A 57,671-nucleotide genomic window follows, 5' to 3' on the forward strand; every position below is an offset into this window, starting at 1 on the left:
TCTGGGAATTGATAATTACCAAATTTATCTCAACCACAATACTATTAAGGAAAAAGGATTGGATGCAGATGAGGTGAAAAAAAATATTCTTTCACAATTAAATAAAGACAAAAGAGTTCTATACGCTGTAGATTTAGAAGATGTAGCTGAAGCAGCAATTCCAGAACCTATTAAAACCAGAATTATCAATGGTTACAATTGGCAAAGAAGTGGAGATATTCAAATTGTTTCGCATGATGGTATGTTGCCAACTTACGCTAAAAAAGGAACTACCCACAGTGTTTGGAATTCATACGATGCTCACATTCCATTAATTTTTATGGGTTGGAAAGTTAAAAATGGACAAAGTGCAAAACCATATCACATGACAGATATTGCACCAACTCTAGCTCAAATGCTGAAAGTGGAAAATCCAAGTGGAAACATAGGAAATCCTATTACAGAAGTTTTAGAAAAATAATAGATTTTTATCTATTACAATATTATAAAATCGGGAATAATTCCCGATTTTTTTGTTTTAAAGTAAGAAAAAACCTACGGCGCGAGCTTTGCTCGCGCCGTAGGTTTTTAGACAATAATATTCAAGTGAAAAGGATTTTTATTTTTTCACAGGAGGATAATTGGCCATAATCTCTGCTACAATCGCTGGAATTTGTTTTTGCTTAGATTTAGGAGAATCTACATTGATTCCGCTTCCTACACCTTGCCAAACCAATTTTCCAGTTTTAGCATCTACGATGTCAATAATCAAACTTCCTCTGTTGTAATCGGTAGTCCAAGCTCTGCTCATTCCAACTCCCCAACCAAAAGGTCTTCCCCAACCATACATTCCGAAACTAGGCTCAATTCTGGTATCTTCTACTTTTTTATGAGAAGCTTTCAAGTTTACAACTAAATCGGGAGTTTGAGATGCTGATAAACCTTTCATTTGTAGGTTTTTAGCTACTTCGTTTAAAACACGGTCTTTGTCTAAATCATTCAGTTTTAAATCATCTACTCTAAACTGATATGTTTTATAAGAACTAAAATTGGCAGTTTCAGCATAGTCAGTTCTCACATTAAATGGTGAACAAGACGTAACAAAAAGTGCTGCTGAAGCCAACAAAAGGAAAAAATATTTCTTCATTTTTTATGATTTATGTGGTTTTTTCTCAATTTTTTTAAAAGAATCAGTCTTTTTATCATAACCATAAGGACAATGTTTACAACCACTTTTACAGCAATAACCCCGTTTTAAGTGGTATCTTTCGGTGAAAACTTTGTAGCCTAATTCATTATAATAAAAATCTTCGCCTTCTACTAATTCTTTATCAAATTTCATTCCATAAAATTACAAAAAATTCAATCATATTTTTAAATCATTGTGATAATTGCTCCTTTTAACTTTTCATATCTTTGTTCTATGATTATTTTGAGTTTACGCCTTCTCCGAAAGACTAGAATCAACGGAATTACTATTTTTCCGTTCATTTTTCTTCGTGAATCAGCGTTTAAGGAAAATAAAATACTCATTAATCACGAAAAAATACACATTCGTCAGCAATTAGAACTCCTTATTATTTTCTTTTATTTGTGGTATGTAGTAGAATATTACTATTGGTATTTGAAGTTAAAAGACAAACATTTGGCTTACCGAAATATCAGTTTCGAAAGAGAAGCTTACGCTATGGAAGAAGATTTAAACTACCTCGAAACCAGAAAAATCTGGAGTTTTTGGAAGTACAGAGTGTGATTTTTAATGAACAATAATTAAGTATGAATTTACCCAAACATAAAATTCCAATTGTAGAAATTCCTATCGGAAAAAAAGTAAGACTTTTCATCAAAAGGGAAGACCTTACCCATCCAGAAATTTCAGGAAATAAATATTGGAAAATGTTTTACAATGTCAAAAAATATTTAGAAAAAGAAGTTTCAGAAAGGAAAATCATCACTTTTGGAGGTGCTTTTTCTAATCATATTGCGGCAGCGGCAGCTTTGGGAAAAGAATTTGGCATCGAGACTCTAGGAATTATCAGAGGAGATGAATTAGAAAACTCTTGGCAAGAAAATCCTACACTTTCTTTAGCGCACCAAAACGGAATGACTTTCAGATTTGTAACTAGAGAAACTTATAGAGATAAGGAAACTTTGATGAAAAACCTTCAAGAAGAATTTCCCGAAAGTTTGGTAGTTCCAGAAGGCGGGACTAATGAAAATGCGGTGGAAGGAATTCAGTTTATGCTCAATGAAGAAACTCAAGATTTTGACTATCTTTGCAGCGCTATAGGAACGGGAGGAACCCTTTCTGGAATTTCTAAATTTGCTGAAGAACATCAAAAAGTGTTAGGTTTCAAAGCGGTAAAAGATGAATCTTTGGAAAAAAGGATTTTAAATTTTTCTAAAAGACAAAATTTTACCATTTTTGATGCTTCTGATGGCGGTTTTGGCAAAATAACAGACGAAAATATTCGTTTTATAAATAAATTTTATCAAGATTTTGGCATTATTTTAGAGCCTGTTTACACTGGGAAAATGTTCAGGAAGATTTTTGAACTCATAGAAGAAGATTATTTCCCAGAAAATAGCAAGATTTTAGCTTTTCATACAGGAGGTTTGCAAGGAATAAAAGGCGCAAACGAAATGTTGAAAAAGAAAAATAGACCCACAATCAAAATAGAAAGTTAATGAAGAAATTTTTTTCAGTATTCATATTAATTATTGCAAATAGTTACCAAGCCCAAACTTGGAAAACCGAAGACCAGTACATTCAGCGATTTGCACAATATGCAGTAGAAGAAATGGAATTATACAATATTCCCGCATCTATTACTTTGGCGCAAGGACTTTTAGAAACAGGTGGTGGTCAGTCTAGATTGGCACAAGAAGGGAAAAATCACTTTGGGATTAAGTGTAAAGAAAACTGGACGGGCAAAACTATGAGTCATACTGATGACGCACCAAATGAATGTTTTCGTGTGTATGAAGATCCTAGAGAATCTTACAGAGACCATTCTTTGTTTTTGGTGAATCGTCCTTTTTACAAAAATTTATTTCAACTTGACCCTAAAGATTATAACGGTTGGGCTCATGGTTTGAAAAAAGCTGGTTATGCTACCAATCCTAGATATGCTTATATTTTGATTGATAAAATTCAGAAATATAAACTTTTTGAATTTGATTATATCAAAAAAGAACAAGTCACGGAAAAACTTTTAGCTTTGTATCCTGATTTGGTGAATGATAAAGAATTTTTAGCTAAAAATTTACCAACACCTAAAAAAGAAGAGGCTCCAAAAGTGGTAATTGATGCTCCAGAACCTGTAAAATTGACCAAAGAAGAAGTTTTATTATCGGTTCTGATGAAAGCACATCCTAATGAAGCTTTGAGATATATTGTAATTCCAATGGAACCAGATTATGACGATGCTTCGGAAGTAAACTTACAAGATATTTCTAAAAAATATGGCGTTTCTACTTCTAAATTGATGAAATGGAACGAGCTTTCTTCACAAACTTTAAAAGAAGGACAAATTCTCTTCCTCGAAAAGAAAAATTCTAGCGGAAGTGTAGAAACCTATCGCGCCGAAAAAGGAGATAATATGTATTCTATCGCTCAGAAATTTGCAATAAGACTCGATAAACTTTATGACAAAAACCGCATGGAATATGGAGATAAAGTAAAAGAAGGTCAATTAATTTATCTTAAAAATAGAAAACCTAGATAAAATCATTTAACTCATAATTTATAACTCATAACTTTCAAAAAAATGTTATATCAAAGAAGTTCGGCTTTATTTGAAGAGGCGTACAAATATATTCCAGGAGGTGTTAATTCGCCAGTTCGTGCTTTCAAATCTGTAGGAGGAGTTCCTATTTTTATGAAATCTGCGAAAGGTGCTTATTTAACAGATGCAGATGACAGAACGTATGTAGATTACATCAATTCTTGGGGACCAGCAATTGTAGGTCACGCTCATGATGAGGTAGTAGAAGCGGTGAAATTACAGGCAGAAAAAGGTTTTTCTTTTGGTGCGCCTACGGAATTAGAAACAGAAATTGCAAAATTTATCATCGAAAATGTCCCGAATATTGACCAAATCAGAATGGTTTCTTCGGGTACGGAAGCTTGTATGAGCGCCATCAGATTAGCAAGAGGTTATACAGGAAGAGAAAAAATCATCAAATTTGAAGGTTGCTATCACGGTCATTCTGATTCATTTTTGATTAAAGCAGGAAGTGGAGCTGCCACTTTTGGGAACCCAAATTCTCCAGGAGTAACTTCTGGAACGGCAAAAGATACACTTTTAGCAAAATACAATGATATAGAACAAGTTCAGGATTTGTTCCGTCATAATCAAGGTGAAATTGCCGCGATAATTGTAGAACCAGTTGCTGGAAATATGGGTTGCGTTTTGCCGGAAAATAACTTTCTACAAAATTTAAGAAAAGTTTGTGATGAAAATGGCGCTTTATTGATTTTTGATGAAGTAATGACTGGTTTCAGATTGGCTTTTGGAGGAGCACAAGAACTTTTTAATGTAAAAGCAGATATCGTGACTTACGGAAAAGTAATTGGCGGTGGAATGCCAGTTGGTGCTTTTGCTGCAAGAAACGAAATCATGAATAAACTTTCGCCACGAGGTGATGTGTATCAAGCGGGAACTTTAAGCGGAAATCCTCTCGCAATGAGAGCTGGATTGACCACGCTTCAACTCATCAAAAACAATCCTAATTTCTACGAAAAACTAAATAAAACTACTGAAACGCTAGATTTTGAAATTGGCAAAATTCTCAATGCAAAAGGAATTGCCCATAAAATCAATAGAAAAGGAAGTATGATGAGTATTTTCTTCCACACGAATAGAGTCTCTAATTTTGAGGAAGCTGCAGATTCTAACCACTCATTGTTCAATAATTTCTTCCATCAATTGTTGGCTCAGGGAATTTATCTTCCCCCAAGTGGTTACGAAACTTGGTTTATTTCAGACGCAATAAACGATGTAGAAATTGATAAAACGCTTGAAGCCGTTAGAAATTTTGATTATTCTGATAAAGTAGAAGACTAAAATAAAATCCCTCAAATTTTTGAGGGATTTCTCTTAATATTCTTAATACCTTAATTGAAAACTTAATGGTAAAATATTTTTTTCTCGCAGATTAAGCAGATCAAGCAGATTTTTTTAATTATCAACTAAATCAGCGCAATCAGCGAGAGATTTATAATTCCAAGCCTAAAAGTTTTGCTTCTTTAATAACGAAATTTCTAGCTTCATCTTTATCATTGGCAATTTCGCCTTCTAGAATCGCTTCTTTTACTTTTTCTTTTAAAATCCCGATTTCTCTGCCAGGTTTTAAGTTGAAAAGTTCCATTATTTCTTCTCCAGAAATTGGCGGTTGAAAATTTCTAACGTGGTCTTTTTCTTCCACTTCTTTGATTTTCTTCGCCACATATTCAAAATTTTTCTTGAATTTTTCTTGTTTTGAAGCGTTTTTTGTAGTGATGTCTGCTTTACAAAGCGTGAACAAATCTTCTAAATCTTCACCAGCATCAAAAAGCAATCTTCTCAAGGCAGAATCCGAAGTTCCATCATCAATCAAAGCAATCGGTCTGGATGAAAGTTTTACCATTTTTTGCACATATTTCATATCAGTTCCTAAAGGTAATTTCAGTCTTGTAAATAGATTTTTCACCATTTTAGAACCTAGAAATTCGTGTCCGTGGAAAGTCCAACCAATTTTTTCTACAAATTTTTTAGTAGGAGCTTTTCCGATGTCGTGTAATAAAGCAGCCCATCTCAACCAAAGATTATCGGTATTTTTAGAAATATTATCCACTACTTCTAGTGTGTGCCAAAAATTATCTTTGTGCGTTTGTCCTTCTACTTCTTCAATGCCTTTCAGTGCCGTTAATTCTGGAATAATTTTTTCTAAAAGCGTAGTCTCTTCCATCAATTTTAAACCAACCGAAGGTTTTTCGCTCAACAAAATTTTGTTGAATTCCACCATAATCCTTTCCATCGAAACAATTTTGATGCGTTCTGCTTCTTGTTTGATGGCTTCTAGAGAATTTTTCTCAATTTCAAAATGTAAAACCGATGCAAATCTAATCGCTCTCATCATTCTGAGAGGATCATCAGAATACGTTTGCGCAGGTTCTAGAGGCGTTCGCAGAATTTTGTTCTGCATATCTTCTCTTCCGTTAAAAGGATCAATCAGTTCTCCGAAATTTTCCACATTCAGAGAAATTGCGAGAGCATTTACGGTGAAATCCCTGCGTTTTTGGTCGTCTTCTAAAGTTCCGGTTTCTACCGCTGGTTTTCTAGAATCTTCGGAATAACTTTCTTTTCTGGCGCCCACAAATTCCAAATCCAAATCTTGGTATTTAATCATCGCAGTTCCGTAAGTTTTGAACACAGAAACCTTCAAATCTCCGAGTTCTTTTCCTACCGCTTTTGCGAGTTCTATTCCACTTTGTTCGGTTACAAAATCGATGTCTGTTGGCGCTTTTCTTTGCATCAACAAGTCACGAACATAACCGCCAACAATATAAACCGTTTGGTTTTTCTCTTGGGCGACTTTAGAAATGATTTTAAAAAGTTTGAAATTTTTATTTTGGGTTAAAGTGATTTTCATTTTTGTATAAAAACTCTCGCAGATTGAGCCGATTTTGCAGGTTTAATCTGCGGTTTCTGCTAAATCTGCGAGAAATTAATTTTTTGCAAAGATAAGATTAAAACACAGAGACACCAAGAAAAACACAGAGAACACAAAGTAGTTCCTCTGTGTTCTCTGTTTAACCTCAGTTTCGCTGTGGTAAGACTACTCGCGAAGTACTTTCACTCTTCCGTCACTCCAGACTTTTATCACAGAAGAACCAGAATATTTGGAAACGCTTTCTCTGTTTTCTTCTACTGCATAATCTACCGCATCAATCAGTTCTTGCGAGATGTCAGAGAATTTCAATGGTGATTTGTCTCCGCTAAAATTGGCAGAAGTAGAAACCAAAGGTTTATTGAGTTTAGAAATCAATTTTTTGCAAAAATCATCTTTCACCAATCTAATGCCGATGCTTCCATCTTCAGCAAGAATTTCTTTGGGTAGATTTTTAGGATTTTCATAAACGATGGTAACTGGTTTTTCAGACAAATCAATAATTTGCCAAGCCATTTCTGGAACGTCTACCAAATCTTGTAATCGGCGTTCGTTTTCCACCAAAATAATCATGGATTTGGTTTTCTCACGCTTTTTGATTTCAAAAATTTTGTTGATGGCTTCTACATTGGTTGCGTCACAACCGATTCCCCAAATCGTATCAGTAGGATAGAGGATTACGCCGCCGTTTTTCAATATTTCTAGTGCTTTTTCCAATTTAAGTAAAATTATATAAATAAAAGTAAGAGCAAAAATACAAAACAATACACAGTAAAGTATCGAAATAATCAAAATTCTGATGGAAGTATTTTTTTACAATCTGAAAATACAATAAAAAATGAATTGAATAAAAAATTAAAACTTGAATGTTAATGGACAGAAAATGTTCATTAGGTTTGTTGGCGTAACCAAGCAAAAATAAATGAATAGGAAGTAATGATGTAACGATTACAATCAGAATCAACGAAGTTATTATTTTTTTTAGTCTAATCATTTTCATCAATAGGAGCGGGCTTTAGCCCGCTTTCAAAATTAGTAATTCTTATTGGCTTTAGCCAAAACTTATTCTTTAGCTTTTAATTTTTCAAAATTATATTTTCTATAAATTCTTGATATTCCTCTACAAAAGTTTTTTTCTGATGATGTTTTTCTTGATTTTTGATGTAATTTCTAACATTTTCAATCATAGATTCTGAAACAGAAACTGCAAAATATTCATCTTGCCAAGCAAATTTTTCTTTTGTCAATTGATTTTGGTTACGCCAATGTGAAGATTCTCCTTTTATTAGCTGAACTATTTTTTTCAATATTTTGATGAGAACCTAAAGAGATTAAACAATGACAATGGTCTGAAAAACCATTAACCATATCTATGAAAATTCCTTTTTCTGTGGCGTTTTGTTTGATATGTTTCCAAAGTTTAATTCTTAAATCCAAAGAATTGAGTAAAGGTTTTCTGTCTAGAGTTGAAAATACAAGATGAATATAAATTTTGATAAAAGGCATATTAGTTTTTATATCAAAAATAATAAAATTTTAGATTTTGGCTAAAGCCAATTGAATTTATTTCATTAAAAAACGGGCTAAAGCCCGTTCCTATTGATAATATTAAATGGTTTTGAAAATGATTTCAATATTTCTTTGAAAATATTATTTCAAATTCGGTAAATATCTTTCCTCAACTATTTTTAAATGATGAAAATTATGTCCCACGATTAATCTTCCTATGGTTTCTACAGAAATTTCGTTTCCGTTGGCTTTTCCAGTGTTGGTAAGTGCTGCATTTTGTAAATTTTCGAAGAAAATGATAGACGTTTGTCTCACAATTCTGAACTCTTCTAACAAACTTACCAAAGTTCTGTCGTTAGCAAAAGAATTTGCAGCAAATAAATCTTCATCAAAACCAGACAATTCGGTTTGGTCTTTTCTGGCAAAACGAAGCGCTCTGTATTGGAAAATTTTTTCGGTGTCTATTAAATGAAGAAGTAATTCCTTCAAAGTCCATTTTCCTTCTGCATAGGCAAAAAGTGATTTTTCGTTGTCTAAACCAGAAAAAATCTGAATGGTTTCTGCTCCAGAATTGATCATTTCTTCCAACCAATTATCAGATGGAATTAGGTCTAAATATCTTTGAATATATTTTTGAAATTCAGTCATAATTATTTACGATTTACGATTTTGGATTTAAAATTTTTCATTATTCTGTTAGAAATCGTAAATCCAAAATCAAAGATTAAATAGGATTAGTCCATTCATAAAAATTGGCGTGAGTATAATGCTCAAAACCACAGCTTGGATAAAGTTGGTTGCCAATTTCGTTCGTTTTATCGGTTTCTAAAAGAATTCCGCAAGCTTTTGTTTCTATACAAAGTTCTTTTGCGCTTTCAATCAAAGCTTTAGAATGACCTTTTCCTCTGTGATTTTCATTGACGAATAAATCATTTAACAGCCAATATCTTTTCATTCTTGTAGAAGAAAACAAAGGATACAATTGAGTAAAACCCATCAAAATTCCGTTTTCTTCTGCTACAAAAATTTCAGAATCTTGGTTTTCTAATCTTTCTTTTAGAAAATTTTCAGCACCATCAATATCACTTTCCTTATGATAAAAACTTCTGTATTGGTCAAATAAATTTGACAGTTGAGGTAAATCTTCTAAAGTGGCTTTTCTCGTCAACATAGATTTTTAATTAAAAGCTTGTTCTATGTCTGCAATTAAATCTTCCACGTCTTCAATTCCGCAACTTAAACGCACCAAATCATCTGTAATGCCTAATTCTGCACGTTTTTCTGCAGGAATGGAAGCGTGAGTCATTAAAGCTGGATGGTTTGCCAAAGATTCTACACCGCCCAAACTTTCTGCTAAAGTGAACACTTTCAGATTTTCTAAAAATTTGATAGAATCTTCTTTTTTGCCCGATTTAAAGGTGAAAGAAATCATTCCGCCAAAAGTTTTCATTTGTTTTTTTGCCAATTCTAACTGAGGATTGCTCGCTAAATTAGGATAAAAGACTTTTTCAACTTTTGGATGATTTTGTAAATATTCAGCAATTTTTTGTCCGTTTTCAGAATGTCTTTGAACTCTTAAAGCCAAAGTTTTAATTCCTCTCAAAACCAAATAAGAGTCGTGAGGTCCTAAAATTCCTCCACTTGCAAATTGGATGAAGTGTAATTTTTCTCCTAATTCAGGAGTTTTGGCAATTAAAGCTCCTGCAATAACATCAGAATGTCCGCCCAAATATTTGGTAGCAGAATGCATCACAATATCTGCACCTAAATCTAAAGGCGTCTGAATATAAGGTGTTGCGAAAGTATTATCAACTGCTAAAAGAATATCTTTTCCTTTGATGAGTTCTGCAACCTTTTGAATGTCAACTAATTTCATTAAAGGATTGGTAGGTGTTTCCAGCCAAACCAATTTCGTTTTTTCGTTGATGAGCGGAAGAATATTTTCAGGATTTTCAAGATTTACGAAGTGAAATTTGAGTTGATATTTCTCAAAAAGTCTGGTAAACATTCTGTAGCTTCCTCCGTATAAATCGTCTACAGCGATGATTTCGTCTCCTGGATTTAATAATTTCAAAACGCAATCTATTGCTGCTAAACCAGAACCAAAAGCCAAACCTCTAGCTCCGTTTTCTATAGATGCTAAAGCGTCTTCTAACGCTTGTCTAGTAGGATTTGCCGCTCTGGAATATTCGTAACCTGAATGTTCTCCTGGAGATTTTTGTGCAAAGGTAGAAGTGAGAAAAACAGGAACATTTACAGAACCTGTTACTTTTTCGTGGCTTTGATTGCCGTGTATTACTTTGGTATTGAATTTCATTTTTTTGCTTTCTGCTTTCAGCAATCTGCTTTCGGCGAACAAAATGCTGTGTTTTTTTAAAATTTTGCTGATTGCCGACTGCCGAAAGCCGACTGCAATTTTATTTTATCTTACTCATAAAAGCGAAATCTTCCGCAAATTCTTGAATTTTATTGGCTACATCATCTTCGCCAGTTGCTCTTTGATAAGTATGACCAAGAGAAACAAAAATCTGATGAAGGAACATTTTCATTTGATCTACAGGCATATCTTTAGTCCATAAATCGATGCGTAATGCTTCCATTGCTTTATCGTCCCAAACTGAAATCATAGTGGCTTTGGTTTCTTGATTTTCTACACCGCCATCTTGAGCATTCCAAGTCATTTTTTCTGGAACGTGATTTTCGTCTAATTCTACGTTGATTGTTATCTGTGTTTGTCTCATTTTTTGGAGTTTCGAGTTCCGAGTTTCGAGTTCCGAGTTTACCTCGTAACAAGCATCTCGCATCTCTTTTTAATTTTTAGGTTTATAATTACTATTGTTAAATATTTCTGTTGCGGGTAAATGCAAGAATTTTTGCAAAGTTACCTCAGGATTTTTTTCTAAATATTGTCTGCAAATCTGCCAACCGATAAAAGCACCCACTCTTGGTGAAGATTTTGGATCAATTTCGGTGTAAAATTTAGAAAAAGGAGCTTTTGCCAAAAATCTTTCGTCTAATCTATTGTCATCGCTAAAAAGCAGGTCGTTTTCTACAAAATAATTCCAAATATTTTCTTCATTAGAAATCGCCCAAGATTGTTGGTCTTTAGAATAATGTATTTTGAATTGATCCATCGTTTCAGGAAGAAAAGCGTCTTGAAGAATCATTAACTTTCCAAAATTGATGATTTTATCCAAAAATTTATTATGGTCTGGAGTTGCAGGAACATAATCTGCAGCGATGGTTTCTGCTACTTTTGGCAAAACATTTTGAGGTGTCATTTCTTTTCTCATGTAAACATCTATTCCTTCATAAAATTCTGATTTTTCGCCTAAAAATGCAGATAAGTCTATGAAAAGAACACCTTCATTTGGAACATACAAAATAGGTTCTTCATATAATTCCGTAGCCGAAGATAACACATACACCTGTGGATTTTTAAATTCAGGAAAATAGTATTTTATATGTGCAAAAAGTGTAGCCAATTGTTTTTCTAAATTTGCCAGATTATTTTTATTTAAGGCGTCTTTATAGACTCTTTTTTCGATGGCATCTGAACGTTTTTTCTCGTAAGTAGCATCTGGAACTTGTGGTGCCAAGAAAAAACCAAAATCTTTCTTGAAATTCTGAAACGTAATTTTATCATTATAAAAAGCTGCAGAAATATCTGTGATTTTTACTGGTTCTGCGTTTTTAATTTCTACATTCCAACGGTTTTCTGCCTCTTTATTACAAGAAAATAGAAGTAGGGAAAAACTGAAAAGAAGAGTGTATGCAATATATTTTTTCATGGGCTAAAACATTTGACCAAACTAATCTGTGAGTTCGGCAAAATTTTAATTATTTTTACAAAAAATTAGTTTCGCAAAAATACAATAAAATGCAATCAGAAAAAATAATTGAAAGAATAGTTTCTTGGCTGAAAGATTATGCCGAAAAAGCAGGTGTAAAAGGTTATGTAATCGGAGTTTCTGGTGGAGTAGATTCTGGTGTGGTTTCTACACTTTGTGCCATGACTGGATTGAAAGTTTTCGCTCTAGAAATGCCAATTCGTCAACAAAAAGATCAAGTTTCTCGTGCTTTAGAGCATATAGAATTTCTAAAAAATAAATTTCCAAATGTGGAAGTGTTTTCGGTAGACTTAAATGAACCTTTCGAAGCGTTGTACAAAACTTTTGATGTAAAAGATGATGAATTTCCTGCCGAAAAATTGGCTTTTGCCAATACCAGAAGCAGATTGAGAATGCTAACTTTGTATTATTACGGACAAATCAATGGACTTCTCGTTTGTGGAACTGGCAATAAAGTGGAAGATTTCGGGATTGGTTTTTACACGAAATACGGAGATGGTGGAGTAGATGTTTCGCCGATTGCAGATTTGTACAAAACCGAAGTTTATGCTTTGGCAAGAGCTTTAGATTTGCCAGAATCTATTAAAAATGCCATTCCAACTGATGGACTTTGGGATGTGGACAGAACAGATGAGCAACAAATTGGGGCAACGTATCCCGAATTAGAAAAAATCCAAAAAGAATGGGGAACAAAAACCGAAACTGATTATTCTGGAAGAGACTTAGAAGTTTATAAAATTTTCAGCAGAATGCACAAAGCTGCGCAACATAAAATGAATCCAATTCCGGTTTGTGATATTCCGGAAGAGTGGAGAGATTAAGTTGAATTTTAGAATTACATTATATTATATTATGGTGAAAAATGGTTTGAAAGTTGATGCTGTATTAAAAAAACAAAACCTATGAAATTACTCAAAACCAAAAATTTTACGCCTATTGCTTTTCTGATTTTCTTTATGCCTTTTTTGAGAATGTGTAAAGAAAGAAGAGAAACTGTAGAAAATATTGACCATAATGCAAAAGGGCTATTTCAGAAAATTGAATATCAAAATGACGATTCTGGTTATATTAGAATTTATAAAGAAACTAATTTAAATGCATATCAATTAGGATTAGTTGTTTTAAAACAGAATTTTAATAATGAATTTTTAAACGACAAAGATTTTTTCTCAACTATTTCATATACTTTTATCATAATATTTTCAATTTTAATGATTGTTTTTTCTTGGTTAAGAAAGTTTTTGAAGGTTAGGAATTTGGCAGTTGCAAACATTATTTTACTTATAATTTCTACAATTTTGTTTGTGAAATCTGGGATTATAGATGGATTTGCAGATGTTAAATACGGATTGTATGTTTTTCTGATATATTCAATATTCATTATTTATATTTCAAATAAAGAAAATTTAGAACTTAAAGAAAACTTGAAATCATAAATATCTAGTTTATGCAAAGCAAAAAATCATTTTTTTATATTATCCTTGCTTTTGTTGCAGGATTGTTATTGATGTATCTTTTCAATAATTATAAGATTGAGAAGAAAAACAATACAGAAAATACAGAAATTACGTATCAGAAATCTGACAACCAGAATCAAAACAATTCTTATTCTTACGAAAATTCATCAAAGAAAAATCAAGATGATTTTGAGGGAAGTAAATCTGATTTTTCTGATGATAACAATACTTCAAGCAATAATATTGATGAACTTACCAATGATGAATTGGTGGTAAAATATCTAAAAGAACACGGAGAATTACCAGATTATTACATCACGAAATCCGAAGCAAAATCTTTGGGTTGGGTTCTAAGCAAAGGAAATCTTTGCGAAGTTGCTCCTGGAAAAGCAATAGGTGGTGATATCTGGACAAACCGACAAAAATCGCTCCCAACAAAATCCGGTCGAAAATATTTCGAGGCAGACCTTAATTACAATTGCGGCAATAGAAATGCAGATAGAGTAGTTTTTTCTAATGATGGTTTGGTTTTCGTAACGTTTGATCATTACAGAAGTTTCGAGGAAAAATAAATTTGCTGGAAGTTGAATGTTGGAAGCGAGATGTTTACTAACTTTGAAACTTGAAATAAAATTATGGAAGTATATATAGATTTTTTAGAAATTGGTGATTACGAGGATTTTTATGCTCAACTCAAAGAAAAATTGACTTTACCAGAGCATTTCGGGGATAATCTCGATGCGCTTTTTGATGTTATTACAGGCGAAATAGAAATACCGCTACATCTAGAGTTTGTCAATATGAGTGTAGAGCAATTAGAAATTTTCGAAGATTTACTCACTACTTTAGAAGATGCAGAAGATGAGGTAGAAGATTTTACTTTTGCCTATTATCTAGAGCAATATGAAGATGAGGAATAATTTTTAATTAACATTTTAAGACATAATAAACTGCGCCCCGAAGAATTTCGGGGCGCGGTTATTTTTTAATTCATTTGATATGAGGTTGACTGCTAAATTATTTTAAAAGAGATGTTAAATCTACACCTTCTACAGTTGACCAATTTCCGCCAGTGATAGAAACTTTAGCTACTGCAGAATTGGTAATTGTTTTTGGAGCAGTAGAAGTGAATCCAGAATAACCCCAAACTCCTGCATTGTCAGAATTTACAACATTAATAGGAGTTACCGCAATTTTTCCAGCGATTACTTGGCTTACATCCGTGGGTGAATCTTGGATAAGAACTGGAAAAGCATTTTTACCACCTGTGTTTTTGTAACCCTCTATGTAAACATTTGAAAATTTACCATTTCCATGTTTTTTAAATTGGATTGCTGAAATTTCAGAAGAACCTGCAGTTTCAGGATTTGTACCTGCCGCTCTAATTAATGTAACACCTGCTACTTTAGGGAAGTTAGCATCAGCATTGTTAGAAGATTCTATTTCCATACCGAAGTTTCCTGTTCCTGTTTGGTAAGCGAACCAATTGCTGTTGTCTTGTCCGTACCAACCATCTTGCCAGTCAAAAGAATCATCAAAATTTCCGTAAGAAATGAAGTTTTTAGCAGAAACAGTTCCTCCGAAAAATTCTACGCCATCATCTGTACCTTTGTAAGAAACGATGTTTTCTACAATAGTTCCAGAACCTACAGCATAGAAAGTGATATTATTAAATTCTGAGGTTCCGTCTCCAATTTTTTTACCACCATATTCTACTCTGATATATCTGTAAACACCTGAGTTAGAACCTACATCTATACCTCCATAAATTTGATTCAATCCATCTTCAGAAGTTGCAGTAGAGCCACCTCCGTTAGCTTTGATAGGAGCATCGCCGTAGATTGTGATACCGCACCAATCTCCAGGTTTTTTAGATTCTGTAGTGAAAACGATAGGTTCAGTAGCTGTACCTTCCATATATGCTTTTGCACCTTTTAGGATAATTAAACCACTTGTTGTAGTCGTTTTAGCATAAAAAGTAGCTCCTGGTTCTATAGTAAGTTTTACTCCGTCTGTTATTCTTACCAATCCATCTATATAGTAAGTTCCTTTTTTGATGGTTAAGTCTTTAGTAATTGTTCCAGAAAGTGTTCCAGAACCAGACATTACAGAACCAGTAGTAGTTCCTGAACCATCTGTAGTAGGTTTGTCTGCATCTTCTCTAATTTCTACAGTACAAGATTGCAATGAAATTGTGAAAACTGTAGCTAATGCTAATAATTTGAAAATGTTCTTTTTCATATTAATTGATAATTTTTATTTTTACTTATTTATTAAAATTTAATTCCGAAACTTAAGTTATAAGAAATTCCTTTTTTATAGTCTTCTAACAATAAATTAGGAGTTGAGATATTAACGGTGCTTTCGTCGCCCATTTTTAGTTTGTAAGTTTGGTTAAGGATGTTGTAAACGCCTAATTTCACATCTACTTTTTTAGAAAGTTCAGATTGGAAAATGAAATCTAACTGATGAAAAGGTTGCTCGTAAACATGATCTAATCCTCCGAAACCAACTGCATAGATTTTTTCAGCAGAAGTATTGTAAACCAAAGAAGCGGTTCTCTTTAGATTTTTGACATTTTTGAAATCATATTTTAAATCAACATTTAGCATCCATGGAGCTGCACCTTGTAATCCTCTTTTTTTGCTAAAATTGGTTTCAGATTTTTGAGCGTCAGATTTTTCTACATCAGAATAGATATATGTGAAGTTTGCTCCCATGTTTAATCTGTTCAGGTTTTCTGAAATTCTTCCTAAATTGAATGAACCTTCTAATTCTACTCCTGCAAGTTTTGCTTGTTTAGCATTAAAGAAAGTAGTAGTGGTACCATTAGAGTTAGAAGATGATATTAAACTTCTTTCGATAGCTCTGTCTACAATTTTTCCAAAAAAGTTAACTGCGAAAATTTCACTTGATTTAGGGAAAATCTCATATTTCAAGTCAAAGTTGTAGTTCTGACTATTGTCTAGACCTTTGAAATCTTTGCCAAAACTTGTATTCGGAATATTATAGTTCCCCAAAATGGTATTGTTGTCTGGGTTAATATATTCTATTGGCATCGTTTCAATAAGAATAGGTCTTGTAATCGTTTTACTTATTGCAAGTCTTAAATTTGATTTGTTATTCATCGCTTTTTTAACAGAAAGAGAAGGCAAGAAATAATTTTGATTCTTGGTAATGTTTCTGAAGCTACCATTGATGTTATCTGTAATCAGTTTATATCTGGTAATGGTAATGTTATTTTCTGCTCTGATTCCTGCAAGAATATCCCAAGATTTATTAGGCTTGAAATTTAAATTCGCATATCCAGCATTTACAAACTGATAAAGGAAAGCTTTGTAGTTAGGTTGAGCACTTTCTTGCCATTGGAAATTCCCATTAGCATTTGCGGTGGCAAAACTACTGTCTGGTGAATCTATGTTGATAATATCTTGAACCCCAGTTGTTGTAGAATAAATAAAACGGTAAGACATGGTTCTGCTGTCTGCAAATCCATTATAACCAGCAGAAATGGTAACAGGGTAGTAATTGTCTTCTTGTTTTTTGCCAAGATTTACTTGGTATTCTGCCATTGCTGAAAAATAATTTACACCACTTAAATCCAGATATTGTCTGATGAGGTTGTTTCCACCGTAACTCATCAATAATTGATTGTCTCCCGTTCTGAAACCATAAAAAGTTTTTCTGTCAGGTTGTTGGAACCAGTTGTTTACCCAGCTTCCACCAGCTTTAAACTGATGTCTGTCTCCTAATTTTTGTGAAACCAATAACTGTACATCTGTTAACCTAGAAAGGTCTTGTTGATTAGTACGGAAGAACATAATATCTTGGTCCTTATTATCTCTATAACCATCATAATCTTGAATTTGGTTAAAAGAGTTTTGTAAGAAAGTACCGTTTAAATCTACTTTAGTTCCAGCTTTTTTATAGCTTAAACCAATTAAAGCAGTAGATTGAATGTTGTAATTGTATTCTTTTTTGTAAAGTTTGTTTTTATAAACACCGTTGGTGTCAAAAGTGTTGTCGTTTCCTTCTTTGTAGTTATATTCACTACCTTGAGTAAGGTTAATAAGGAATCCAAAATTTCCACCATTTTTAAATTTAAATCTTTGTGAAGTAGTAAATCCTATGGATGTATTAGGAAGCGATTTAGCATTATCTACATTCCAAGTATCTTTAAATGAAGTGTTAGGAATGTAAGTTCCACTTGGTCTGTAACCATTTACTTCTGCAGGAAGTTGTCTGTCTTCAGCATTTAAGCCAATGAAACCAGACATGTTATAAGCATTCTGATTAATTTTAAAATTATTTCTAAAAGTGCTTATAGAATTTACACCTACCGAAAAATCCATTTTAGTAAAAGAATTCTCTGGAACTAAAGTTTCTATGTCAAAAGTAGCTCCGGCAAAATCTCCATAAAGATTGGCGTTATAGGTTTTATAAACGTCAAATTTCCCTACAATGTCAGTTGGGAATTGTTTTAATTCAATGATTTTCTGGAATGGGTTATTAGAGGGAGTTGCTAATCCGTTGACTAATAATGAGTTGTATCTTTCTTCTAATCCTCTCACGAATAAACCTCTAGATTCTACTGTGTTTATCCCTGTAATTTTGGTAAGTCCTTGTTCTAGGTTAGAAATCCCTTTTCTGGAAATTTCTTCTGCACCAATAGACTGTTTCTGTACTATAGCTTTTCTTTGTTCGCCTAAGATAGCGCTTTCAGATTTTTTATTGGTATTGCCTCTCAATTGAACTCCTTCTATTACTTTTTCGGCTTTCGTTTTGGTAGAATCCGTTTTAGTAACTTGAGAAAAAATCATTTGTTGCGATGCCATTAAAAATAGGGCTGCTAAACTTATTTTTCTATAATTCATTTTTTTACTTCTTATTTGGCGCAAAGAAATAAAGAAACACGTGCAAGTCTGGTTTAGCAAAAATTAATTTTGTTTTAAGAAATCTTTACCAAAAATTATTTTATGTTAAATTATTGTGAAGTTTTAAATATTCGTGTTTCCAATGTAAATTTTCATTAATTTTGAGAGGTTAAAATGTATAGATGAAAGGAAAAAAGATTCTTTTAATAGATGATGAACAAGATATTTTAGAAATCTTGTCATACAACCTCGAAAAAGAAGGATATCAGGTTTTTACAGCTAATAATGGCAATGAAGGCATCGTAAAAGCCAAAGAAATTATCCCAGATTTAATCTTACTAGATGTAATGATGCCAGAAAAAGATGGGATAGAAACGTGCCAAGAAATGCGTCAAATAAAAGAACTTCAAAAAACATTAATTGTTTTCTTGTCTGCTAGAAGCGAAGAATTTTCTCAGTTAGCAGGTTTTGATGCAGGAGCTAATGATTACATTGTGAAAATTATCAAGCCAAAAGTGCTTATTTCTAAAGTTAATGCACTTTTACAACTTACTACTCAAGTTGCAGAACAGTCTAAATTAATAGAACTAGGCGACTTGGTGATTGATAAAGATAATTTTAAAGTCACCAAAAACGGCGAACATTTCCTACTCCCGAAAAAAGAATTTGATTTGCTGTATCTTCTAGCTTCTAATACCCAAAAAGTTTTTAAAAGAGAAGAAATTTTAGACAAAGTTTGGGGGAATGATGTGATTGTAGGAGAAAGAACCATAGATGTACACATCAGAAGATTGAGAGAAAAATTAGGAGATAATTCTATACAGACTCTCAAAGGAATTGGCTACAAATTAGTAGTGTAATTCTACCTCTTTCTCAGAAAATGTAATATGAAAATCAATAGACTTTCACTTTTTGCAGCATGTATTCTTACTTGTGCTATGGCAATTGTAGCCTTGGCTTTCAATTACGTGCAACAAAAAGTGATTGCAGATACTCATTCTTTTTACTTTTATCTAAGCATCAGTCTCGTTTTTATTGCATTGCTTAATTATTTCGTGTTAGAATTACTCTTTAATTCTTATGGGAAGAAACAAATTAAGCGAATTTCTGATATTCTCCCCGAAAATATTCTTCAAGAAGAGGAAAATGTAAATTTCCAACAATTAGGTGAGAGAATCCAAAAAAACGTTTCAGAAATCGACATGATGAAAGAAATGGAAGATTACCGAAAAGAATACATCGGGAATGTTTCTCATGAGCTTAAAACGCCACTTTTTTCTATTCAAGGTTATGTAGAAACGCTGAAAGATGGTGCTGTAGAGAATTTAAACATTAGAGACAAATATCTAGAACGCATCGGGAATTCTGTAGAACGATTACTGAACATCGTCACTGATTTAGACCAGATTTCTAAATACGAAGCCGCAGAAATTTCTATCAACTATTCTGTTTTTGATATCAATGCTTTGACAAAAGAAATCTTCGATTTATTAGAAATCGAAGCGCATAAAAAATCTGCAAAATTAGTTTTGCAAACCTCGCAAACTGCTATTATGGTAAGAGCAGACAAGCAAAAAATTTCTCAAGTACTTACCAATCTTATTTCAAACGCCATTCATTATTCTAATAGGGAAGAAGCTTTGATTAAAGTAATCACCAAAAGTGAGCAAGAAAAAGTGAAAATTATCGTGCAAGATAACGGAATGGGAATCAAGCCAGAAGTCTTGCCTAGAATTTTCGAAAGATTTTATAGGGTAGAAACCAGCAGAAACCGTAAAGACGGCGGTTCTGGGCTAGGTCTTGCCATCGTAAAACATATTCTAGAAGCTCACCATCAAAGCATTACTGTAGAAAGCAAATATCTAGAAGGAACGCTCTTCACTTTTTATCTAGAAAAAGCTTTGTAGTATTAATAATTTCTGTATATTGGCACCAGAAAACGCTGGGAATTTAATAAAAACTTTTTTGAATAAAAATTTATTTTTTTAGAAAGTCAAGTTTCTTTTGTTTTATCTTTGTAACCGAAATTTTAAACATCAAAATCAATAAAAATACTTTAATACAATTAGCTTCTAAATATTAGTAAAAAGTAAAATATGGTTTATAAAATTAGAGTAATTCTAGATTCAAAAGACAATATTTTTAGAGATATTGAAATTAAAGAAAAGCAAACCCTTTGGAATTTACATAACGGGATTAAAAGTGCTTTCAGTTTGCAAGGTGACGAATTGTCTATGTTCACTATTCTAGACGAAGAAGGAATGGAAGTAAAAACCGTTCCACTAGAAGACATGAGCGATGATGGTGACGGAGAAATTATGTCAGATGTTTACCTGATGGAAGCCTTCGAAGAAGTAGGAGACAAAGTGCAGTTTCAGTATGGTCTAATCGATTTATGGGAATTTTTCTGTGAATTGGTAGAGATTATAGACGAGAAACCAGCCGTAAATTATCCTATTACTGTTTTTAGATTTGGTAACGTTCCATTAAAGGCTCCAGGAAAATCTGGTGGCGCTTCTGGTAAAGCATCAGTTGCTGCTGCTTTCATGGATGATGATTTTGCAGATTTAGAAGCAGACTTTAAAGATGATTTTGATGACGAGTTTGCTACGGAAGACGAAGACGAAGATGATGGTTTTGGCGATGATTTCATCGATGATGGAGGTGAAGATGATTAAATAATATTGAAATTTATGATAAAAATCCGGAAAACTTTTCCGGATTTTTTATTGGTTTTAGCATACAATCACTACATTTGTTTCGCTAAAATTTCAACTATGAAAAAGCTATTTTTATCTGCAATGTTAGGCTTGTCACTAATCTCTTGCAGTGCTTTACAAAATCAGAAAACAATGACAACTGACTGGAAACACACCACCAACATTTATGAAGTAAACGTAAGACAATTTTCTAAAGAAGGAACCTTCAAAGCTGTAGAAAAAGAATTACCAAGACTTAAAAAAATGGGCGTAGAAACACTTTGGTTTATGCCAATTACACCTATTGCTCAAAAAAATAAAAAAGGAACACTTGGTAGTCAATATGCTGCACAAGATTATACCTCTATCAATCCAGAATTTGGGACTTTAGAAGATTTCAAAAGTGTAGTAAATGAAGCTCATAAAATGGGTTTTAAAGTCATCATCGATTGGGTGGCGAATCATACTGGTTGGGATCATGTTTGGACCAAAACTCATCCAGATTTTTATTTGATGGATCCTAAAACCAATGATTTCCAAATCGCTTCTGGAATGGATGATATCATAGAACTAAATTATCAAAACCCAAAAATGCGTGAAGCCATGATTGAAGCCATGAAATATTGGGTAAGAGAAACGGATATTGATGGATTCAGATGTGATTTAGCTTCTTGGGTAGAAGTAGATTTCTGGCAACAAGCAAAACCAGAAGTTGAAACCATAAAACCACTTTTTTGGTTAGGAGAATATGATGAATTAGACAACCCAGATTATGCAACAGTTTTTGATGCGAGTTACAGTTGGAAATGGATGCATTTGACCAAAGAATTTTATCAGAAAAAATTACCACTTACGGATTTAACGAATCTATTGGCGCAATATTCTGCCATCGGAAACAAAAGCATGAGAGCTTGGTTTACCACCAATCATGACGAAAATACGTGGAACGGAACAGAATATGAAAAGTATGGAGAAATGGCAAAAACATTAGCCGTATTTTCTGCTACTTGGAATGGAGTCCCATTGATGTACAACGGTCAAGAATTACCATTGTTAAATAAGAGATTAGAATTTTTTGAGAAAGACCCAATTCCTTGGAATGGCGAAAATAAATTAGAAAATTTCTACAAAAAATTATTCGAGCTTAAATCTAAAAATCCTGCATTGAGAGGTGGCGATGATCAAGCAACTACCCAAATTTTGAAAACCAGCGCTCCAGATCAAGTTCTTGCTTATCTTAGAAAAAATGGAAATGATGAAGTTTTGGTAATCCTTAATTTATCAGATGCACAACATTTGAAAGTGCAGATTTTAGACGAAACGGTAAAAGGAAAATTCAAAAGTATTTTCTCTGGTTTAACCACAGATTTTGATACGAAACCTACCATTGAAATGTACAAATGGGAACATATTGTTTTTGAGAAATAAAAATTTGTCAGATATCAGAAGATGGATGTTTGATGTGATAATAAAATCAATAGAGTCGGGCTTTAGCCCGACTTTTTAATAAATAATTCATTTAGACTTTAGTCAAAAATTATATTATGAACAAAGCTGAACTTTTAGAACTGGTAAAACAAAAAATTTCTGAAAAAATTCAGAAATTAGAACAACTCATTGCCGAAACCAGAGCTTCTAACAATGATACCAAAAGTTCTATGGGAGACAAGTATGAAACTTCCCGAGAAATGCTTCAGCAAGAAATTAATAACCTTCAGCTTCAACTGAATGAACAACTGAAATCTCAACAGATTCTTAAAAACATTCAGACTATTTCTCATAAAACCGTCAATTTAGGAAGTTTAGTGGAAACAGATAAAGGCAAATTTTTCATTGCCGTTTCTTTAGGCGAATTGAGTTTTAATCAAGAAAAAATATTCATCATTTCGGCAGAATCTCCTTTAGCAAAAGCGATGAATGGTAAAAAAGAAGATGAAACATTCATTGTGAATAACTTAACTCAATTCATCAAAAATATTTGGTAAAAATTTCATTAATTTGTAGAAGTCAACTCAGAACTTAGAACCAAGAATATTGAAACCATTATGCAAAACTACCTCGATTTACTCCAACATATTTTAGACCACGGAACCGATAAAACAGATAGGACAGGAACGGGAACCAGAAGTGTTTTTGGTTACCAATTGCGATATGATTTGTCTAAAGGTTTTCCTCTGGTAACGACCAAAAAAGTACATTTGAAATCTATTATTTATGAATTGCTTTGGTTTTTAAAAGGCGATACAAACATCAAATATCTCACAGATAACGGTGTTTCCATTTGGAATGAATGGGCAGACGAAAATGGAAATCTTGGTCCAGTTTACGGTGCACAATGGAGAACTTGGGAAGGTAAAGATGGAAAAGTGGTAGACCAAATCGTAGAAGTAGTAGAGCAAATCAAGAAAAATCCAGATTCTAGAAGACTCATCGTTTCTGCTTGGAATGCAGCAGAAATTCCCAATATGGCTTTAGCGCCTTGTCACGCATTATTTCAGTTTTATGTAGCAGATGGAAAATTGTCATTGCAATTGTATCAAAGAAGTGCTGATGTATTTTTGGGCGTTCCTTTTAACATCGCGAGTTATGCATTGTTGTGTATGATGGTGGCGCAAGTTTGTGGATTAGAAGTAGGTGATTATGTGCATACTTTCGGAGATGTTCATATTTACAACAACCATTTTGAGCAGGTAAAATTGCAACTTTCTCGTGAACCGAGAGCATTACCAACCATGAAACTCAACCCGGAAATTAAAGATTTATTTGATTTCGATTTTGAAGATTTTACATTAGAAAATTACAATCCATATCCTGGAATCAAAGCGCCAGTTGCGATTTAAAAGATAATTCATTAAATATTTGAGAATCAAAATTTATTTCCTCTAAGATTTAGAGAGTAAATTTTGATTTTTTTTTAGGATTTTGCCAAAGTTAATTTGAGAATAATTTTAACTTTGGCAAAGTTTTTATACGTAACAAAGAGTACATAAATGGGACTAATTAACCGAAATACAAAATTTTAAAATGAAGAAACTACTCATTGCAGCCTTATTTTTAGGGCTTTTTTCTACTGACAATTTTACTTTTGCTCAAACCGAAACTTCTGGCAGAACTGGTGTTTACAGAGCTACTCATACCAAATCTACAGAGTTGAAACACACCAAATTGCGTGTGAATTTCAATTTTGAAAAAGAACAAATGAACGGCGAAGCTTGGATTACCGCTTCTCCATTTTTTTATGCTTCTAATGAATTGGTTTTAGATGCTAAAGGAATGATTATTAATGAGGTGGCATTAGAAAAAAATGGTGCAAGAACTCCTTTGAAATATGATTATAAAGAAGATATTCTAAAAATTTCTTTGGATAAAACTTACCAAAAAAATCAAGATTATACGGTTTATATCAAATATGTAGCGAGACCAAATGAAGTAAAACAAAAAGGTTCTGTTGCCATTAATGATGCGAAAGGACTTTATTTCATTAATGCTCAAGGAAAAGATGCAGATAAACCTACACAAATCTGGACTCAAGGCGAAACAGAATCTTCTTCTTGTTGGTTTCCTACTATAGATAAACCTAATCAGAAAACCACACAGGAAATTTACATGACGGTTCCTAAACAATATGTAACCCTTTCTAACGGAATTTTAAAAAGTTCTGAAAATTTAGGCGATAACCTGAGAACGGATCATTGGGTAATGGACAAAAAACACGCTCCGTATTTATTTTTCATGGGAGTGGGAGAATATGCCGTGATTAAAGATAAATGGAGAAATATAGATGTAGATTATTATGTAGAAAAAGAATACGAACCGTATGCAAAACAAATTTTCGGGAATACTCCAGAAATGATAGAGTTCTTTTCTAAAAAATTAAACTATGATTTTCCTTGGCAAAAATATGCACAGATTGCAGGCAGAGATTACGTTTCTGGTGCTATGGAAAATACTACTGCAGTAATTCACGAAGAATCTGCACAGCAAAAAGCGGGTGATTTAGCAGACGAAAACAAATGGGAAGATGTAATTGCTCACGAATTATTCCACCATTGGTTCGGAGATTTGGTAACCGCAGAAAGTTGGAGTAATCTTACGGTAAATGAGAGTTTTGCAGATTATTCAGAATATCTTTGGAACGAATACAAGTACGGAAAAGACGAAGCCGATTATAAAAGATTAAAATCTCTTAGAAATTCTAAAGCAGACCCAAGAAATTTTGGTAAAGATTTAGTGAGATTCAACTATGAAAGCAGAGAAGACATGTTTGATGGCGTTTCTTATAATAAAGGAGGCGGAATTCTGCACATGTTAAGAAATTATTTGGGAGATGATGCATTTTTCGCTGGACTTTCAGATTATCTTAAAACCAATGAATATGGGACTGGAGAAGCGCATCAACTGAGACTTTCTTTGGAAAAAGTTTCGGGAAAAGATTTAAATTGGTTCTTTAATCAATGGTATTTCGGGAAAGGTTATCCTAAGTTAGAAGTAAAATCTACTTTTGACCCGATGAAAAAACAAGTCACCGTAAATGTTACTCAAACGCAAGAAGAAAAATTTGAGTTTCCATTGTCGATTGATGTTTTAGAAAATGGTAAAATTTCTAGAAAAGAAGTTTGGGTAACGGCAAAAGCGAAAAATGACTTCGTTTTTGATGTGACTAAAAATCCTGAATTGATTAATGCAAATCCTGAAGGTTTATTGCTGAGCGATATTAAACAAGACAAAACACCAGAGCAATTATTTTTACAATACACTACTGCTAAAGATTTGTACAGCAAATACACGGCTATAGAAGAAGCAAAAGACCAAGTTTCTAAAAATCCATTTGCAGACAAATTATATGCAGCAGCTTTGAAAGATAAGTTTTACAGAAATAGATTGTTAGCATTGGAAGGTTTACCAGAAGATCCAAAATCATTTTTGGCAGATGTAGAAAAATTAGCGCAAAATGATGAGAAAAATTTGGTAAAAGGAGTTGCAATCGGTGTTTTAGCAAAAACTAAAAACCCTAAATATTTACCATTATTTGAAAAAGGAATCAATGCAATTTCTAATTCGGTGAAAGGAAATTCACTTTCTGGAATTGCTCAAGTTGCTCCTGAAAAAGTAGTAAATTATGCCGAAAAAATAGATTTAGAAAGCGCTTCGGAAGATTTAGTGATGACACTTTTGCCAGTGATTGTAAAAAATAAAATCACGAATCAAATGCCAAATATTGCATCTCTTGTAGCGTTTTATCCTTTTATTGGGTTTCAAAATCCTAAATTAGCAGCACCTGCAGAAGAAGGTTTCAATTGGATTATGGATTCTGATAATACCAAAGCAGTACACAATCTTACGAAAGTTTTAGGACAAGCGAAAAGTCAAATTGGCGATAATGTACAAGCGAAAATGATGATTGTGCAAATGCTGAAAAAAGGTTTAGAAAGAAAGATGAAACTGTTCAGAGAAAATCCTTCAAGCACTAGTCTAAATACTCAAATAGAAATGCTGAATAAAGCAATTACTTCTTACAGTAACTAATTAATTTGTTCTGATAAATTAAAGCCCTTTTTACATTTTTTGTAAAAAGGGCTTTTTTGATGTTAAAAATTATTTAGATTTAAAATAAAAAACAAAATTCTTAGTATAATTCTTTTGTCAGGAATTTTCAACTCGTTAAATTCGTACAAAAATTGAGGAATTATGATGAAAATCGGAATCGAAGCGGCAAGTTTTTTTGTGCCAAGTTTATATTTAGAAATTAAGGATTTAGCCGAAAAAAGAGGAATAGAACCTGCAAAATTAGAAAAAGGTTTAGGACTGAAGAGGATGGCTTTTCCCGATGTACACGAAGACGCAGCCACTTTTGCCGCAGAAGCACTTTTAAAACTCATACAAGATTATAAAATTAATCCCAAAGAAATTTCTAGAATTTATCTAGGAACAGAATCTGCGCTAGATGCTGCAAAACCTACCGCTACTTATGCCATGCAAATGGTAGAAAAAGAGCTAGAAAAAGAATTTGGAGCGAGATGTTTCAAAAATTGTGATGTAGTAGATATGACTTTTGCGTGTGTAGGTGCTGTAGATGCGCTGCACAATTCTCTTGATTTTGTAAGAGCGAATCCTGAGAAAAAAGCCATTGTAATTGCTTCTGATTATGCGAAATATGAGTTGGATTCTACTGGAGAATATACGCAAGGTGGTGGTGCAGTTGCAGTTTTGGTTTCGGCAAATCCTACATTGTTGGAAATTGAAAATAAATTTGGAGTCGCTACAGAAAGTGTTTTTGATTTCTTTAAACCAAGAAGAGAAACGACTAAAAATTTGGTACAGAATTTACCAGACAGTTTCGCCGAAAAAGTAGAAATTTTTACAGATGAACCTGTTTTTGATGGTCAATATTCTAATCAATGTTACCAAGATAGAATTAGAGAAGCCTACCAACATTACAAAGAAGAAAGTGGAAGAGAAAAGCCTTATGAAAATTGGCGATTTCTGATTTTCCACCTTCCTTATGCATTCCACGGGAAGAGATTATTTACTGAAATTTTTGGCTTAGAAAACGGAATGAATACCACCACTTCTGAAGATATTAAAGCCATCGCTCAAACCGATGAATATAAAAATTTAGTTGCTGAGAAAATAGAAATTACGCAACGTGCAAGTTCAGAAATTGGGAATATGTACACCGCTTCTATTTTTATGGCGCTACTTTCTGCTTTCCAAGTTTCTTATGAAAATGGGGATGAATTAGCAGGAAAAGAACTAGGGTTTTTAGCCTACGGAAGCGGAAGTAAATCTAAAGTTTTTGCTGGGAAAATAGGGCGCGAATGGAAATCTGTGGTAGAAAAATGGAATATTTTTGAAGTGCTGAATCAGCGCAGAGCAATAGATTTTGATACGTATGAAAATCTCCACAGAAAAAAACTCAGTACTTCTGTGAATCCAGATTGGAAAGGATTTGGATTGGTAAAGGTAGAAAAAGAAAGCCCAGTTTTAGTGGGAGCAAGATATTATGAAAGAAAATAGAAAAGCTGAGAAAAATCTCAGTTTTTTTTATTGATTTTGTAACTATAATTTATTATATTTGGATATAAATGAACTTTAATGAGATTTAGATGTCATTTTATATCTGTTATTACAATTTTGTTGTCTAGTATTGGTTTTTTTAAATCTCAGAATCAATCCGATTTTTATATATCAGACACTAGAAATGAACAAAATGTTGTTATCGATTGTAATTATCCTTTCGTGAGCAATAATTGTGTTCTTTTGAAAGCTAATTACCCTTCTTTTAAGCTTACTAATAAATACGCTGTATCTTCTATTAATTATACACCATATTCAGTTACTAATAAAGTAGTTGTAAAAGATAATCTAGACGATTCTTTCTCAGGAATTATTAATTTACCATTTAAGTTTTGTTTTTATGGTCAAGCTTATAATAAGTTAGTAATAGGTTCTAATGGAATGATAAGTTTTGATATCAACCAAGCAAATCAAGCAAATGCACCTAATATATCTGAGGCTTTACCGAGTTCAAGTTTGCCCAAAGCTACAATTTTTGGAGTATTACACGATATGTATTTTTCTTTATCAGATGATTCGGAAATTAATTATTCGGTAATTGGCAATGCGCCTTTTAGAAAATTTGTAATTAATTTTTATAAAGGGAGAATGTCTGGATGTGATGATTTAACATCTACTTCACAAATAGTACTCTCAGAAGGAAGTAATAATATAGAGGTTTTCGTGGAAAATAAACCTCTTCCTTGTGAATTGGCACAGTTTAAAAACTCTCTTATAGGAATAAATGATGAATTAGGAAATTCTGGAATGGCAGCTCCCAACAGAAATACTGGTTTATGGGAAGCCAAAAATGAAGCTTGGCTATTCAGTCCTGATGGAGAAAATGTAGTGCCTAATTTTTCTTGGTATGATGCAAATGGGAATTTAATTGGTACATCTAAAGACCAAATAGTTTGTCCTACAAAAGATACAAATTATAAATTAGATTTTATTTATTCCATATGTAATGGGGAAAGTTTTAATTTCACAGATGAGATTAATCTCAAGTTTTCTTCAGATTATCCTACTGTAGAAGAGTATATTAAAACGATATGTAATAATAGAGTGAAAATTGTTTTATCAGACTATAAAGCATTTCTTACCACTAATGATATTTCAAAATTTAATTTTGAATTTATAGATGAAATAACTAATGAAGTGTTAGATGAAAATACACCTTTTACGATTAATGTCTCTAAAGATATTAGAGTAATTATTTCGAATAAGGATAATAGTAATTGTAGTAGAACTACCAATCTTTCTTTACAGTTTTTTCATCAAAACATTCTTACTACTCAGATTCCGGTTTGTGATTTATGGAATGATGGAAAAGAAAATGGCTATTTGTTAAGTAATTTAAATGAAAAATTAGTTCATACAAATTTTCAAGGCACAATTTCGTATTTTTTATCATATAAGAATGCGGTAGACAATATAGACTCTATTACAACATATGATTTAACAAATGGAACACAGCTTTATGTAAGACTTTTAGAAAATAATTGTAGCAATGTTTTTGGTCCGATAAGTATTAATTTTACTTCCCCACCTCAGGTCATATCACCACTAGAACTTAAAGTAGAAATTTGTGATTTCAATAATGATGGAGTAGAAGATTTTGACTGGGCAAATTTTTTAAAAGATAAAGTCACTACAGAGCAAGGAGTTACTATTCGAGTTTTTAATACATACGATGAGGCGCTGAATGCATCTTTAGACCAGTCAGGTCTTACTAAAATAGTAGAAGGAAAGTATAAAGTCTACGCCAGAGTAGAGTTTTCTGGTGGTTGTTTTTCAATTGCAGAAATCAATATGGACGTAGTTTTTGGAACAATAAAACTTAGAGAGGTAGATACTTATATTTGTTTTGATGGTATAGAAGATATAGAAGTAGATCTTTTGGACATTGCAAATAAAATGCTAATAAGTCCTTCCAGTAACATATCTGGGCCTTTCTTTTTTGCGAGTAATCAAGATGCGGTAGATAATTTGCCAGCAAATATGCTTTCTCCTAATCAGATTATTAAAGATGATGGAAATTTCATTCTTAAAACTTTTTATGTAAGATTTAATAATGGAGATAATTGTTATGTTATAAAGCCCATAAAAATTTATCTGGTTCATTTAGTGAAAAATAAAGATCAGTTTAATGTTTGTGATTTTAAGAATGATAACTTGGAAACTGTTACTTTAAGTGCTTATGCAAGACTTGTCAATAATCAAAGTGGTTCAAAAGTTTTATATTTTAATACAGAAGCACAAGCGATAGCTAATGTCTCAGGAACAGATATTAAATCTCTTAATGTAACTTCTAGCCAAATGGTTTATGCAAGAATTACTATAAGAACTTGTTTACTTATCATACCTGTTACTTTTACCTTAGTGAAAACTCCAGATGTTCTTTATGAGTTAACAATAAACCTTAAAGACATTTGTGATAATAACGCAGATGGAAAAGAAAATATAGATTTAAGTTCTTATGCCGCTGAAATAAATTTAAATAATGAATTGGTAGATTTTACTTATTACAAAACATACAATCCTCTAAATAATACATTCTCTAATCCCTATTCTAATATTTCTAATATTGAAGTACAAGATGGAAGTATAGTTTATGTAAAAGTAAAATATAAAAATTCTGATTGTTTTTCAGTATCAAAAATTATTATCAATATAGATTATCTCCCTACGATAAAACTCTCTAAAACAGTTACTTTAAAAGCTTGTGATGATGATTTTAATTTTGGAGAATATTTTGATTTAACAGAATCTACCCCTCAATTATATAACCAAAACTTAAACTTTATTCCTCTATCAGACCTTATTATTTCTTATTATGAAAGTGAAGATGATGCAAATGTAGGAACAACGGTAGGCAAAATAAATTCTTTATATCATATCCATACTGCAAATGCTTTTGTTTATGTACGATTTCAATCAAAAACCTACGGTTGCTATTCTGTGGCTCCAATTAATTTATTATCTTACTTCCCTACAAAAGCAAAAAATTCTGTCATTTCTATTTGTGATAATAACTTGGATGGGTATTATGATGTGAATCTTCTAAATTATAAGGCTTCTATGGTTCAAAATCCAGATGTAAATAATGTATATAAATTTTATTTAAGTACTGAGGATATCCGTATTCCAGGAAAGGAAATAAAAAATCCTGAAAATTTTGTGCTCAATCCTTACATTTCTAAAATTTGGGTTTATATAGAAAATTTAACTAATTGTGGAAGCATTGCAGAAATAAATTTTAAAAAAGGAAATGTTTTGACTTTAAGTCAAAACCAATTCTCTATCGATAATATTTGTGATACAAGTAATGATAAAAAGGAGCAAATAAATCTCACAATTTTTGAAAATAATTTTAGTTCTTCATATACCTACGAATATTTTGAGAAAAACAGTGATATGTGGCAGAATCAGAATAAAATACTAAATCCCACCGCCTATTCTTTTGATGAAACTAAAGGCATTTCTACATTCTTTGTAAAAGTTTCTCAAGATGGTCTTTGCCCGAGTTTTTATACCATAAATGTTCATTTAAATAAAACACCTATTATTAGCTTACCAGACTATTACTATTGTAAAAATGATTTAGTAGGATTAAAAATAAAACCAGATTTTTCAGGGTTAAATACTATTTATTATTTTTGGAAGTTTCCAGATGGAACAATAGTAGAAGGGGCTGATAAAAATTATCTTACAGGATTAAAAACAGTAGGAACTTATACCTTAACATTAACCAATTCTTCAAATTGTACCTATACTACAAGTTTTAAAATACTCAATATAGATACACCAGAAATCATATCATTAACAGGACAAGATGATTATTACATTATAAAAGCCGAAGGAACTTCGGGAAGAAAAATTGTTTACTCCAAGGATTTAATTAACTGGCAAGACAGTAATATCTTTTATAACTTAAAAGCAGGGGAATATAATTTCTATGTAAAATATGCAGACTCTGATTGTTATAGCGATGTGAGAAAAGGTAAAATTTTTACATTCCAAAACACTCTTACTCCAAATGGAGATGGCATAAATGATTATTGGGTGCTCACAGGATTAGATGTGTTTAATGATAATTCTACTTTACAAGTGTTTGATAAGTTTGGAAACTTAGTATATCAGCAAGTGACTAATAAAGAGTTTAAATGGGATGGCAAGATGCAATCAAGAAGTTTAAATACGGATGCGTATTGGTTTGTCATCACAGCAGGAGATCAGAGGGTTTATAAAGGATGGATTCTCCTCAAAAATAGAAATTAAAATGTTTTTAACAAATTTAGGTTTGATATTATCTGAAGTTTTTTTTGTTAATATTTTAATTTTTAATCACTTAATGATAACTATCAACTTAAAATGATAGATACTTAATAAAGAATTTCTGTTATTAATGAAAAATTAACATAAGTTAATTTTTTTGTATTCTTTCGGCTAAAATTCGCTAATTTTGCCCCGAAAATAGGTCGTCATGAAATCTAAAAAAAACTATAGCCTTTTACTTGCCTTTTTTGTAATTTCTTTTAATCTTTTTAAATCCCAGACTACTTCAGATTTTTTTATTTCCGATGCTAAAAATGAAAAGGAAGTTTTAATAAATTGTAACTATCCACTAATTAACGGCAATTGTGTGGCGCTTAGCGCTAATTACCCTTCTTTTAAGCAAACAGATAATTATAGTGTATCATCTATTAATTATACTCCTTACTCTGTAGTTAATAAAACTATATTAGCAGGCGATCTAGATGATTCTTTCTCGGGAATAATTGATTTGCCATTTAAATTTTGTTTTTATGGTCAGACTTATACCCAATTAGTAATCGGTTCTAATGGAATGATAAGTTTTGATACTTATCAAGCTTATCAAGCTAATGGCGCCAATTTTTCTGCTCCTTTACCTAATTAAAATTTACCTAAAGAATCTGTTTTTGGAGTCTTACATGATATGTTTTTTTCTCAAGCAAATGGTTCTGAAATTAACTATGCTGTAATTGGATCAGCTCCTTTTAGAAAATTTGTAGTTAATTTTAAAAATGGTAGAATTTCTGGTTGTGATTCAGAGACTTCAACCTCACAAATTGTTTTATCCGAGGGAAGTAATAATATTGAAATTTTTGTAGAAAATAAAGCCCTTGCATGTGATCTTACAAAATTTAAAAATGCAGTTATAGGGATTAATGATGCTACAGGAGATTTAGGAATGGCTGCGCCCGGAAGAAATACAGGGATTTGGTCTGCACAAAATGAGGCTTGGCTATTTAGCCCAAATGCTGATTCTTTAACGCCAGATATTATTTGGTATTATAGTAATGGTAATATTATAGGAACGAATAAAAATCTGACGGTTTGTCCTACCAAAAATGAAACATATAAAGTAGATATCATTTACACCAATTGTAATAATGAAAAAATAATCTATTCTGATAACATAAATGTTAATTTTTCTGCAGATTATCCTCTTGTGAAAGATTACAGTAAAATATTTTGTAATAGTAATGAGCAAGTAATTTTGGCAGATTATAAAAGCTCTATTGTGACAGGGGATATTTCTTTTTTTAACTTCGAGTTTAAGGATGCAGTAACCAACCAAATTCTAAATGAAACTACACCATTTACAATATCGTCTAATCGAAATATTAAAGTTACAGTTTCTAATAAGAATGAGGCTAATTGTAAAAAAGTAGCTAATCTATCGTTTCTTTCTCAGAATATTTACAATTACCAGCCAGTAATATGTGATATTGCTAATGATGGAGTAGAAAACAATTTTTTATTAAGTAATTTAAATTCACAATTAGTAGGAACAAATTATCAAGGAACAGTTTCTTATTTCACATCTTATAATAATGCTGCCAATAATCAAAATGTAATTACAAATTATAATTTAACTAATGGAACCCAGTTCTATATAAGACTTATTCAAGGGGAATGTGTAAATGTTTTAGGACCAATAGAAATTAGATTTAACTCAGCTCCTATTGTAACTAATGCTTCACTAGATGTTGAAATGTGTGACAATAATGATGATGGAGTAGAAAATTTTAATTGGGCAGAAAACTTAAAAAATAATTTAACTACAGAACCAGGAATGTCTATAAGAGTTTTTAATTCTTATCAAGAGGCATTCACTGCGTTACCTAATCAGTTAGGACTTACTCAAATTAAGGAAGGAAATTATAGGGTGTATGCTAGAGTACAAAGTAATTCTGGCTGTTTCTCAATTGCCGAGGTTAGTATGAATGTCTCTTTTAAGTCAATTGAGGCAGTAGAAACTGTAGATTATATATGTTTTGATGGTACAGCGGATATAACAATAAATCTAACGGATTATTATAATGACATGTTAAAAAATCCTTCTGGAGAAAATGTTACTTTTTTTTGGAAGCTTTAGTTATGCACAAAGTAATTTACCATCTAGAGAGATTAATTCTATTCAGCTAATAACCGATGATGGTGATTATATTACCAAGAATTATTATGCAAGGTTTAGCAATGGAGATTGTTATACTATAAAAAGAATAAGAATAGTTCTTGTAAAACTAACTGTAAATAAAGATAAATTTGAGATCTGTGATTCTGGAAATGATGGTTTAGAAAAAATTACATTAAGCAAGTATACTCGTGATGTCAATAGTCAAAGTGGAACTAAAGTTTTATTTTATAGCACGCACTTAGAAGCAGATAATAACGCAACATCTTTCTTAAGAGTAATTGATCTTACTTCGAGTTCTACAGTGTATGCTAGAATAAGTCTGTCAGATTGTGTAAAAGTAGTCCCTATTACTTTCACTTTAGTATCTACTCCAAATATTGTTGCCGAAATTGAAAAAGAATTTCCCATTTATTGTGACAATAATGCTGATGGAAAGGAAAATATAGACCTCACAGAATTAGATGCTCAAATTAATGTAAATAATGAACAAGTAGAGTTTTCTTATTTTAAAAGCTATAATATCCAAAACGCCACCTTTTCAGATCCATATTTAGACCCTCTAAATGCAGAAGTTCAAGATGGAGATATCCTTTATGTGAAAGTTAAATATAAAAACTCCGATTGTTTTTCTGTAGCAAAAGTTAAAGTAAGAATTAAGGTCATTAATTACTTAATAAATCTATCTCCAAACGCCATTTTAAAAATATGTAACGAAGATTTTACTGCCAGCGAAACCTTCAATCTAGAAGAGGTGGTTTCTCAAATATTTGACCAAGGAAAGAATGAGATTCCGTTCTCAGATTTTGATATTACTTATTACGTAAACGAAAATTTTGCAAATCAAGGAACTTCGGCAGGGAAAATTTCTGCGCCTAACTCTTATATATCTTCCGCTGCCAATGCTTATGTTTATGCCAGATTCCAATCAAAATCATACGGATGTTATTCCGTAGCTCCAATTAATTTATTATTTGTCCTTCCGCCTAAAACTATAAATTCAGAAATTACTATTTGTGACAATAATTTAGACGAAAAGTATGATGTAAATCTGCTTGCATATAAAGATAGTATGGTTCAATATCCTAATGAGGACAATAAATTTAAATTTTATAAAGAATTTGCCGATATTAATGTTGCTGGAAAAGAAATTACAAACCCAGAAAATTTTATAGTCGAGGCTAATATTTCTAAAATTTGGGTATATGTAGAAAATTTACCTAATTGTGGAAGCTCAGCAGAAATTATATTCAAAAGAGGAAATGCTTTAAATCTTGATAAAAAACATTTTAATTTACATAACATTTGTGATACAAATAATGACAAAAAAGAACAAATAGACCTCACCATTTTTGAGAATAATTTTAGCTCATCTTTTACTTATGAATATTTTGATAAACAGTCTGATTTATGGCTAGATCAAAATAAAATTCAGAATCCAAGAGCCCATATTTTTGATGAAACTACCGGAAATTCTATTATATATGTGAAAGTTTTTCAGGAAGGTTTCTGTCCAGATTTTTATACCATAGACCTTAAGCTAAATGAAGTTCCAATTGTAAAAATAGAAGATCAGTATTATTGCAAAAATGATATAGTAGGTATAGATATAGTACCAGATGTTTCTGGATTAAATGTTGTATACTATAGTTGGAAACTTCCAGATGGAACGATGATAGAAGGAGCAGACAAAAAAGATTTAACAAATATTAAAACCTTAGGTACTTATGTTTTAACACTAACCAATTCTTCTAATTGTACCTATACTACAAGTTTTAAAATAATTAATAAAGACACTCCCAAAATTATATCTTTAACAGGTAAAAATGATTATTACACCATAAAAGCTGAGGGAATACCCGGAAGAAAAATTGTTTATTCTTTAGATTTAATTCATTGGCAAGACAGTAATGTATTCTACAATTTAAAGGTAGGTGAATATACTTTTTACGTAAAATATGCTGATTCAGATTGTTATGGTGATTCGATTAAAGGTAAGATTTTTATTTTGCAAAACGCGTTTACACCAAATGGCGATGGAATTAATGATTATTGGGTGCTATCTGGGTTAGATGTTTTCAACAATAATTCTACCTTGCAGATTTTTGATAAATACGGGAATATGGTTTACAAACAGATAAGTAATACAGAATTTAAATGGGACGGAAAAGCAAATTCTAGAGTATTAAATTCAGATGCTTATTGGTTTGTTTTAACAGCTGGAGACGAGAGAATTTATAAAGGATGGATTTATCTTAAGAATAAAAATTAATAAAAAAGCTTCATCTTATGATGAAGCTTTCTTTTTTATTGCTCTAGTTTAAAACTGTCTTTAAGTGTTACTGTTCTATTGAAAATTAATTTATTTTCTGTAGAATCTTTGTCTAGAGTATAATAACCAATTCTTTGGAATTGATAATGGTCTCCAACTTTTGCATTTTTAAGGCTTGGCTCAGCAAAACCTTGAACTTTTTTCAGAGAATCTTTGTTTACAAATTCCATGAAATCTGTTTCCTTTTCTGCATCTGGTTGTTCGTGAGTAAATAATCTGTCATAGATTCTTACTTCAATTGGTAAAGCATGTTTTGCCGAAACCCAATGAAGCGTTCCTTTTACTTTTCTCATACTTGCCTCAGTTCCGCTTCCAGATTTAGATTCTTCGTCATAAGTAGCGTAGATAGTAGTGATTTCGCTATTCTCATCTTTTTCTACTCTGTTGGCTTTAATAATGTAAGCAGATTTTAGTCTTACTTCTCCACCAATCGTTAATCTGAAGAATTTTTTCGGAGCTTCTTCCATGAAATCCTCTCTTTCGATGTAAAGTTCTCTGCTGAAAGGCACTTCTCTAGTTCCTGCGTTTTCATCTTCAGGATTGTTTTCTGTTTCTAGCCATTCTTCTTTATCTTCAGGATAATTTTCGATGATAAGTTTTACAGGATTTACCACAGACATTACTCGGGTAGAAACTTTGTTGAGATCTTCTCTTACGCAGAATTCTAGCAACTGAACATTGATGAGGTTTTCGCGTTTTGCAACGCCCACTCTGTCAATAAATTCTCTGATGGATTTCGGAGTGTAACCCAATCTTCTCATCCCAGAAATCGTAGGCATTCTAGGATCATCCCAGCCTGTTACCACACCTTCTGCTACTAATCTTTGTAATTTACGTTTAGAAGTTACCATGTAAGTAACGTTCATTCTCGCAAATTCTCTTTGTTTATTTCTTACTTTTCCATCTTCATAAACTTGGTCTAAATACCAATCATAAAGAGGTCTGTGATTTTCGAATTCTAATGAACAAAGGGAATGTGAAATTTGCTCTAAATAATCAGATTCACCATGAGCCCAATCATACATAGGATAGATTTTCCATTTTTCACCAGTTCTGTGGTGTGGTCTTTTCAGAATTCTGTACATAACAGGGTCACGCATGTTCATATTCGGTGAAGTCATGTCTATTTTAGCTCTTAGAGACATTGCACCTTCTTCGAATTCTCCGTTTTTCATTCTTTCGAATAAATCTAGAGATTCTTCTATAGGTCTATTTCTGTATGGAGATTCTATTCCTGCTTCGGTAGGATTTTTTCTTTGTTCTGTAATCACTTCAGAAGGTTGCTCATCTACATAGGCTTTTCCTTGTTTAATCATTTCTACAGCCCAATCATACAACTGCTGGAAGTAATCAGAAGCATACAACTCTTGGTCGTATTTGAAACCTAACCATTTAATATCTTCTTTGATGGCATCTACGAATTCTTGCTCTTCTTTTTCGGGATTAGTGTCGTCAAATCGTAAATTAACAGGAGCACCATATTTTTCTCCTAAACCGAAGTTAATGCAAATAGCTTTGGTATGTCCTACGTGTAAATAACCATTAGGTTCTGGTGGAAATCTAAAACGCAATTTAGATTTATCTAAACCATTTTCTAAATCATTTTCGATGATTTGTTCAATAAAATTGAGCGGTTTTTTTTCTTCTTCCATAATCAGTTCTTGAATCATGCAAATTTAAGAAAAATTATTAGGCTTCTGAATATGATAATCTGCTTTAATTATAGTAAAAAGTTGTATTTATTAGTTTTTCAAGTTATTTAAAACAATTTTAGTAATTATGTTGAGATATCTCAATAAAAAATATTATTTTTATTTCTTAATTGGAGTTATTTAACTTAAAAATTAAGCTTTTAACTAAAAATTTTCCCTTAAATTCTTTAAAAATGTCTATTAAAGTTGCCGTAGTAGAAGATGAAAAGCATTATAATAATGCTCTTAAAAAAATTATTGACAACGATTCAGAATTGGACTGTGTAGCTCAATTATATTCAGGAGCAGAATCATTAGCTTTGTTAAATAAGATAAAACCGGATGTGGTTTTGATGGATATTAAACTTCCTGATATGAGCGGTATAGAAGTGGTTTCTAGAGTTATAGATAATATGTCAGAAACCAAATTTATAATGTGTACCAGTTTTGAAGATGATGCGCATATTTATGATGCGCTAAAAACAGGAGCTTCTGGCTATCTTATCAAAGGAGAAACGATGGATAAAATTATTGCTTCCATAAAAGATGTTTACCAAGGTGGCGCACCGATGAGTTTTGGAGTTGCAAAAAGAGTTTTACAATATTTTAGAGAAGAAAAAACAATTGTGAATCAACAACTGAACGATTTGTCAAAATCCGAATTTGAAATTTTAGAACTCTTGGCAAAAGGCTATTTGTATAAAGAAATCGCAGAAATAAAACAAGTGACCATAGATACTATAAAAAAACATGTGAGCAATATTTACAAAAAACTTCATGTGAATAATAAAGTTGAAGCCATAAATATTCTTAAAAACTTATAATAATTTCTTATAACTCAGTATGAAAAAATTAATTAAATTTCCATGGTTAGCAGGTCTTTTGCTTTGTTTATTTTTAATAGCTTGTGTAGATAAAAAACAGTTACCAAAAGAGGATGTATTACTTGCTCATGTTCCTATGCCTGCGAAATTAGATTCTGCTATGCGTCACAGTTTTGATAAGGAAACCTACAAAATTCTTAAAAAATTAAATGCTAAAAATGAGAAATCTTTTAAAGTAAATAAAGAAAATTATTTGCAAATGATTGAACAGATTCCTGCTGGTGCAGATAGAGTAGCATTTAGTTTTGTACAGTTTAATAAAGATAAGTTTCCTAATCAATATCAAGAGTTGGCTCAATTTGATGGGGAACTCTATATGCTATATTATTATATGGATAAATCTGGTAAAAACATTACTGGAAGAGCCTATGCAATGTTAGATGTAAAGCAAACCATAGAAATTGATGGAAAGGATTATGAAATTATGGAGAATGATTATATAAATAACATAAAACCTCATATTGACAAAGTAGTGAAGGGTACGCAAGGAAACACTCTTAGAGTGAAAATGATGAAAGATGAACTGCTGGCTTATAAAAATAGAGCGATGACAAAGAAGAATGTAAAAAACTTTAAAATTACTCTAGCTCAGTGGGTTAATTATGAATCTATTCTCTCCAAGACAGAATCAAGTATACTTAGAAAAAAATTAAAATTATATACAGATGAAAGTGTGGGGCAAATGACCTTTATTACAGACTGCCAAAATCCTGAAGGCGGAGATGTAGAAAGTTTGTCTGGCTTTGATTTAAATCATTTTTGTCCTCAAGATTGCCCTTAATAGTATGTTATTCAAAATTTTATCTTTCATTTATGGTGTTGTAATTTTTACAGCAATGTCATATTCTATTTATCTGTGGCTCAAAAAAGGTTATACTCATAAACAAAGGTTTATGTATATATACCTTATTGCAGTTTTTTTCGTAGATGTTTTAGGGATTTATATCAGACAGGCTTTTCAAATAGATCAGTTCTATTTGTTTATGCCTTTTAATGTTTTATCTATTGTATATTTTAGTTATTTTTTTTTGGTAGATTACCAAAATAGTATAAATAAATATTTTCTTTACGGGATTTCGTTTCTTACCATGTTGGTAATAACTTATATACAATTAGAGACGCCTATTATTAAGATAGATACCCGAATATTTGTAGCTTTAGTTCTATTTTTTCTTCTTATTAGTTTACAATGGTTGCTATATATTATTAACCATATTGATGAAGAAAACATTACCCAAAAACAAGCTTTTTGGGTAAGCGTAGCTTTAATTATTTGGAGTGTTTTCGCTTTGTTTAGACTATTTCTTAATCAGTGGCTCTATGATTATGATAGAGATATTTTTTCCATTATAGCCTATTTGTTCAATATAGCAAACATTACCATGTATCTTTTTTTCATACAAGGTCTAAGGGTAATAAACAAAAAAAAGATAGCATAATTCATAAAATAGTACGTTTTGATTAGACATTTGCCAGATGCCGTTTTATTAGTTTTAATCTTTGCAATCGTTATTTTACTAATGTTTGTAGGGTTTGTTATTTTAGTAGTTATGGTATATAGAAAGAAACAAATGGTTTTTATCAAAGAAAAATTGCTCCAAAAAATAGAATATCGAAACCAAATTCTAGAAAAAGAATTAGAAATACAAAAGAAAATTCAAGAAGAAAGGGAAAGAATCTCTCATGATATGCATGATGATTTAGGTGCGGGAATCTCTGCGCTAAAACTTCAAGCAGAATTTTTAAAACAAAAAATAAACGAACAACACCTGAAAGAAGATATTAATGATTTACTTAAAACATCAGAAGAAATGAATCTTTCTATGAGAGAAATGCTCTGGAGTCTTAATTCCAATAATGATACTCTAGGCAATTTTATTCAGTATTTGACCATTTATTCCGAAAATTTTTTCAAAAAAACAAAGATTGAGATTAAGATAGATAAAAAAGTAGACCACCCTGATAAACAACTGAATGCAGAAACCAGAAGACATCTTTTTTTATGCGCCAAAGAAGCCTTAAATAATATTTACAAACACAGTCAGGCTAGAACTCTTAGCGTATTTTTTCTTTTAGAGCAAGATATTTTTACCTTAGAAATTATTGATAATGGAATTGGAATCCAAAACAAAAAGAAATCAGGAAATGGCTTATATAATATGGAGAGAAGAATGAATTCAATAGAAGGCAGTTTTAAGATAAAACCCTCTAAAAAAGGGCTGCATCTCCTCTTTCAGGTGCAACTGTAAAATTACACAAAAGTGTAATGGTATGGTAAAGTTTTCTTTTATACCTTTGTTCACGGTAGAAACAACCATGAAAACATTCTGAAAACACAAATTTAAACGCTGAAAAAATGAACGTCTTAGCAATAAGACGTTTTTTTATGCCACATTTGGTCGCCTTCTAATTGCAAATGAGTTTCAAAATTATTCGTGAAAAGTGCGCCTGTTCCCAATCCTTGAGGTAAAGGATTTTTCTTGGTGTAAGTGTATTGACAAATCGCGTTCAAACCAATATTGCTTTCTAAAGCAGAAGTAATCCACCAATCTATGCCTAAACTTTCAGCAAGGACAATCCATTCATCAGAACCCGAAAATCCGCCCACTAAAGCTGGTTTTAGGATGATGTATTGTGGTTTAATCGTCTCTAAAAGTTTCTTTTTCTCTTCAAAATCTATCACGCCGATAAGTTCCTCATCTAAAGCTATGGGAGTAGGTGTTTCTGTACATAATTTAGCCATTTCATTCCAAGGAACACAGCAATCCATTGAATTTTTTTCTGAATTTTCTTCGGACTTCGGACTTCGGACTTCGGACTTCTTTATCGGTTGTTCAATCGAATGAATTCCTAAATCTGCTAATTCTTGTAAAACCATTCTAGCTTCTTCATAAGAAAAAGCACCATTAGCATCTACTCTTAGTTCCAATTGTTCTTTCGGGAATTTTTCTCTGAGTTTTTTGATGATTTCTTTTTCAGATTTCCAATCTACCCCTATTTTTAGTTTAATACAGTCAAAACCTTTTGCTAATTTTTCTTCAATTTGAGATTGCATAAAATCTGCATTTCCCATCCAAATTAATCCGTTGATTTTAATGGAGTCTTTACCATCAGTAAAATTACTCGGAAAATACAAATCTTTGCCATGCTGAAGGTTAAGAAGAGCCTGTTCTAATCCAAAAATAATAGAAGGATAATGCAGCAGTTCTTTTTTTAAAACTTCAAAATCTGAATGGATGTTTTCGCAAAGCCAGGTGAGTTTTTCTTCATAATCAGGTACGTCATCATAACTTAATCCTCTGAAAATCGCACATTCGCCAATTCCTTTTTTGTCATTTTCAGAAATTTCTAAAAGATAAGTTTCCTTAGTGGTAAGAACTCCTCTAGAAGTTCCACTCGCTTGTTTAAAGATGAGGTTATGTTGGGTAAATTGAGCGTTCATTTAATTTGTTTTTTGTTGGCCTCCAAAAATAAAATACAGAATAGAGCCTAAAACGGGCAACAAAAGTACAATTAAAACCCAAATAATTTTATTGGTAGAATCCTTAAAGTTACTTTTTAAAATGTCAATAATGGCAAAAATCCATAAAACAGAAGGTAAAAGAATAATGAACAAAACGAAAACCAAGTGTAGAATAGACAAGGACAAAAAAGTGAGAATCATGATGATATTTTGATATAAAAATAATAAAAAAATCGTAAAATCAAGAGAGACTTTACGATTTTATAATAAGCAATTTTATAAATTTCTAAGGTTTTAAAGCTTTTGCCATAAATTCTTCGGCTTTGGTTACCATTGCAGCACTTCCGCAGAAGAAAGGTACTCTTTGGTGCAATTCTGTAGGTTCTATTTCTAGAATTCTTCTGTAGCCATCACTAGCTTTTCCGCCAGCTTGTTCTGCTAATAATGCCATTGGATTACATTCATATAATAGTCTCAGTTTTCCTTTTGGAGATTGCGACGTAGAAGGATAGATGTAAATTCCTCCTTTAATCATATTTCTGTGAAAATCTGAAACCAATGAACCAATATATCGAGAAGTATAAGGTCTGTCTCCTTCTTCTAACTGACAATACTTAATGTAATCTTTCACACCTTGAGGGAATTTAATGTAATTCCCTTCGTTAATGGAATAAATTTTTCCCATTGTTGGGAATTTCATATTCGGGTGAGAAAGGTAATACGTACCAATAGATGGGTCTAAAGTGAATCCATTCACACCATTTCCTGTAGTGTATACAATCATGGTAGAACTTCCGTAAACTACATAACCTGCTGCAACTTGTTTTACGCCTTTTTGTAAAAAATCTTTCAGTTGAACAGGTGTTCCAGGCTCCGTAACACGTCTGTAGATAGAGAAAATGGTTCCTACTGAAACATTTACATCAATATTAGATGAACCATCTAGTGGATCAATCAAAACCACATATTTATTAAGGTGAGCGTTACTTGTCGCTTTAATTTCTATAAAATCATCACTTTCTTCAGAGGCAATTCCGCAGACTACTTCACGCTGAGAAAGGGCTTCTATAAAAAGATTATTGGCTAAAACATCTAGTTTTTGTTGGTCTTCACCTTGTACATTCTGGTTTCCGGCATGACCGATGATTTCTGCGATTCCCGCCTTGTTTACTTCTCTATTTACTACTTTAGAAGCCAATCTGATGGCGCTCAAAAGTCTAGAGAGTTCCCCCGTAGAATATTTAAAATCGTCTTGTTTGTCAATGATAAATTCACCTAAAGTTTGAAAAGTTTGTTCAGACATTTTTTTGGTATTTGCTTGTTTGTAAATTTCGTAATTTTTAGTCATATTTCCCAAAAAATATTCAATTGATTCATATGGAAATAATTTAATAAATTTGAAGGTTTGAATTGATTTTAGATAAAAGAAGATGAAAATTTTTAAATTCGGAGGAGCATCAGTAAAAGATGCGGAGAGTGTAAAGAATGTAGCGAAAGTGTTAAATTCGCAAGGTTTTGAAAAATGCCTATTAGTAGTTTCTGCCATGGGAAAAACTACCAACGCATTAGAAAAAGTAGTAGAATACTATTTTAAGAAGGAAGATTACCAAAATGAGGTAGAAAAAATAAAACAATCTCACTTAGAAATTACCAAAGGTCTTTTTGCCGAAAATCATATAATTTTTGGCGAAGTAGCTTTGTTTTTTGATGATTTAGAAGCTTTTTTGAGAAGAAATAAATCGCCAAATTACAATTTTGTGTATGATCAAGTGGTGAGTTGTGGTGAAATGATTTCGTCTAAAATTCTCAGTGAGTACCTTAATGATATTAATTTTAGCAATTCTTGGTTAGATGCTAGAGATTACATTAAAACAGATGATACGTACAGAGAAGGCGTAGTGAACTGGCAAGAAACCGAGAAAAACATCAGCAATCTAGACCAGAATCAATCCTATGTTACACAAGGTTTCATCGGTTCAGAAGCCAATAATTTTACTGTAACTTTGGGAAGAGAAGGTTCAGATTACTCTGCGGCGATATTTGCGTATTGTTTAAATGCAGAAGCCATGACCATTTGGAAAGATGTTCCGGGTGTGATGACAGGTGACCCTAGAAAATTTGAAAACGTAACCTTGCTTTCTAATATTTCTTACGAAGAAGCCATAGAAATGGCATATTACGGAGCTTCGGTAATTCACCCGAAAACCTTACAACCGCTGAAACAAAAGCACATTCCTTTTTATGTGAAATCTTTTGTTGAGCCAGAAAAACCAGGAACTAAAGTAGGAAATTCTGATGTAAACCAAAGCGAAGAAAGTTATATTTTGAAAGAAAATCAAGTGTTAATGAACATTTCTACGAGAGACTTTTCTTTCATTGCAGAAGACCATATCAGTCAGATTTTTAATCTTTTGGCAAAACATAAAATCAAAGTTTCTATGATGCAGAACTCTGCGATTTCTTTGGCGCTTTGTCTGGAAGATAAATTTGGGAAAATTGATGAGGTTAATCAATCCTTGACTCAACAATTCAGTACAGATGTAGTGAAAAATGTTTCGCTCTACACGGTAAGAAATGCCAATATGGACGAGCTTTCTAATTTCTATGCTGACAAAAAAATCCTTTTAGAACAAATTTCAAAAAACACAGTACAAATCGTTACGCAATAACCAACCATGAGCCTCATTTCTAAACAAGATTTTATCAAAGCAGCAGGATTGCAGAAATTCGGATTTATTAAAAGTCCGATTGCTTCTACCATTATGGGACTTACCAGATTGAATGATGTCAATAGATTGTATGACAGCATAAAACACCATGATGGAGTAGCTTTTTTTGATGCTTTTCTCAAAAAATTAGAAATCCAATATGTAGCCTTCGAAGAAGATTTGGCTAAAATCCCTAAAACAGGACCTTTCATTTTGGTAGCCAATCATCCTCTAGGAGCGATAGATGGGATTCTAATGTGTAAAATCCTTACAGAAATTAGACCTGATTTTAAAATCATGGGTAATTTTCTTTTGCAGAAAATAGAGCCTATGAAAGATTATGTGATTCCTGTGAATCCTTTTGAAACCAGAAAAGAAGCATACAGCAGTATTTCTGGAATGCGTGATACATTGAAACACCTTCAGGAAGGCGGTTGTATCGGGATTTTTCCTGCGGGAGAAGTGTCGAATCGCAATAATGTTTTTGATGAAGTTCTGGATAAAGAATGGGAAATTCCAGCGCTTAAATTGATAAAAAAAGCTAAGGTTCCAGTGGTTCCGATGTATTTCCATACCAAGAATTCGAGCAAGTTTTATAGCATTGCCAAAATTCATGCAGATTTACAAACGCTCTTGCTTCCTTCTGAAATGATGAAGAAAAGAGACAAGCCCATTAGAATTAGAATAGGAAAGCCTGTTTCGCCAAAAATCCAAGAAGAATATGAATCGGTGAAAGAATTAGGCGATTTCCTGAGAAAGAAAGTCTACATGATGAAGTCTTACTATGAAAGGAGAAAATCCATTGCGGAGCTCTTTAAACTGTCTAATTTGCCGATTAAATTTCCGCTGAAATCTGGACAAGAAGTGATTCAGAATATCATAGACGAAACACCTCATGAAGACATTCTAAAAGATATAGAAAATCTTAAAAAGAAAGATAAACTCTTATTTTCCAACTCTAATTACGAAGTGTATTTCACCGAATATGACGAAATCCCTTCAATGATGAGAGAAATCGGAAGACAGCGTGAGTTAACCTTTCGTGCAATAGGAGAGGGGACCAATCTGCCTTTTGATTTAGATGAGTATGATAAGCATTACCATCACCTCATTCTTTGGGATAATAGTGCTCAAAAAATCGCTGGAGCGTATAGAATGGCTTTAGGTGCTCAAGTCATGAAAAAATATGGAATTAATGGCTTTTATACCAGTTCGTTATTTGAGTTTGACCAAGAAATACAGCCATTCTTTAGAAAAGTGATAGAAATGGGGCGTGCTTATGTAAATTTGGAATATCAGCAAAAACCATTACCACTGTTCTTATTATGGAGAGGAATTGTGCATGTTTGCCTCAAAAATCCTGAACATAAATTCTTAATGGGTGGAGTAAGCATCAGTAATAAATTCTCAGATTTTTCTAAATCTTTGATGATTGAGTTTATGCGTTCTCATTATTATGATTCTGTGGTTGCGCAATACGTGCATCCTAAAAACGATTTTAAGGTAAAACTAAAAGTAAAGGAAAAACACCTCTTTTTTGAAGGTTTAGATAATGATTTGAATAAGTTTGATAAACTTATCGATGATTTAGAGCCGGAAATGAGAATGCCCGTTTTAATTAAAAAATACATCAAGCAAAATGCTAAGGTTATCGCATTTAATGTAGACCCTAATTTCAATGATGCGATAGATGGACTCATGTATATCAGAATAAGTGACCTTCCAGAAAGTACGATTAAGCCCGTTTTAGAAGAAATGAGCGAACAATTAAAAGAAAGTTAAAAAATAATTAACTTGAAAATCAATTGTTTTAGTGTTTGGTTAAAATTTAAAGAGTAAATATTTGCATTGTATATAAAAAGTGTTTAATTTTGCACAACTTAAAAACTAAGACAAAAGAAAATTGGTTTCTTAGCTCAGTTGGTAGAGCAACGGACTGAAAATCCGTGTGTCCCTGGTTCGATTCCTGGAGAAACCACTTATATTTTTCAATTTGCCCTTAAATTTTTAAAAATTTAAGGGTTTTTATTGGAAGTTTTTATTTTAAATCATTTAGGTTTCTTAGCTCAGTTGGTAGAGCAACGGACTGAAAATCCGTGTGTCCCTGGTTCGATTCCTGGAGAAACCACGTTGAAATGTTTAATTTCAAGCAATTGCCCTTAAATCGTAAGATTTAGGGGCTTTTTGTTTTTATTAGATATCAAATAATATCAATTTTTCTCAGTTAGTGAGGTGACTTATTCGGTTACCTCTAAATTTTTTAACATACAAGTAACCGAATTCTCTAGAAAAGTCCATGAATAAGCTTGTTTCATTTTTGAACATCTTGTAAAAAAGGGCACTTTAAATTTATTTTAATCTTTAAAGTCAGCAGTATGAATGAAAAAGTTTCGGTATTATTCTATCCTAAGAAAATTAATTTTAAGAGTAATAGCCGTTATTTCCCTGCAAGAGTTTAATAATTCATTGTAACATTGTAGAATTTTTAATTGCAAATTGTTCAAAAATGAATTGATCGTTTTTGAATGTATTTCACCTCCTGAAACTTTTCCTGAATTGGAGTTCCAAGATGAAGTACGAATTATTTGTCCCGTGGAAATTTCGGCAGCTGTCCTTTAATGGTAATAAGCAAGTAAATTGTAGAAAATTCGGTATTGCCTTTTGTTTTCTTGGCGTAGAAAAGTAAATTGTAGTGGTTCATGTGTGGTGATATTTAAGGGTTATAAATTTATTTTTGACCCTAAGAACCTACAAGATGTTCAATTATTGAAATGGCTTTCTATAAGCACTTTCAAGAGAGATAGGTGAGTACTTTTGTGATTTTTTGATACTCACCTAATTACACCTTTACAGATTGAATATTTTTAGTTATTTATGATATTACATAAAACAAAAAAACCCTTTAAAACGTACATTTTAAAGGGTTTTAATGAAATTTGTATTTCGTATTGCAGAAAGGAAGGGATTCGAACCCTCGATACAGTTACCCGTATACTACCTTTCCAGGGTAGCTCCTTCAACCACTCGGACACCTTTCTTTTTCAGATGGCAAAGGTAGAATTTATTCTTCAATTTCCGAAATTTCTCCGCGCAGATTTTTCTTAAAATTTTCTGCAAAATTTCCTGAATAATTCGGGTTATCGATTAAATGCATAGCTTTTGCCAAGGCACTTTCGGCAGTGATGTCATGACCGCTTATTGCGCCTATCTTTTTGAAAATGTTACTGTTATTGTATTTCCCTATGCTTATTCCACCAGAAACACATTGAGAAATCACCACGATTTCAGTTCCGTTATTTCTGATTTTTTGAAGCACTTCTTCCGTTTTTTTATTGCTGAAAATCGTTCCAGAACCGAAAACTTGAAGAATTAAAACCTTGATTTTAGGAATTTGAGGCAAACTTTCTAAATTGATTCCAGGGAAAATTCTCCACAAAAGAATGCTGTCATTCAAATGTAAATCCACCGAAAAATCTTCTTGATAAGGCGTTCTGTACAGCATGGCTTCTTCCACCTTCAAGTGAACACCAGATTCTCCTAAAATAGGGTAGTTTGGACTGATAAATGCATCGAAATTCTCAGCAGAATATTTTAAACAACGGTTTCCTCTCAATAGTTTATATTCGAAATAGAGCGCTACTTCTTGTACCACCGCTTCATCATTTTGATATAAACTCGCATAATAAAGACTAGTAAGCAAATTTTCTTTGGCATCAGTTCTTAAATCCCCGATTGGCAATTGCGAACCCGTCAAAATCACAGGTTTTCTTAAATTTTTAAGCATGAAACTCAGTGCAGAAGCAGTATAAGCCATCGTATCTGTTCCGTGAAGAATCAAAAATCCATCAAAACTGTGGTAATTTTTCTCAATCAGTTGTGCGATTTCCTTCCATTCTTCTGGTCCTACATCTGATGAATCCAATGGTTCTGAAAACTGATGAACGCTTACCTCGCATTCCAGCAGATTCATCTCTGGGATTTTATTGAAAATATGATTGAAATCAAAAGCGCGAAGACTATTGGTTTCATAATCTTTCTCCATTCCGATGGTTCCGCCTGTGTATATGATGAGGACTTTTCTTTTCATGTAAAATTTTCTTTTTTGTAGAATTTTTCAGACTTTAAAGTTAAAAATTTAAAGTTAATTTCTAAAATATTTTGCAATTTTGCCAAATGATTCCTAAAAACAGACTTCAAGAAACTTTTGATTATCTAAAACAATTTCTTACCGATGAAAGATTGAGCAAAATAGAGCATTTTTCTCAGGAGAGTTCAGATTTTGTACTTCCCGTGATGGAAGATGTGTATCAGTTCCGTAATGCAGCAGCAATTGTAAGAAGTGTGGAAGCCTGCGGTTTTCATCATGTGGTTGCTTTGGAAGAAGAAAATGTTTTCAACCCAAATTTGAAGGTGACGAAAGGTGCAGAAACTTGGGTGAAAGTTGAAAAAATGCCCAATAATTTAGATTCTTTGAAGGAAATCAAAAACAGAGGTTATAAAATTTTGGCGGTTTCTCCAGAAAATAACGCGACCATGTTGCCCGATTACGAAGTAAAAGAGCCGATTGCATTGGTTTTTGGGACTGAATTGGAAGGCGTTTCTGATGAAATTTTAGATTTTGCAGACGAAACTTTGGCCATTCCCATGTATGGTTTTACGAAAAGTTTTAATGTTTCTGTTGCCGCCGCAATTTGTATGTACGAATTGAAGCAAAAACTCATGAAATCTGGAATTGATTATAAATTGTCCGAAGAAAAATTACTAGAAATGAAAATCAGATGGACAGTAAATTCCATCAGAAGCGGAGAAGAACTTTTGGAAAGGTTTTTGAAAGGTTAGTCCCGCAGATTACACTGATGAAATATCAATAATTCTCCGCTAAAGAGAATTTGCTAAATCTGCTGAATCAGCGAGAAAATTTTTAAAATTCACTTTTTCCGAAGGAAAAAATTGACTATTCACTTATTGACTTATAGTAATTCCACGCAGCTACGAAAATCCCTGCGGTTTCTGTTCTCAATCTTTGGTGTCCCAGTGAAACAGCTTTAATGCCTTTTTCGGCTAACATTTTAATTTCTTTTTCAGAAAAATCACCTTCTGGACCAATCAGAAAAGTAGGGTTGGTCAATTCTGGAATTTCGCTAAGGTTGATGCGTTCAAAAGCAACATCACAATGCGCCACAAAAGTCATTTCCGGATTTACATTTTTAATAAAATCTGAAAGTTTTGTAATATCATTAATTTTTGGGAAGAAGAATCTTAAACTTTGTTTAGAGGCTGCAACAGCTTGTTTTCTGAGTTTTTCGATGTTCAGGTTTTTACGTTCTGTTTTTTCAGTATTCAGAATGGTAATTTCGGAAATACCCATTTCTGTTGCTTTTTCAACAAAAAATTCAATTCTGTCGATATTTTTGGTAGGTGCAATCGCAATATGCAATTGTCTGGTGAGTTTTGGGAAATATTCTTGAACTTCCGTAACGTTCAGACTGACTTTTTTCCCTTCAAAAACGAGGTTTCCTTTGGCGAGATTTCCTTTTCCGTCTGTCACAAAGATTTCTTCGCCTTCTTTCATACGAAGAACTTTCACAATGTGCTGTTGCTCTTCGTCATTAATTTTTACATCTGGAATAATTTCGCCAAAGAAAAGTTTCATTTTATTATTTTTTGAACAGTGAAATGATTTTTTTGCCAATTGTAATCAAAATTACCATCAATAAACCGCCAATAATTCCAGCGCCAAATTCATTGACAATAGCAGGAGTAGGTAAATTTTCAACCAAATGATGTAAATATTCTACATTGTGTAGGAAAATTCCTCCAGCTACTAAAATTAAAGCAATAGTACCTACTACTCCTAAAATTTTAATTACCCAAGGTAACATATTGATAAGCAATTGACCAATATTAAATAAAATTCCGCCTTCTTTTTTAGATTTTTTTTGCAGTTTGTATCCAGCATCGTCCATTCTTACAATTAAAGCTACAATTCCGTAAACTCCAATTGTAGCGATGATTGAAACGACTGTAACGGTTAGAATTTGGTTAAGAAGCGGTTGGTCTAATACAGAACCTAAAGCAATAATTACAATTTCTAAAGACAAAATAAAATCAGTAGTGATAGCAGATTTTACTTTTGCTTTTTCTGCAGCGATAGGATCATCCATCACATCTAAAGCTTCTTCGTGTTCTGTTTTGTGGTCATTTTTATGAAAGAAAAATTCTATAATTTTTTCGGCACCTTCATAAGCCAAATATAAACCACCAATCACCAAAATGATTTTGATGGCTGCAGGAAATAACCAGTTTAACCCAAAAATAATGGGTAAAATAATCAATTTGTTAAGAAATGAACCTTTGGTAATTGCCCAAAGTACAGGTAATTCTCTAGAAGAAAGGAAGCCTGTCGCTTTTTCGGCGTTTACAGCCAAGTCGTCTCCTAAAATTCCTGCTGTTTTTTTGGTTGCCAGTTTACTAGCAACTGCTACATCGTCCATCAATGCAGCGATATCATCTAAAATTGCAAAAAAGCCTGAAGCCATAATTGTTTAGTTATGAGTTAAAAGTTATGAGTTTGTTTAAAAATTTAAAATTACGATATATTATTATTTTTCATCATCCAACATCCTTACATATCGTATCTCGCAGTTGCGCTGGTTCTTAAATCTGTAAATTCTCCACATTCGAATTTCAGTTTTGCAACCATGGCAATCATTGCTGCATTGTCTGTAGTGTATTCAAATTTCGGGATGTAAACGTTCCAGCCTAATTTTTCTACATTATTCTGCATAGCTTCTCTCAAACCAGAATTTGCAGAAACGCCACCTGCAATCGCTACTTCTTTTACATCGTAATCTTTGGCAGCCTTTTCTAATTTTTTCATGAGAACATCAATAATGGTTTTTTGAACAGAAGCACAAAGATTTTCTACATTTTCTTGAATGAAATTCGGATTTTCTTTCAGTTGTTTTTGAAGAAAATATAAAACCGAAGTTTTAATTCCGCTGAATGAATAATCGTAGTTTTCGAGTTTAGGTTTTCCAAAAGTAAAAGCATCTGGATTTCCTAATTTAGCGAGTTTATCGATAATTGGACCTGCAGGATAATCAAGGCCCATGATTTTTCCGATTTTGTCAAAAGCTTCACCAGCTGCATCATCAATGGTTTTCCCGATGATTTCCATATCGAAGTAATCTTTCACCAAAACAATCATGGTGTGTCCCCCAGAAACGGTAAGACAGAGAAATGGAAATTTAGGTGGCATCGGATTTGCATCTTCGATAAAGTGACAAAGAATATGTGCCTGAAGATGGTTAACTTCAATCAATGGAACATCTAAACTCATCGCCAAAGATTTGGCAAAAGACGTTCCTACAAGCAGAGAACCTAAAAGTCCAGGTCCGCGAGTAAATCCTATGGCAGAAATATCTTTTTGTTGTATATTTGCTTTAGTGAAGGATTTTTCCACAACGGGAATAATGTTTTGTTGGTGGGCTCTAGAAGCCAATTCTGGAACTACGCCACCATATTCTTGGTGTACCGTTTGATTCGCAGCTATATTAGAAAGGATTTTATTTCCGTTAATAATGGCAGCAGAAGTATCATCACAAGAAGATTCTATTCCTAAAATAATTGGTTCATTCATAATTAATGGCAAATTTAGAAAATAATAACTCCGAAAACAACAAACCAATTTCAGAAAAAGTTGGTGAAAAAATAACTGATGTTGCAGAAGGCGTAAAACACACTATAGAACATCCTGTAGAAGCCGCCAAAGAAACTGTAGCTCAGGCTGTAGAAGATGTGCAAAAGTTTTCTTGGTGGGGCAAATTGTTTCTTTGGTTTGCCGCAATTGCATCTTTTTTATTTCTTACCTTTTTAATTATTATCAATCTTCCTGCAACTAAGGATTATGCAGCTAGTAGAGCTTTAGGATTTTTGGAAGATGATTTTGGAGTGAAAATTTCCAAAGAAAAAGTAGAAGTGAATATTCTGGGAGATGTTATTATTCATGGTCTTAGAATAAAGGACGACAGAAGTAATGATTTAATCTTTGCCAAGCAATTTAGAGCAGATTCTGACTGGTTATCAATCTTGAAAATTGGAAAATCTAGACAACTTGATTTCTCTACGTTGACGCTTTCTGAAGCAGATGTAAAAGTGGTGACTTACAAAGGTGATTCTATTGATAATTTTAACAGATTTATTTCCAAATTTGATAGTGGAAAACCAAGTGATCCTAAAAAACCACCTTTCAAACTCAATTCTAGAGTAGTTATTTTAAATTCTAAAATTTCTATCATCAATCAAAATCACGATGGGGACGAAGGAAAATGGCTACAAGCAGAAAATGTAAATCTTATTGCACCACATCTTAATATTTCTGGACCAGATATTTCTGCTAGAATTAATAATCTTAGTTTTAAGACCAAAAGATGGGGGAAAGTACACACTTTAGATACTTTTTCTACAGATTTCTCGATGTCTAAAGAATTTTTGAGTTTAAAGGATTTAACACTTTATACCGATCATTCGCTTTTACAAGGTGACCTTACTTTTCATTTAGATAAAGAAACCAAGTGGCAAGATTTCAATAATAAAGTGAATTGGGAAATGAAAATGAAGCGCGGAAGTGCTGTTTCAGGCTATGATATTTCCTATTTTGCTACTAAATGGGATAATTATACCGCCATCAATCTTTCGGGAGAGATGAATGGACCCCTGAATAATTTCAGACTCAGTGATTTCCTTTTATCAGGAGAAAATGTAAATATTTATACACAAAATACTAAGTTTAAAGATTTATTGAAAGGGAATTTCAATATTGTAACCAATAATATTTCTACCAATTTTACTTATCCTGCGCTTCGAGCGATGGTTCCGAGTTTCGTAGCCAATAAAATGAAGAATTTCGCAGATCCTTTCGGAAGAATTCAATACAAAGGTGCGGTAGATGTTACGCCAAAAAGAGTGATTGCCAAAGGAAATGCCATTACAACTATTGGTAGAGCCAATGCAGATATTATTTTGTCTGATATTGACCAGCAAAATCCTCGATATGTTGGTGTTTTAGATGTGAAAGATTTCAATACTTCTGCGATTACTAAAAACAATGCGGTAGGTTTAATTTCGGGGAGATTTAATGTAGATGGGAGAGGTTTTGATGTCAATACATTGACTTTAAGAACCAAATCTAATATTTCTAAAATTGATATCACAGGAAAAACCATTAATAATCTGTATCTAGACGGAACACTTAATCAAAAACAATATAACGGAATTATCACCATCAATGATGAAGAAGCAAAAGGAAAAATAACTGGAAAAATTGACTTTTCTACGCCAAGACTTTTTGCGGATATCAAAGGAAATATAGATTATCTTAATTTAAGTTATTTTGGAGTTCAAGGTAACGGAAAATCAGTTTTCAGTGGAAACATTGATGGAAAATTAGCATTCAAAGATTTGAATGATATGAATCTTGATGCGCAGCTCAATAATGTAATTTTCTATGCAGGTGACCAAAAAATAGACGTTCCGAATGGTAGCGTAAAAGCCTACTTCGAAAACGGAAACAGAATTGTAAATGCAGATATTCCGAATGTGGTAAAAGGAAACATTTCTGGAAAATATAATTTGGGAGATTTAGGAAAAATGTTCCAAAATGGTTTTGATAAAATTTTGGTCGGAAATCCACAAAGAAGATTGTACAAAGGTCAACAGTTTACCTATAATTTTGATGTAAGTCAAAAACTGGTGAATTATTTTGAACCGAATTTAAAAATTCCAGAAGGTGCGAAAATTGACGGTTCGTATAACGGAAACACCAATGATTTAGTGCTGAATCTTAATTCGACTTCACTAAAATATATTTTGACTAAAAAACAAGAAATTTCTCAAGCAGATAGACTTTTGGCGCAAGCAAATCCAGAATATAAACTAGACGAAAACAAGGTAACCAAAGATTCTGCGATGATTAATAATGTAATCATCAGAATCAATACAGCAAATCCTTCTGAACAGATTTTTGCCAATATTGGTAGAGTAGAATACAGCAAAAATGTATTGAGAGACGTTATGCTTACTGGTAGAAACGAAAACAATACCTTGCTTCATTTGGCTGCGAATTTCAAACTGGGAACATTAGAAGATGAAGAAAAGGAAACCTTGAAATCTTATGCTATTAACATCAATCAAGGAGTTGATGCAAATGGTGATTACGTAATGAGATTCGAGCCGACAGAACTGAAGCTTAACAATTTTACTTGGAATGTAGACACTTCTCCAGAACTCAATCATAGCATTACTTATCGTAAAAAAACGGGAGATTTTCTCATTAAAAATCTACGATTGTATTCTGAGGAAAGCGAATTATTTGTAAAGGAAGCGACTTTTAAAGATGCCAAAGATTTCACCGCAGATATAGATGTGAAAAATGTAGAAATTTCTAAAATTATAGACTTATTACCGAGCCAAAAAGGAAATCTTGACCTAAAAGGGATTGCCAATGGAAACATACAGTTGAAAATGAGCAAAACCAGCTTCGAACCTTTGGTTGATTTAGAAGTTAAAGATATTTTCTTAAGCGGAAAACAGTTGGGAGATATGGTAATTTCTGCGAAAAATAGTGCTCAACCTAATATTTTTGACATTAATGCAAAAATCCTTTCTTCTGAATTTTTAGGAAAAAATCAATTAGAAGTTACGGGAACTATAGATAATAATACCACTTCTCCTACATTAAATTTGACTGCAGATTTGCAAGAATTTAATCTTGGGTTTGTGCAAGCATTTGTGACTAATATTTTCTCTAATTTCCGTGGGAAAGCAACTGGAGTTGTTTCGATTAATGGTCCTATGAATGATATTAATTACGGCGGAGATATTGCTTTAAAGGATTTTGGTCTGAAAGTTAATTTTAACGGAGTAGATTATACTTTTGCTGATGCTACAGTCTTATTGCAAAACGGAAACATCTTAGTTACTGAACCTGTAAAAATTAAGGATGGAAGAAATAATTCTTCGGGAACGCTTTCATTGGCGCAAATTAATTTGAGTAATCTTTCTAATATTGGAGCCAACGTCTTAATTACTTCGGATAATTTGATGCTTTTAGATACTAAACAAAGCGATTTTGATTTGTTTTGGGGTAAAATTTATGGAAAAGGTGACTTGTATGTAGGTTTTGATAATGGAAAACTCAGTATTACTGCGGGTAAAGATACACCAACAGATTCAGAGCCTTTCCAAATTTTGAATAACAGTATTTTTACCTTAAATAGTAATACCACCTCTTCTGTAGATGAGTTTAAAATGCTCAGATTCTTAAAAGAAGACAAAACGGGTGTGGTAAGTATAGGTGAAGGAACAAAAAAAGGAGTAAATATGGATATTAACCTTCTTTTGAGTGTTGACAAAGGTTCTACTGTAAGTGTTTTGGTGGGAGATGATATCGGAGATATTGTGGTGAGAGGAGATTCAGATAAATTAAAATTTGTCATGAAACCAAATGGAAGAATTTCTCTTGACGGAACATATTCTGTGGAAAACGGAACATATATTTCTAAAGCAATTCTAGAAAAAACTTTCCAAATTGATAAATTTAGCAGCATTTCTTGGGATGGAGATCCATTTAATCCAGCATTAAATATTACAGCAAATTATTACAGAACAGTTTCTAATGCTACAGAATATTTAGGAGTTGGTAATTTGCCACCGATTAATGTAATGCTTCAAACGAAAATTACCCAAAATCTTAGAAATCCTAAAATTGAGTTTGATGTTCAAGCTCCAGATGTTTCTTCACAAGTAAAAGAAGCTTTGACGGTAAGAATGAGCAATAACGACGAAAAAACCTTACAGTTTGGTTCTGTATTGCTTCTTAATAATTTCAATACTTCTAGTACAGGTGGATTTGGAAATATCAATATCGGGAATGTGGGTTCTGATTTGGGGTATAATTTGGTTTTAAAACAATTGGGCAACGTAATCAATACGATTAGTGAGCAGTTCCAAATTGACTTAAATTACATCAAAGGTGACCAAGCTTCTAATACTGCAGATAGAGCCAAT

General features: G+C 32.4%; 50 protein-coding genes and 3 tRNA genes (2 of these 53 cut by a window edge). 31 read left to right on the plus strand and 22 right to left on the minus strand.

All coding sequences use genetic code 11. The features are described from left to right. Window positions 1-460 carry the final stretch of an alkaline phosphatase PafA gene (gene pafA, locus C3729_RS00215; protein ID WP_104792303.1) on the plus strand. The gene continues 1,199 nt to the left of window position 1, outside the view, so the window shows 460 of its 1,659 coding nt (coding positions 1,200-1,659); its start codon lies beyond the left edge, outside the window; it ends in the stop codon at window positions 458-460. A gap of 138 nt (window positions 461-598) precedes the next feature. Here pafA and C3729_RS00220 read toward each other — a convergent pair whose 3' ends face one another. Further along, window positions 599-1,126 (minus strand): DUF4136 domain-containing protein, encoded by a 528-nt coding sequence (locus C3729_RS00220; RefSeq protein WP_104792304.1) that lies wholly within the window; start codon window positions 1,124-1,126, stop codon window positions 599-601. 3 nt (window positions 1,127-1,129) lie between these two features. Next, entirely contained in the window at window positions 1,130-1,321 is a 192-nt protein-coding gene (locus C3729_RS00225) for a DUF5522 domain-containing protein (RefSeq protein WP_104792305.1), read from the minus strand. An 81-nt stretch (window positions 1,322-1,402) separates the two neighbouring features. On the opposite strand from C3729_RS00225, the gene C3729_RS00230 reads away from it, so the two are divergent. Genes C3729_RS00230 through hemL form a run of 4 tightly spaced genes read left to right on the plus strand, consistent with a single transcriptional unit; the run spans window position 1,403 to window position 5,048 of the window. Next, complete coding sequence (locus C3729_RS00230; protein WP_104792306.1) at window positions 1,403-1,732, plus strand: hypothetical protein; 330 nt, start codon at window positions 1,403-1,405, stop codon at window positions 1,730-1,732. A 23-nt stretch (window positions 1,733-1,755) separates the two neighbouring features. Further along, on the plus strand, window positions 1,756-2,667 hold the full coding sequence (locus C3729_RS00235; RefSeq protein WP_104792307.1) for a 1-aminocyclopropane-1-carboxylate deaminase/D-cysteine desulfhydrase: 912 nt from the start codon (window positions 1,756-1,758) through the stop codon (window positions 2,665-2,667). Beyond that, complete coding sequence (locus C3729_RS00240; protein ID WP_104792308.1) at window positions 2,667-3,707, plus strand: glucosaminidase domain-containing protein; 1,041 nt, start codon at window positions 2,667-2,669, stop codon at window positions 3,705-3,707. Before C3729_RS00235 ends, C3729_RS00240 begins: the two co-directional genes overlap by 1 nt. A gap of 42 nt (window positions 3,708-3,749) precedes the next feature. Continuing rightward, complete coding sequence (gene hemL / locus C3729_RS00245; RefSeq protein WP_104792309.1) at window positions 3,750-5,048, plus strand: glutamate-1-semialdehyde 2,1-aminomutase; 1,299 nt, start codon at window positions 3,750-3,752, stop codon at window positions 5,046-5,048. Between the two features lie 151 nt (window positions 5,049-5,199). On the opposite strand, the gene C3729_RS00250 is transcribed toward hemL, so the two are convergent. The 9 genes from C3729_RS00250 to C3729_RS00285 all read right to left on the minus strand — a co-directional run bounded on the left by C3729_RS00250 (window position 5,200) and on the right by C3729_RS00285 (window position 11,933). Next, window positions 5,200-6,615, minus strand: coding sequence for a CCA tRNA nucleotidyltransferase (locus C3729_RS00250; RefSeq protein ID WP_104792310.1), 1,416 nt, complete (start codon window positions 6,613-6,615; stop codon window positions 5,200-5,202). Window positions 6,616-6,801: 186 nt separating this feature from the next. Beyond that, window positions 6,802-7,350, minus strand: a complete 549-nt coding sequence (locus tag C3729_RS00255; protein WP_069797817.1) for an L-threonylcarbamoyladenylate synthase — start codon at window positions 7,348-7,350, stop codon at window positions 6,802-6,804. Window positions 7,351-7,709: 359 nt separating this feature from the next. Continuing rightward, a complete protein-coding gene (locus C3729_RS13330) occupies window positions 7,710-7,940 on the minus strand; it encodes a transposase (protein WP_260204274.1) in 231 nt (76 codons plus the stop codon). After that, window positions 7,891-8,139 (minus strand): transposase, encoded by a 249-nt coding sequence (locus C3729_RS13335; protein ID WP_260204275.1) that lies wholly within the window; start codon window positions 8,137-8,139, stop codon window positions 7,891-7,893. Before C3729_RS13335 ends, C3729_RS13330 begins: the two co-directional genes overlap by 50 nt. A 144-nt stretch (window positions 8,140-8,283) precedes the next feature. Beyond that, complete coding sequence (locus C3729_RS00265; protein WP_104792311.1) at window positions 8,284-8,790, minus strand: DinB family protein; 507 nt, start codon at window positions 8,788-8,790, stop codon at window positions 8,284-8,286. Between the two features lie 76 nt (window positions 8,791-8,866). After that, on the minus strand, window positions 8,867-9,313 hold the full coding sequence (locus tag C3729_RS00270) for a GNAT family N-acetyltransferase (protein ID WP_104792312.1): 447 nt from the start codon (window positions 9,311-9,313) through the stop codon (window positions 8,867-8,869). Window positions 9,314-9,319: 6 nt separating this feature from the next. Continuing rightward, the gene (locus tag C3729_RS00275) at window positions 9,320-10,459 is read right to left on the minus strand and encodes a trans-sulfuration enzyme family protein (RefSeq protein ID WP_104792770.1); all 1,140 of its coding nucleotides are present in this window, start codon (window positions 10,457-10,459) and stop codon (window positions 9,320-9,322) included. A 100-nt stretch (window positions 10,460-10,559) separates the two neighbouring features. Continuing rightward, window positions 10,560-10,883 (minus strand): gliding motility protein GldC, encoded by a 324-nt coding sequence (gene gldC, locus C3729_RS00280; RefSeq protein WP_104792313.1) that lies wholly within the window; start codon window positions 10,881-10,883, stop codon window positions 10,560-10,562. A gap of 69 nt (window positions 10,884-10,952) precedes the next feature. Beyond that, a complete protein-coding gene (locus C3729_RS00285) occupies window positions 10,953-11,933 on the minus strand; it encodes a gliding motility protein GldB (RefSeq protein WP_104792314.1) in 981 nt (326 codons plus the stop codon). Between the two features lie 89 nt (window positions 11,934-12,022). Here C3729_RS00285 and nadE point away from each other — a divergent pair, with 89 nt between their 5' ends. The 4 genes from nadE (at window position 12,023) to C3729_RS00305 (ending at window position 14,370) form a co-directional block, all read left to right on the plus strand. Beyond that, window positions 12,023-12,814, plus strand: a complete 792-nt coding sequence (gene nadE / locus C3729_RS00290) for an NAD(+) synthase (RefSeq protein WP_104792315.1) — start codon at window positions 12,023-12,025, stop codon at window positions 12,812-12,814. Between the two features lie 81 nt (window positions 12,815-12,895). Beyond that, entirely contained in the window at window positions 12,896-13,429 is a 534-nt protein-coding gene (locus C3729_RS00295; RefSeq protein WP_104792316.1) for a hypothetical protein, read from the plus strand. A gap of 11 nt (window positions 13,430-13,440) precedes the next feature. Then, a complete protein-coding gene (locus C3729_RS00300; RefSeq protein ID WP_260204276.1) occupies window positions 13,441-14,022 on the plus strand; it encodes a ribonuclease domain-containing protein in 582 nt (193 codons plus the stop codon). 60 nt (window positions 14,023-14,082) lie between these two features. Continuing rightward, the gene (locus tag C3729_RS00305) at window positions 14,083-14,370 is read left to right on the plus strand and encodes a barstar family protein (protein WP_104792317.1); all 288 of its coding nucleotides are present in this window, start codon (window positions 14,083-14,085) and stop codon (window positions 14,368-14,370) included. Between the two features lie 97 nt (window positions 14,371-14,467). Here C3729_RS00305 and C3729_RS00310 read toward each other — a convergent pair whose 3' ends face one another. Both C3729_RS00310 and C3729_RS00315 read right to left on the minus strand, forming a co-directional pair. After that, on the minus strand, window positions 14,468-15,691 hold the full coding sequence (locus tag C3729_RS00310; protein WP_104792318.1) for a hypothetical protein: 1,224 nt from the start codon (window positions 15,689-15,691) through the stop codon (window positions 14,468-14,470). Window positions 15,692-15,723: 32 nt separating this feature from the next. Next, window positions 15,724-18,324, minus strand: a complete 2,601-nt coding sequence (locus tag C3729_RS00315) for a TonB-dependent receptor plug domain-containing protein (RefSeq protein ID WP_104792319.1) — start codon at window positions 18,322-18,324, stop codon at window positions 15,724-15,726. A gap of 182 nt (window positions 18,325-18,506) precedes the next feature. Between C3729_RS00315 and C3729_RS00320 the strand changes: the two genes are divergently transcribed. From C3729_RS00320 to C3729_RS00375, 12 genes are all read left to right on the plus strand, one after another. Further along, window positions 18,507-19,184: a response regulator transcription factor gene (locus tag C3729_RS00320; RefSeq protein WP_069797791.1), complete on the plus strand. Its 678-nt coding sequence runs from the start codon at window positions 18,507-18,509 to the stop codon at window positions 19,182-19,184. A 27-nt stretch (window positions 19,185-19,211) separates the two neighbouring features. Then, the gene (locus C3729_RS00325; RefSeq protein ID WP_104792320.1) at window positions 19,212-20,231 is read left to right on the plus strand and encodes a sensor histidine kinase; all 1,020 of its coding nucleotides are present in this window, start codon (window positions 19,212-19,214) and stop codon (window positions 20,229-20,231) included. A gap of 189 nt (window positions 20,232-20,420) precedes the next feature. Continuing rightward, window positions 20,421-21,002 (plus strand): IS1096 element passenger TnpR family protein, encoded by a 582-nt coding sequence (locus tag C3729_RS00330; protein ID WP_104792321.1) that lies wholly within the window; start codon window positions 20,421-20,423, stop codon window positions 21,000-21,002. Between the two features lie 99 nt (window positions 21,003-21,101). Continuing rightward, complete coding sequence (locus C3729_RS00335; RefSeq protein WP_104792322.1) at window positions 21,102-22,451, plus strand: alpha-amylase family glycosyl hydrolase; 1,350 nt, start codon at window positions 21,102-21,104, stop codon at window positions 22,449-22,451. A gap of 116 nt (window positions 22,452-22,567) precedes the next feature. After that, entirely contained in the window at window positions 22,568-23,008 is a 441-nt protein-coding gene (locus C3729_RS00340; protein ID WP_104792323.1) for a hypothetical protein, read from the plus strand. Between the two features lie 60 nt (window positions 23,009-23,068). After that, entirely contained in the window at window positions 23,069-23,863 is a 795-nt protein-coding gene (locus C3729_RS00345; RefSeq protein ID WP_104792324.1) for a thymidylate synthase, read from the plus strand. A 184-nt stretch (window positions 23,864-24,047) separates the two neighbouring features. After that, entirely contained in the window at window positions 24,048-26,549 is a 2,502-nt protein-coding gene (locus tag C3729_RS00350) for a M1 family metallopeptidase (RefSeq protein WP_104792325.1), read from the plus strand. A 165-nt stretch (window positions 26,550-26,714) separates the two neighbouring features. Continuing rightward, entirely contained in the window at window positions 26,715-28,040 is a 1,326-nt protein-coding gene (locus tag C3729_RS00355) for a hydroxymethylglutaryl-CoA synthase family protein (protein WP_104792772.1), read from the plus strand. A 441-nt stretch (window positions 28,041-28,481) separates the two neighbouring features. After that, window positions 28,482-32,360 carry a T9SS type B sorting domain-containing protein gene (locus C3729_RS00360; protein WP_165785688.1) on the plus strand — a complete coding sequence of 1,293 codons (3,879 nt, stop codon included), beginning with the start codon at window positions 28,482-28,484 and terminating at the stop codon, window positions 32,358-32,360. Window positions 32,361-32,565: 205 nt separating this feature from the next. Beyond that, window positions 32,566-33,000 (plus strand): hypothetical protein, encoded by a 435-nt coding sequence (locus C3729_RS00365; RefSeq protein WP_104792327.1) that lies wholly within the window; start codon window positions 32,566-32,568, stop codon window positions 32,998-33,000. 39 nt (window positions 33,001-33,039) lie between these two features. Continuing rightward, window positions 33,040-34,485, plus strand: coding sequence for a hypothetical protein (locus tag C3729_RS00370; RefSeq protein WP_104792328.1), 1,446 nt, complete (start codon window positions 33,040-33,042; stop codon window positions 34,483-34,485). Then, the gene (locus C3729_RS00375) at window positions 34,460-36,796 is read left to right on the plus strand and encodes a T9SS type B sorting domain-containing protein (protein WP_104792329.1); all 2,337 of its coding nucleotides are present in this window, start codon (window positions 34,460-34,462) and stop codon (window positions 36,794-36,796) included. The genes C3729_RS00370 and C3729_RS00375 overlap by 26 nt, the downstream gene beginning before the upstream one ends. 35 nt (window positions 36,797-36,831) lie before the next feature. Here the strand turns inward: C3729_RS00375 and C3729_RS00380 are convergent, their stop codons facing one another. Continuing rightward, window positions 36,832-38,508 carry a glutamine--tRNA ligase/YqeY domain fusion protein gene (locus tag C3729_RS00380; RefSeq protein WP_104792330.1) on the minus strand — a complete coding sequence of 559 codons (1,677 nt, stop codon included), beginning with the start codon at window positions 38,506-38,508 and terminating at the stop codon, window positions 36,832-36,834. A 233-nt stretch (window positions 38,509-38,741) separates the two neighbouring features. On the opposite strand from C3729_RS00380, the gene C3729_RS00385 reads away from it, so the two are divergent. From C3729_RS00385 to C3729_RS00400, 4 genes are all read left to right on the plus strand, one after another. Continuing rightward, complete coding sequence (locus C3729_RS00385) at window positions 38,742-39,371, plus strand: response regulator (RefSeq protein WP_104792331.1); 630 nt, start codon at window positions 38,742-38,744, stop codon at window positions 39,369-39,371. 19 nt (window positions 39,372-39,390) lie between these two features. Further along, complete coding sequence (locus C3729_RS00390) at window positions 39,391-40,212, plus strand: hypothetical protein (RefSeq protein ID WP_104792332.1); 822 nt, start codon at window positions 39,391-39,393, stop codon at window positions 40,210-40,212. Window positions 40,213-40,324: 112 nt separating this feature from the next. After that, window positions 40,325-40,870 (plus strand): hypothetical protein, encoded by a 546-nt coding sequence (locus tag C3729_RS00395; protein ID WP_133159924.1) that lies wholly within the window; start codon window positions 40,325-40,327, stop codon window positions 40,868-40,870. Between the two features lie 18 nt (window positions 40,871-40,888). After that, window positions 40,889-41,680, plus strand: a complete 792-nt coding sequence (locus tag C3729_RS00400; protein ID WP_260204280.1) for a sensor histidine kinase — start codon at window positions 40,889-40,891, stop codon at window positions 41,678-41,680. Window positions 41,681-41,796: 116 nt separating this feature from the next. On the opposite strand, the gene C3729_RS00405 is transcribed toward C3729_RS00400, so the two are convergent. The 3 genes from C3729_RS00405 to fbp form a co-directional block, all read right to left on the minus strand. Beyond that, on the minus strand, window positions 41,797-42,873 hold the full coding sequence (locus C3729_RS00405) for an o-succinylbenzoate synthase (RefSeq protein WP_104792334.1): 1,077 nt from the start codon (window positions 42,871-42,873) through the stop codon (window positions 41,797-41,799). Further along, the gene (locus C3729_RS00410; protein WP_104792335.1) at window positions 42,874-43,095 is read right to left on the minus strand and encodes a PLDc N-terminal domain-containing protein; all 222 of its coding nucleotides are present in this window, start codon (window positions 43,093-43,095) and stop codon (window positions 42,874-42,876) included. 85 nt (window positions 43,096-43,180) lie between these two features. Next, on the minus strand, window positions 43,181-44,197 hold the full coding sequence (gene fbp, locus C3729_RS00415) for a class 1 fructose-bisphosphatase (protein ID WP_104792774.1): 1,017 nt from the start codon (window positions 44,195-44,197) through the stop codon (window positions 43,181-43,183). 127 nt (window positions 44,198-44,324) lie between these two features. Here fbp and C3729_RS00420 point away from each other — a divergent pair, with 127 nt between their 5' ends. The 4 genes from C3729_RS00420 to C3729_RS00435 all read left to right on the plus strand — a co-directional run bounded on the left by C3729_RS00420 (window position 44,325) and on the right by C3729_RS00435 (window position 47,730). Further along, window positions 44,325-45,563 (plus strand): aspartate kinase, encoded by a 1,239-nt coding sequence (locus tag C3729_RS00420; protein WP_104792336.1) that lies wholly within the window; start codon window positions 44,325-44,327, stop codon window positions 45,561-45,563. 6 nt (window positions 45,564-45,569) lie between these two features. After that, the gene (locus C3729_RS00425) at window positions 45,570-47,384 is read left to right on the plus strand and encodes a lysophospholipid acyltransferase family protein (RefSeq protein ID WP_104792337.1); all 1,815 of its coding nucleotides are present in this window, start codon (window positions 45,570-45,572) and stop codon (window positions 47,382-47,384) included. Window positions 47,385-47,507: 123 nt separating this feature from the next. Beyond that, window positions 47,508-47,580: transfer RNA gene (locus C3729_RS00430), tRNA-Phe, on the plus strand. A gap of 77 nt (window positions 47,581-47,657) precedes the next feature. Further along, window positions 47,658-47,730 (plus strand) — tRNA-Phe (locus tag C3729_RS00435). An 823-nt stretch (window positions 47,731-48,553) separates the two neighbouring features. Here C3729_RS00435 and C3729_RS00440 read toward each other — a convergent pair. Together C3729_RS00440 and C3729_RS00445 are read right to left on the minus strand one after the other, a co-directional pair. After that, window positions 48,554-48,640, minus strand: a tRNA-Ser gene (locus C3729_RS00440). A 23-nt stretch (window positions 48,641-48,663) separates the two neighbouring features. Further along, the gene (locus C3729_RS00445) at window positions 48,664-49,689 is read right to left on the minus strand and encodes an asparaginase (RefSeq protein ID WP_104792338.1); all 1,026 of its coding nucleotides are present in this window, start codon (window positions 49,687-49,689) and stop codon (window positions 48,664-48,666) included. A gap of 86 nt (window positions 49,690-49,775) precedes the next feature. Between C3729_RS00445 and C3729_RS00450 the strand changes: the two genes are divergently transcribed. Further along, window positions 49,776-50,441, plus strand: a complete 666-nt coding sequence (locus C3729_RS00450) for a TrmH family RNA methyltransferase (RefSeq protein WP_069799428.1) — start codon at window positions 49,776-49,778, stop codon at window positions 50,439-50,441. Between the two features lie 115 nt (window positions 50,442-50,556). Here C3729_RS00450 and C3729_RS00455 read toward each other — a convergent pair whose 3' ends face one another. The 3 genes from C3729_RS00455 to tsaD all read right to left on the minus strand — a co-directional run bounded on the left by C3729_RS00455 (window position 50,557) and on the right by tsaD (window position 53,244). Beyond that, window positions 50,557-51,255 (minus strand): RsmE family RNA methyltransferase, encoded by a 699-nt coding sequence (locus C3729_RS00455; protein ID WP_104792775.1) that lies wholly within the window; start codon window positions 51,253-51,255, stop codon window positions 50,557-50,559. Window positions 51,256-51,259: 4 nt separating this feature from the next. Next, window positions 51,260-52,141: a DUF808 domain-containing protein gene (locus C3729_RS00460; protein ID WP_104792339.1), complete on the minus strand. Its 882-nt coding sequence runs from the start codon at window positions 52,139-52,141 to the stop codon at window positions 51,260-51,262. An 86-nt stretch (window positions 52,142-52,227) separates the two neighbouring features. Further along, the gene (tsaD, locus tag C3729_RS00465; protein WP_104792340.1) at window positions 52,228-53,244 is read right to left on the minus strand and encodes a tRNA (adenosine(37)-N6)-threonylcarbamoyltransferase complex transferase subunit TsaD; all 1,017 of its coding nucleotides are present in this window, start codon (window positions 53,242-53,244) and stop codon (window positions 52,228-52,230) included. A 5-nt stretch (window positions 53,245-53,249) separates the two neighbouring features. Between tsaD and C3729_RS00470 the strand changes: the two genes are divergently transcribed. Next, window positions 53,250-57,671, plus strand: the 5' portion of a protein-coding gene (locus tag C3729_RS00470; protein ID WP_104792341.1) for a translocation/assembly module TamB. 351 nt of this gene lie beyond the right edge of the window; only the first 4,422 of its 4,773 coding nucleotides appear in the window; it begins with the start codon at window positions 53,250-53,252; the stop codon falls past the right edge of the window.

Origin of the sequence: Cloacibacterium normanense (genome assembly GCF_002943105.1) — a bacterium.
Lineage (GTDB): Bacteria > Bacteroidota > Bacteroidia > Flavobacteriales > Weeksellaceae > Cloacibacterium.

Excerpts from the sequence above, each read along its gene's own strand:
- C3729_RS00220 (WP_104792304.1), bottom strand. The coding sequence starts at position 1,126 with ATGAAGAAATATTTTTTCCTTTTGTTGGCTTCAGCAGCACTTTTTGTT.
- C3729_RS00225 (WP_104792305.1), bottom strand. The coding sequence starts at position 1,321 with ATGAAATTTGATAAAGAATTAGTAGAAGGCGAAGATTTTTATTATAAT.
- C3729_RS00230 (WP_104792306.1), top strand. The coding sequence starts at position 1,403 with ATGATTATTTTGAGTTTACGCCTTCTCCGAAAGACTAGAATCAACGGA.
- C3729_RS00235 (WP_104792307.1), top strand. The coding sequence starts at position 1,756 with ATGAATTTACCCAAACATAAAATTCCAATTGTAGAAATTCCTATCGGA.
- C3729_RS00240 (WP_104792308.1), top strand. The coding sequence starts at position 2,667 with ATGAAGAAATTTTTTTCAGTATTCATATTAATTATTGCAAATAGTTAC.
- hemL (WP_104792309.1), top strand. The coding sequence starts at position 3,750 with ATGTTATATCAAAGAAGTTCGGCTTTATTTGAAGAGGCGTACAAATAT.
- C3729_RS00250 (WP_104792310.1), bottom strand. The coding sequence starts at position 6,615 with ATGAAAATCACTTTAACCCAAAATAAAAATTTCAAACTTTTTAAAATC.
- C3729_RS13335 (WP_260204275.1), bottom strand. The coding sequence starts at position 8,139 with ATGCCTTTTATCAAAATTTATATTCATCTTGTATTTTCAACTCTAGAC.
- C3729_RS00265 (WP_104792311.1), bottom strand. The coding sequence starts at position 8,790 with ATGACTGAATTTCAAAAATATATTCAAAGATATTTAGACCTAATTCCA.
- C3729_RS00270 (WP_104792312.1), bottom strand. The coding sequence starts at position 9,313 with ATGTTGACGAGAAAAGCCACTTTAGAAGATTTACCTCAACTGTCAAAT.
- C3729_RS00275 (WP_104792770.1), bottom strand. The coding sequence starts at position 10,459 with ATGAAATTCAATACCAAAGTAATACACGGCAATCAAAGCCACGAAAAA.
- gldC (WP_104792313.1), bottom strand. The coding sequence starts at position 10,883 with ATGAGACAAACACAGATAACAATCAACGTAGAATTAGACGAAAATCAC.
- C3729_RS00285 (WP_104792314.1), bottom strand. The coding sequence starts at position 11,933 with ATGAAAAAATATATTGCATACACTCTTCTTTTCAGTTTTTCCCTACTT.
- nadE (WP_104792315.1), top strand. The coding sequence starts at position 12,023 with ATGCAATCAGAAAAAATAATTGAAAGAATAGTTTCTTGGCTGAAAGAT.
- C3729_RS00295 (WP_104792316.1), top strand. The coding sequence starts at position 12,896 with ATGAAATTACTCAAAACCAAAAATTTTACGCCTATTGCTTTTCTGATT.
- C3729_RS00300 (WP_260204276.1), top strand. The coding sequence starts at position 13,441 with ATGCAAAGCAAAAAATCATTTTTTTATATTATCCTTGCTTTTGTTGCA.
- C3729_RS00310 (WP_104792318.1), bottom strand. The coding sequence starts at position 15,691 with ATGAAAAAGAACATTTTCAAATTATTAGCATTAGCTACAGTTTTCACA.
- C3729_RS00315 (WP_104792319.1), bottom strand. The coding sequence starts at position 18,324 with ATGAATTATAGAAAAATAAGTTTAGCAGCCCTATTTTTAATGGCATCG.
- C3729_RS00320 (WP_069797791.1), top strand. The coding sequence starts at position 18,507 with ATGAAAGGAAAAAAGATTCTTTTAATAGATGATGAACAAGATATTTTA.
- C3729_RS00325 (WP_104792320.1), top strand. The coding sequence starts at position 19,212 with ATGAAAATCAATAGACTTTCACTTTTTGCAGCATGTATTCTTACTTGT.
- C3729_RS00330 (WP_104792321.1), top strand. The coding sequence starts at position 20,421 with ATGGTTTATAAAATTAGAGTAATTCTAGATTCAAAAGACAATATTTTT.
- C3729_RS00335 (WP_104792322.1), top strand. The coding sequence starts at position 21,102 with ATGAAAAAGCTATTTTTATCTGCAATGTTAGGCTTGTCACTAATCTCT.
- C3729_RS00340 (WP_104792323.1), top strand. The coding sequence starts at position 22,568 with ATGAACAAAGCTGAACTTTTAGAACTGGTAAAACAAAAAATTTCTGAA.
- C3729_RS00345 (WP_104792324.1), top strand. The coding sequence starts at position 23,069 with ATGCAAAACTACCTCGATTTACTCCAACATATTTTAGACCACGGAACC.
- C3729_RS00350 (WP_104792325.1), top strand. The coding sequence starts at position 24,048 with ATGAAGAAACTACTCATTGCAGCCTTATTTTTAGGGCTTTTTTCTACT.
- C3729_RS00355 (WP_104792772.1), top strand. The coding sequence starts at position 26,715 with ATGAAAATCGGAATCGAAGCGGCAAGTTTTTTTGTGCCAAGTTTATAT.
- C3729_RS00360 (WP_165785688.1), top strand. The coding sequence starts at position 28,482 with ATGATAAGTTTTGATATCAACCAAGCAAATCAAGCAAATGCACCTAAT.
- C3729_RS00365 (WP_104792327.1), top strand. The coding sequence starts at position 32,566 with ATGAAATCTAAAAAAAACTATAGCCTTTTACTTGCCTTTTTTGTAATT.
- C3729_RS00370 (WP_104792328.1), top strand. The coding sequence starts at position 33,040 with ATGTTTTTTTCTCAAGCAAATGGTTCTGAAATTAACTATGCTGTAATT.
- C3729_RS00375 (WP_104792329.1), top strand. The coding sequence starts at position 34,460 with ATGTTACTTTTTTTTGGAAGCTTTAGTTATGCACAAAGTAATTTACCA.
- C3729_RS00380 (WP_104792330.1), bottom strand. The coding sequence starts at position 38,508 with ATGGAAGAAGAAAAAAAACCGCTCAATTTTATTGAACAAATCATCGAA.
- C3729_RS00385 (WP_104792331.1), top strand. The coding sequence starts at position 38,742 with ATGTCTATTAAAGTTGCCGTAGTAGAAGATGAAAAGCATTATAATAAT.
- C3729_RS00390 (WP_104792332.1), top strand. The coding sequence starts at position 39,391 with ATGAAAAAATTAATTAAATTTCCATGGTTAGCAGGTCTTTTGCTTTGT.
- C3729_RS00395 (WP_133159924.1), top strand. The coding sequence starts at position 40,325 with ATGTATATATACCTTATTGCAGTTTTTTTCGTAGATGTTTTAGGGATT.
- C3729_RS00405 (WP_104792334.1), bottom strand. The coding sequence starts at position 42,873 with ATGAACGCTCAATTTACCCAACATAACCTCATCTTTAAACAAGCGAGT.
- C3729_RS00410 (WP_104792335.1), bottom strand. The coding sequence starts at position 43,095 with ATGATTCTCACTTTTTTGTCCTTGTCTATTCTACACTTGGTTTTCGTT.
- fbp (WP_104792774.1), bottom strand. The coding sequence starts at position 44,197 with ATGTCTGAACAAACTTTTCAAACTTTAGGTGAATTTATCATTGACAAA.
- C3729_RS00420 (WP_104792336.1), top strand. The coding sequence starts at position 44,325 with ATGAAAATTTTTAAATTCGGAGGAGCATCAGTAAAAGATGCGGAGAGT.
- C3729_RS00425 (WP_104792337.1), top strand. The coding sequence starts at position 45,570 with ATGAGCCTCATTTCTAAACAAGATTTTATCAAAGCAGCAGGATTGCAG.
- C3729_RS00445 (WP_104792338.1), bottom strand. The coding sequence starts at position 49,689 with ATGAAAAGAAAAGTCCTCATCATATACACAGGCGGAACCATCGGAATG.
- C3729_RS00450 (WP_069799428.1), top strand. The coding sequence starts at position 49,776 with ATGATTCCTAAAAACAGACTTCAAGAAACTTTTGATTATCTAAAACAA.
- C3729_RS00455 (WP_104792775.1), bottom strand. The coding sequence starts at position 51,255 with ATGAAACTTTTCTTTGGCGAAATTATTCCAGATGTAAAAATTAATGAC.
- C3729_RS00460 (WP_104792339.1), bottom strand. The coding sequence starts at position 52,141 with ATGGCTTCAGGCTTTTTTGCAATTTTAGATGATATCGCTGCATTGATG.
- tsaD (WP_104792340.1), bottom strand. The coding sequence starts at position 53,244 with ATGAATGAACCAATTATTTTAGGAATAGAATCTTCTTGTGATGATACT.